At 72.8% G+C, this 57671-nt stretch carries 37 protein-coding genes, 1 pseudogene and 1 riboswitch (1 of these 39 running past the window's edge); of the genes and pseudogenes, 14 read left to right on the top strand and 24 right to left on the bottom strand.

Features of this window, described 5'->3' with window-relative positions:
- Nucleotides 1-370 precede the first annotated feature (370 nt).
- The 4 genes from GSY65_RS23070 to GSY65_RS23055 form a co-directional block, all read right to left on the bottom strand.
- A complete protein-coding gene (locus GSY65_RS23070) occupies nt 371-1534 on the bottom strand; it encodes a vWA domain-containing protein (protein ID WP_159776292.1) in 1164 nt (387 codons plus the stop codon).
- A gap of 77 nt (nt 1535-1611) precedes the next feature.
- Complete coding sequence (locus GSY65_RS23065; protein ID WP_159771927.1) at nt 1612-1773, bottom strand: hypothetical protein; 162 nt, start codon at nt 1771-1773, stop codon at nt 1612-1614.
- Nucleotides 1770-4265: a DUF5682 family protein gene (locus GSY65_RS23060; RefSeq protein ID WP_236579995.1), complete on the bottom strand. Its 2496-nt coding sequence runs from the start codon at nt 4263-4265 to the stop codon at nt 1770-1772. The genes GSY65_RS23065 and GSY65_RS23060 overlap by 4 nt, the downstream gene beginning before the upstream one ends.
- A complete protein-coding gene (locus tag GSY65_RS23055) occupies nt 4262-5452 on the bottom strand; it encodes an AAA family ATPase (RefSeq protein ID WP_159771924.1) in 1191 nt (396 codons plus the stop codon). Before GSY65_RS23055 ends, GSY65_RS23060 begins: the two co-directional genes overlap by 4 nt.
- Before the next feature lie 133 nt (nt 5453-5585).
- Here GSY65_RS23055 and GSY65_RS23050 point away from each other — a divergent pair, with 133 nt between their 5' ends.
- On the top strand, nt 5586-6944 hold the full coding sequence (locus GSY65_RS23050) for an SWIM zinc finger family protein (protein WP_159771921.1): 1359 nt from the start codon (nt 5586-5588) through the stop codon (nt 6942-6944).
- A gap of 152 nt (nt 6945-7096) precedes the next feature.
- Nucleotides 7097-8725 carry a DUF5691 domain-containing protein gene (locus GSY65_RS23045; RefSeq protein ID WP_159771918.1) on the top strand — a complete coding sequence of 543 codons (1629 nt, stop codon included), beginning with the start codon at nt 7097-7099 and terminating at the stop codon, nt 8723-8725.
- Nucleotides 8726-8910: 185 nt separating this feature from the next.
- Here the strand turns inward: GSY65_RS23045 and GSY65_RS23040 are convergent, their stop codons facing one another.
- Nucleotides 8911-9327: a cobalamin B12-binding domain-containing protein gene (locus GSY65_RS23040; RefSeq protein ID WP_055517099.1), complete on the bottom strand. Its 417-nt coding sequence runs from the start codon at nt 9325-9327 to the stop codon at nt 8911-8913.
- Between the two features lie 691 nt (nt 9328-10018).
- On the opposite strand from GSY65_RS23040, the gene GSY65_RS23035 reads away from it, so the two are divergent.
- Together GSY65_RS23035 and GSY65_RS23030 are read left to right on the top strand one after the other, a co-directional pair.
- Nucleotides 10019-10879: an esterase/lipase family protein gene (locus tag GSY65_RS23035; protein ID WP_159771915.1), complete on the top strand. Its 861-nt coding sequence runs from the start codon at nt 10019-10021 to the stop codon at nt 10877-10879.
- A 422-nt stretch (nt 10880-11301) separates the two neighbouring features.
- Nucleotides 11302-12876, top strand: coding sequence for a M23 family metallopeptidase (locus GSY65_RS23030; protein ID WP_236579993.1), 1575 nt, complete (start codon nt 11302-11304; stop codon nt 12874-12876).
- 193 nt (nt 12877-13069) lie between these two features.
- Here the strand turns inward: GSY65_RS23030 and pcrA are convergent, their stop codons facing one another.
- Nucleotides 13070-15568, bottom strand: coding sequence for a DNA helicase PcrA (pcrA, locus tag GSY65_RS23025; protein WP_159771910.1), 2499 nt, complete (start codon nt 15566-15568; stop codon nt 13070-13072).
- A 275-nt stretch (nt 15569-15843) separates the two neighbouring features.
- Nucleotides 15844-16017: riboswitch (cyclic di-AMP (ydaO/yuaA leader) on the top strand.
- 9 nt (nt 16018-16026) lie between these two features.
- Here pcrA and GSY65_RS23020 point away from each other — a divergent pair.
- The gene (locus GSY65_RS23020; RefSeq protein WP_159771907.1) at nt 16027-17205 is read left to right on the top strand and encodes a C40 family peptidase; all 1179 of its coding nucleotides are present in this window, start codon (nt 16027-16029) and stop codon (nt 17203-17205) included.
- 101 nt (nt 17206-17306) lie between these two features.
- Here the strand turns inward: GSY65_RS23020 and GSY65_RS23015 are convergent, their stop codons facing one another.
- On the bottom strand, nt 17307-17768 hold the full coding sequence (locus GSY65_RS23015) for a pyridoxamine 5'-phosphate oxidase family protein (RefSeq protein ID WP_159771904.1): 462 nt from the start codon (nt 17766-17768) through the stop codon (nt 17307-17309).
- A 226-nt stretch (nt 17769-17994) separates the two neighbouring features.
- Between GSY65_RS23015 and GSY65_RS23010 the strand changes: the two are divergent.
- Nucleotides 17995-18582 (top strand): annotated as a pseudogene (locus GSY65_RS23010) (hypothetical protein); the annotation flags it as partial.
- Between the two features lie 4 nt (nt 18583-18586).
- Nucleotides 18587-18712, top strand: coding sequence for a hypothetical protein (locus GSY65_RS34345; RefSeq protein WP_268978223.1), 126 nt, complete (start codon nt 18587-18589; stop codon nt 18710-18712).
- A gap of 279 nt (nt 18713-18991) precedes the next feature.
- On the opposite strand, the gene GSY65_RS23000 is transcribed toward GSY65_RS34345, so the two are convergent.
- A complete protein-coding gene (locus GSY65_RS23000; protein WP_159771901.1) occupies nt 18992-19345 on the bottom strand; it encodes a hypothetical protein in 354 nt (117 codons plus the stop codon).
- A 468-nt stretch (nt 19346-19813) separates the two neighbouring features.
- On the opposite strand from GSY65_RS23000, the gene GSY65_RS22995 reads away from it, so the two are divergent.
- Nucleotides 19814-20893: a C40 family peptidase gene (locus GSY65_RS22995; protein ID WP_159771898.1), complete on the top strand. Its 1080-nt coding sequence runs from the start codon at nt 19814-19816 to the stop codon at nt 20891-20893.
- An 87-nt stretch (nt 20894-20980) separates the two neighbouring features.
- On the opposite strand, the gene GSY65_RS22990 is transcribed toward GSY65_RS22995, so the two are convergent.
- Complete coding sequence (locus tag GSY65_RS22990) at nt 20981-21889, bottom strand: response regulator transcription factor (protein ID WP_328707509.1); 909 nt, start codon at nt 21887-21889, stop codon at nt 20981-20983.
- Nucleotides 21886-23211, bottom strand: a complete 1326-nt coding sequence (locus tag GSY65_RS22985; protein ID WP_159771895.1) for a PspC domain-containing protein — start codon at nt 23209-23211, stop codon at nt 21886-21888. Before GSY65_RS22985 ends, GSY65_RS22990 begins: the two co-directional genes overlap by 4 nt.
- Nucleotides 23212-23647: 436 nt before the next feature.
- Between GSY65_RS22985 and GSY65_RS22980 the strand changes: the two genes are divergently transcribed.
- Nucleotides 23648-25039: a PspC domain-containing protein gene (locus GSY65_RS22980; protein WP_159776287.1), complete on the top strand. Its 1392-nt coding sequence runs from the start codon at nt 23648-23650 to the stop codon at nt 25037-25039.
- A 1078-nt stretch (nt 25040-26117) separates the two neighbouring features.
- Nucleotides 26118-27713 (top strand): M4 family metallopeptidase, encoded by a 1596-nt coding sequence (locus tag GSY65_RS22975; protein WP_159771892.1) that lies wholly within the window; start codon nt 26118-26120, stop codon nt 27711-27713.
- A 132-nt stretch (nt 27714-27845) separates the two neighbouring features.
- Here GSY65_RS22975 and GSY65_RS22970 read toward each other — a convergent pair whose 3' ends face one another.
- From GSY65_RS22970 to GSY65_RS22960, 3 genes are all read right to left on the bottom strand, one after another.
- Nucleotides 27846-28373 (bottom strand): DoxX family protein, encoded by a 528-nt coding sequence (locus GSY65_RS22970; protein WP_159771889.1) that lies wholly within the window; start codon nt 28371-28373, stop codon nt 27846-27848.
- A 298-nt stretch (nt 28374-28671) separates the two neighbouring features.
- Entirely contained in the window at nt 28672-29952 is a 1281-nt protein-coding gene (locus tag GSY65_RS22965) for a hypothetical protein (protein ID WP_159771886.1), read from the bottom strand.
- A gap of 479 nt (nt 29953-30431) precedes the next feature.
- Nucleotides 30432-31226 (bottom strand): class II aldolase/adducin family protein, encoded by a 795-nt coding sequence (locus tag GSY65_RS22960; RefSeq protein ID WP_159771884.1) that lies wholly within the window; start codon nt 31224-31226, stop codon nt 30432-30434.
- A gap of 431 nt (nt 31227-31657) precedes the next feature.
- Here GSY65_RS22960 and GSY65_RS22955 point away from each other — a divergent pair, with 431 nt between their 5' ends.
- Nucleotides 31658-32077: a pyridoxamine 5'-phosphate oxidase family protein gene (locus GSY65_RS22955; protein ID WP_159776285.1), complete on the top strand. Its 420-nt coding sequence runs from the start codon at nt 31658-31660 to the stop codon at nt 32075-32077.
- Nucleotides 32078-32097: 20 nt separating this feature from the next.
- Here the strand turns inward: GSY65_RS22955 and guaA are convergent, their stop codons facing one another.
- The gene (gene guaA, locus GSY65_RS22950; RefSeq protein WP_159771881.1) at nt 32098-33678 is read right to left on the bottom strand and encodes a glutamine-hydrolyzing GMP synthase; all 1581 of its coding nucleotides are present in this window, start codon (nt 33676-33678) and stop codon (nt 32098-32100) included.
- A 442-nt stretch (nt 33679-34120) separates the two neighbouring features.
- Between guaA and GSY65_RS22945 the strand changes: the two genes are divergently transcribed.
- On the top strand, nt 34121-34516 hold the full coding sequence (locus GSY65_RS22945; protein WP_159771878.1) for a chorismate mutase: 396 nt from the start codon (nt 34121-34123) through the stop codon (nt 34514-34516).
- A 638-nt stretch (nt 34517-35154) separates the two neighbouring features.
- Here GSY65_RS22945 and GSY65_RS22940 read toward each other — a convergent pair.
- The 4 genes from GSY65_RS22940 to GSY65_RS22925 all read right to left on the bottom strand — a co-directional run bounded on the left by GSY65_RS22940 (nt 35155) and on the right by GSY65_RS22925 (nt 41471).
- On the bottom strand, nt 35155-35880 hold the full coding sequence (locus GSY65_RS22940; protein ID WP_159771875.1) for a hypothetical protein: 726 nt from the start codon (nt 35878-35880) through the stop codon (nt 35155-35157).
- 254 nt (nt 35881-36134) lie between these two features.
- Nucleotides 36135-37940, bottom strand: coding sequence for a GMC family oxidoreductase (locus tag GSY65_RS22935; RefSeq protein ID WP_159771872.1), 1806 nt, complete (start codon nt 37938-37940; stop codon nt 36135-36137).
- A 106-nt stretch (nt 37941-38046) separates the two neighbouring features.
- Nucleotides 38047-39678 (bottom strand): succinic semialdehyde dehydrogenase, encoded by a 1632-nt coding sequence (locus GSY65_RS22930; protein WP_159771869.1) that lies wholly within the window; start codon nt 39676-39678, stop codon nt 38047-38049.
- Nucleotides 39679-40079: 401 nt separating this feature from the next.
- Nucleotides 40080-41471 carry a diacylglycerol/lipid kinase family protein gene (locus tag GSY65_RS22925; RefSeq protein WP_159771866.1) on the bottom strand — a complete coding sequence of 464 codons (1392 nt, stop codon included), beginning with the start codon at nt 41469-41471 and terminating at the stop codon, nt 40080-40082.
- Between the two features lie 231 nt (nt 41472-41702).
- Here GSY65_RS22925 and GSY65_RS22920 point away from each other — a divergent pair, with 231 nt between their 5' ends.
- A complete protein-coding gene (locus GSY65_RS22920; protein WP_159771863.1) occupies nt 41703-43943 on the top strand; it encodes a glycosyltransferase family 4 protein in 2241 nt (746 codons plus the stop codon).
- Nucleotides 43944-43994: 51 nt separating this feature from the next.
- On the opposite strand, the gene GSY65_RS22915 is transcribed toward GSY65_RS22920, so the two are convergent.
- From GSY65_RS22915 to GSY65_RS22895, 5 genes are all read right to left on the bottom strand, one after another.
- On the bottom strand, nt 43995-45719 hold the full coding sequence (locus tag GSY65_RS22915) for a serine/threonine-protein kinase (protein ID WP_159771860.1): 1725 nt from the start codon (nt 45717-45719) through the stop codon (nt 43995-43997).
- Between the two features lie 115 nt (nt 45720-45834).
- On the bottom strand, nt 45835-47631 hold the full coding sequence (locus GSY65_RS22910) for a serine/threonine-protein kinase (protein WP_159771857.1): 1797 nt from the start codon (nt 47629-47631) through the stop codon (nt 45835-45837).
- 195 nt (nt 47632-47826) lie between these two features.
- Nucleotides 47827-49866: a serine/threonine-protein kinase gene (locus GSY65_RS22905; protein ID WP_159771854.1), complete on the bottom strand. Its 2040-nt coding sequence runs from the start codon at nt 49864-49866 to the stop codon at nt 47827-47829.
- A gap of 221 nt (nt 49867-50087) precedes the next feature.
- Nucleotides 50088-52805, bottom strand: a complete 2718-nt coding sequence (locus tag GSY65_RS22900; RefSeq protein WP_159771851.1) for a protein kinase — start codon at nt 52803-52805, stop codon at nt 50088-50090.
- Nucleotides 52806-53331: 526 nt separating this feature from the next.
- Nucleotides 53332-55638 carry a serine/threonine-protein kinase gene (locus GSY65_RS22895; RefSeq protein WP_159776283.1) on the bottom strand — a complete coding sequence of 769 codons (2307 nt, stop codon included), beginning with the start codon at nt 55636-55638 and terminating at the stop codon, nt 53332-53334.
- 397 nt (nt 55639-56035) lie between these two features.
- On the opposite strand from GSY65_RS22895, the gene GSY65_RS22890 reads away from it, so the two are divergent.
- The gene (locus GSY65_RS22890; RefSeq protein WP_159771848.1) at nt 56036-57289 is read left to right on the top strand and encodes a serine hydrolase domain-containing protein; all 1254 of its coding nucleotides are present in this window, start codon (nt 56036-56038) and stop codon (nt 57287-57289) included.
- A gap of 89 nt (nt 57290-57378) precedes the next feature.
- Here GSY65_RS22890 and GSY65_RS22885 read toward each other — a convergent pair whose 3' ends face one another.
- Nucleotides 57379-57671 carry the end of a glycerol-3-phosphate dehydrogenase/oxidase gene (locus tag GSY65_RS22885; RefSeq protein ID WP_159771845.1) on the bottom strand. The gene runs 1414 nt beyond the window's last position, so the window shows 293 of its 1707 coding nt (coding positions 1415-1707); its start codon lies beyond the right edge, outside the window; it ends in the stop codon at nt 57379-57381.

The raw sequence follows: 57671 nt of genomic DNA, 5'->3' as shown, positions 1-57671 counted from the left end.
GGCGCCCGGCGGCCGCACGCGAGATGCGCGGGGCGGCACTGGCACCGGCACCGGCACCGGCACCGGCACCGGGAAGTGCGACGGCTGGAGTCAAGACGGGGAGGTTCCTCCCGTGCGGCGGTCCTACGGAGTACGGGGTGGAGGCGCGCACACCCGTGTGAAGGCTGTGAAGCGCTGCCGATCCTCGCACGGACCGCCCGCCGTCACGCAAGCCCCACGCCACCGCCGCATTGTCATGTCCACATTACAACCTCCCCTGTCCGGTTCCCCGCCCTCCCCTCCCGCGCCTGCGCTCTGCCCCTGCCCCTGCCCCTGCCCCTGCCCCTGCCCCTGCCCCTGCGACAACAGTTGCCCTGCCCGTGCAGCCCCCTCAGGCGCTGTCCGGTATCGGCAGGGGCCGCTTCTCAATGGCCGCCGCCATCACCTCCGGGAACAGGTCGGGTGTGCAGGCGAACGCCGGTGCGCCGAGGGCGGAGAGGGCCGCCGCGTGCTCCCGGTCATAGGCGGGCGCCCCCTCGTCGGACAGCGCGAGCAGCGTCACGAACTGCACCCCGGACGCCTTCATCGCCGCCACCCGTTTCAGCATCTCGTTGCGGATCCCGCCCTCGTAGAGGTCGCTGATCAGCACCACCACCGTCTCCGCGGGCCGGGTGATCTGCGACTGGCAGTAGGCGAGCGCCCGGTTGATGTCCGTGCCACCGCCGAGCTGGGTGCCGAAGAGGACGTCGACGGGGTCGTCGAGCTGGTCGGTGAGGTCGACGACCGCCGTGTCGAAGACGACGAGCCGGGTGCTGATGGACCGCATCGACGCGAGCACCGCCCCGAACACGGACGCGTAGACGACCGACGCCGCCATCGACCCCGACTGGTCGATGCAGAGGATGACCTCTTTCTTCACCGACTGCGAGGCCCGCCCGTACCCGATGAGCCGCTCGGGCACGACCGTGCGGTACTCGGGCAGGTAGTTCTTCAGGTTGGCCGCGATCGTGCGGTTCCAGTCGATGTCGTGATGGCGCGGCCGGCTGACACGGGCGCTGCGGTCGAGCGCACCGGTGAGGGTGGCTCGGGTGCGGGTCGCGAGCCGCTTCTCCAGGTCCTCGACGACCTTGCGCACGACGGCCCGCGCCGTCTCCTTCGTCGTCTCCGGCATGGCCTTGTTGAGGGAGAGCAGGGTGCCGACGAGGTGGACGTCGGCCTCCACCGCCTCCAGCATCTCCGGTTCGAGCAGCAGCGTGGACAGCCCGAGGCGGTCGATCGCGTCGCGCTGCATGACCTGGACGACGGAGGAGGGGAAGTACGTCCGGATGTCGCCGAGCCACCGCGCCACCGACGGCGCCGACGCCCCGAGCCCCGCCGAACGGTCCCTCCCGGTCTGCGGCTTGTCCCCCTTGCCGTACAGGGCGGTCAGCGCCTGGTCCATGGCCACGTCCCGGCCGCCGAGCGCGCACCCGGTGCCGTCGGCCGCCTCCCCTCCGAGGACCAGCCGCCAACGCCGCAGCCGTTCGTCGGCCGCCTGCTCGTACGTGCCCTCCATGGCCGCCGTCGCCCCCTCCGCGGTCCCCTTCGCCGCGTCCGCGGCGTGCTTCGCCCCGTCCGTGATCCCCTGCACCGTCATCCGCGGACCCCCGTACGAGGCCGCGCCCACAGCGGCATCACCGGCACCGTCGTCGTCGGCCGGTCACCCGACCGGGGCTCCGGCGCGTGGCCGTGGCCGTCCCCGGCGGCCACCGCCTGCGCGGCCCGCCCCGTCCGGCTCAGTCCGTCCGTCGTCATCCCGCCACCCCCGCAAGGTCGTTGTCGTCGATGGGGGCCCGGTCGTCCAGGCCCAGCAGCAGCCGCACCACCGGCAGCACCGCGTCCGCGCGGTCGGTGTCGAGGTCGGCCGCGAAACCGGGTGCGCCGGATCCGCCGCCGGCCGCCGTACTCCCCCGTCCGGGTCCGCGACGCACCAGTTCGCCGAGCGTCCTGCGCACCCCCGGCTCGTACGCCGAGAACGTCCGCCGCAGCAGCGGCAGTACGTCCGTGAACGCGTCCCCCGGCACCCCGGTCAGCCACGTGTCCACCAGCCCGAGGAGCCGTTCGTCGTGGACCAGCAGCATGCCGCCGCCCGAGGCGCCGCCGACGAAGCCCTCGATCCATGCCGCCGCGTCGGCCGGGGCCGTGCCCGGCGACAGGACGAGCCCCATGAGCCGGGCCGCCTCGTCCTGCGCCAGCTCCCCGTCGTCCAGCAGGATCCGGACGGCCCGGCCCCGGACGACGCCCGGAACGGTGTCCCGCCCGGAGAGCACCCGCAGGACGGAGTGCCAGCGGACCCTCAGGTCACCGTGCCCGGTGCGGACGGCGTCGCCCAGCAGCCCCACCGCTCCGTGCACCGCGTCCACATGGCCTCGCATCTCCTGCGCGGCGTCCGCGTCGAGCGCGGCACAGGCCGGGGGCAGTCCGACGAAGATCCGCTCGGCGAGCCCGGCGGCGACCTCGGTGAGCGCCCGGGTGTCGGTGGCGCGGACGTCGCCGTAGCGCAGGGAACGGACCAGGGCCGGGAGCGCCTGCGCGAGGTGGGCGACGTCGGCGTCGAGGGCGGCGCGGTCGGCGAGCACCCGCATCACCATGGGGAGCGCGGCGGTCAGTTCGGCCAGGAGACAGCGCTCGGCGAGCGTGGTGATGTCGGCGAGCGACGGGGCGGCGACCGCGTCCGCCTCGGCCTTCGCGGTCGCCGCCGCGAGCACCGTGGTCCCCCACACCCCTGCCTCGGCGACCCGCACGGCGAGCTCCGGCTCCCAGCGCAGCCGCCAGGTCTCCCGGAACGTGCCCGTGCTGCTCCGCGACACGGCGGGCTCGCCCCAGGCGACGCCGAGCAGCCGCAGCCGGTGCAGCAGGCGGCTGCGCCCGGCGTCGTTCTCCTTGCGCAGGTCGAGTTCCAGTTCGCGTTCCAGCGCCTCCGGCTTGAGGCGCAGCCGCCGCTGGAGCCGTGCCAGGTCCCGCTGCAGCGGGACGGCCGGCGCCGCCTCGGGCACCTCCCCCAGGACGTCCCCGACCACCAGCCGGTCGTGCACCAGCGACAGCGGTACGTCCGAGCCCTCGCACATCACGGCCCGTACGGCGTCGGTGGTCTCGGTCAGACCCGGCAGGGGGCGGCCGCGCATGGCGGCGAGCGTCTCGGCCAGCCGTACCGCCTCGATGACGTGTGCGGAGGACACGATGCGGTCCTCCGCACGGAGAAGGCCCGCGACCTTGGTCAGCCATCGCTCCACGGGACGGTCGGGCACGCCGAACAGGTGCCCGTACCAGCCAGGGGAGTCGATGCCCGCGCCATAGCCGCTGGCCCGGGCCAGCCGCCGGTGCGTCCACGGCACCCAGGTCATGTCGGCCTTGACCTTGGACAGCCCCTTGAGCAGGGCCCGGTCGGCGGCCACGGTCCGCTTCCGCCGCAGCGCGGGCACGTGCCAGGCCCCGCACACGACGGCCACCGCGTCGTCCCCGAACTCCTTCTGCGCGGCCCGCATCTGCAGGCGCATGTACGCCTCGCGCACCGAGTCGCGGTCGTGCCCGTCGGCGGCGTCCCCCTCGCGGAGCGCGCCCATGGCCTCCTCCAGCACGGCGAACGGCGCGAACGCGTCCCCGCCCGTGCCCCGGTGCTCGACCACGTCCTCCCACCAGCGCTCCGGGTCGTCGTAACCGGCGGCCTCCGCGAGCACGGCCAGCGGGTCGACCCGGACCGGGTCCGTCGGGGCTCCCGGACCGTCGTCCGCGGGGTTCCCGTCGGCAGGTTCGCCGGAGCCTTCCGCGGTCTGCTCCGGCTCCCCTGGCGTGGCGGGGGCGGTCTCCCCCTGTGTCCGCGGGGCCGGATCGTCAGCCGCCGTGGTCGGTGCTTCCGGTTCGGCCGCCGCGGTGTTCTCCCTCCCCCAGGCCAGCGTGTGCGTGGCCGGGAGGTCGATGAAGCGGGCGGGGACCCCGTGCTCCAGGGCCCAGCGGATGGCCACCCACTCGGGGGAGAACTCGGCGAGGGGCCAGAACGCGGAGCGGCCGGGCTCGTCGACCGCGTGGGCGAGGAGGGCGACCGGGGGCCGCATGTCCTCGTCGGCGGCGAGCGGGATGAGGGGGTCCGCCTCGGGTGGTCCCTCGATCAGCACGACCCGGGGCCGGGCCGCCGCCAGCGCGGCCCGCACCGCCCGCGCCGAGCCGGGCCCGTGGTGCCGTACACCGAGGAGCAACGGTCCGGCGCCGGACGGCCGTGGAACGTCCGGGCGCTCCTGCTGGGCCGTCACGCGCTCACCTCGCGGCAGGCGCGGTAGAAGTCGGTCCAGCCGTCGCGCTCACGCACGACCGCCTCCAGGTACTCCTGCCAGATGACGCGGTCGGCGGCCGGGTCGCGGACGACGGCGCCGAGGATGCCGGCGGCCACGTCGGAGGGGCGCAGGACGCCGTCGCCGAAGTGGGCGGCGAGCGCCAGCCCGTTGGTGACGACGGAGATCGCCTCGGCGGTGGAGAGGGTGCCGCTGGGCGACTTCAGCTTCGTGCGGCCGTCCGTGGTGACGCCGTCCCGCAGCTCGCGGAAGACGGTGACGACGCGGCGGATCTCGTCGATGCCGTCGGGCGCCGTCGGCAGGTCGAGGGAGCGGCCGATCTGGTCGACGCGGCGCGAGACGATCTCCACCTCGGCGTCGGCGCTCTCCGGCAGCGGCAGCACGACCGTGTTGAAGCGGCGGCGCAGGGCGCTCGACAGGTCGTTGACCCCGCGGTCGCGGTCGTTGGCCGTGGCGATGAGGTTGAACCCGCGCACGGCCTGCACCTCCTGCCCCAGCTCCGGGATGGGCAGGGTCTTCTCGGACAGGATCGTGATCAGGGTGTCCTGGACGTCCGCCGGGATCCGGGTCAGTTCCTCCACGCGGGCGGTCATGCCCTCCGCCATGGCCCGCATGACGGGGCTGGGCACGAGGGCGTCGCGGCTCGGGCCGTGGGCGAGCAGTTGCGCGTAGTTCCAGCCGTAGCGGATCGCCTCCTCCGGGGTGCCGGCGGTGCCCTGCACGAGGAGGGTCGAGTCGCCGCTGACGGCCGCCGCGAGGTGCTCGGAGACCCAGGTCTTGGCGGTGCCGGGCACGCCGAGCAGGAGCAGGGCGCGGTCGGTGGCGAGGGTGGTGACGGCGACCTCGACGATGCGGCGCGGGCCGACGTACTTCGGTGTGATCACCGTGCCGTCCGGGAGCGTCCCGCCGAGCAGATACGTGGCGACCGCCCACGGCGACAGCTTCCAGCGGACCGGGCGGGGCCGGTCGTCCTGGGCGGCGAGCGCGGCGAGTTCGTGGGCGAAGGCGTGCTCGGCGTGCGGGCGCAGTTCCTCGCCGCCCGCGGGTGCGCCCGGTACGTGCGTGTCTGTGTGCGCGTTCGCGGGCGCGGACTGCGCGGACTGGTCGTGGCTCGGGTCGACAGTGGTCGTTTCTACGGACGCAGGCATGGCTGAGTCCCCCTCCAGCTCGGCCGGTTCGGATCTGCTGACCACAGTGCACCACGCCACTGACAATCCAGTCTGACCTGCGGAAATCCGATCGCGCAAGCCAATTGTCAGTGGTGGGATCTACCTTCGGAACATGACTCAGCAGGGGGTGCGCTGGACGGCTGAGCAGGTGCTGGCACTGGCACCTGACGCAGCCTCGCGCAAAGCCGGAAGCAAACTCGCCGCGGCCGGACCGTGGTCGCAGGCGGGCACTTCGGACGAGGGGACGGTGTGGGGACTGTGCAAAGGCAGTGGCAGCAAGCCGTATCAGACTGTGGTCGACGTCGCGGACCCGTCCGGGCCCGCGTACAAGTGCAGTTGTCCGAGCCGGAAGTTCCCGTGCAAGCACGCGCTGGGACTCCTGCTGCTCTGGGCGGGCGACGCCGGTGCGGTGCCGTCTGGGCAGGCGCCGGACTGGGCGGAGCAGTGGCTGGAAGGCCGCCGCAGGCGCGCAGCGGAGAGGACGACGAGGACGGGCGCGGCATCTGGGGCCACGTCCGCTGACCCGGAGGCGGCGCGGCGCCGGACCGAGCGGCGTGCCGACCGCGTCACCGCGGGCGCGACCGAGCTCGAACAGCGCCTGAGCGACCTGCTCCGCGGCGGCCTCGCCGCCGCGGAGCAGGCGGGATACGGGCTGTGGGAGGAGACGGCTGCCCGTATGGTCGACGCGCAGGCTCCCGGACTGGCCGCGCGTGTGAGGGAGTTGGGTGCCATACCGGGTTCGGGTGCGGGCTGGCCCGTCCGGCTCCTGGAGGAGTGCGCCCTCCTCCACCTGCTCGACCAGGGCTGGCTGCGCCGCGAGAGCCTCCCGGAAGGGCTCGCGACGACGGTCCGCTCCCGGGTCGGCCTGCCGGGCTCGGCGGACGGACCGCCGGTCCGTGACCGTTGGCTGGCCCTCGCCCAGTACGACACGTCCGACTCCCGCCTGACCACCCGCCGGATCTGGCTCCACGGCGCCGAGTCGGGCCGGACGGCGCTGCTGCTGTCGTACGGGGCCGCCGGCCGCGCGCCCGAACTGTCGCTGCCGGTGGGCCTGGCGTTCGAGGCGGAGGTGTCGGCGTACCCGGGCGGAGGGCAGCTCCGGGCGGCGCTGGGCCAGCGGTTCACCGCGCCCGAGCCCGCGGACATGCGGCCTCCCGGAGTCACTCCGGCCGAGGCGGCGGCCCGTTACGGCGAGGCCCTGCGGGACGACCCGTGGCTCGACTCGTACCCGGTCACGCTCACCGGGGTGATACCCACGCCGGACGACGACTCATGGCAACTGGCGGACCCGGACAGCGGTTTGGCCCTGCCGCTCACACCGTCCGCTCGCTCGCGCCCCGGCCTGTGGCGCCTCGTCGCCCTGTCCGGCGGCGCCCCCGTCACGGTCTTCGGCGAATGCGGTCACCGGGGCTTCACGCCGCTCACGGCCTGGCCTCAGGACCCGACGGGAGGAGCGGTGTCTCTGTGCTGACCGAAGACGACACCACGCCGACCAACGCCGGAACCGACACCGACAGTGGCTCCGGCTCCGGCTCCGGCTCCGGCTCCGGCTCCGGCTCCGGCAACAGCCGACCGGCCGGCCGGCCCGGCCCACCCGGTCCTCCGCGTACGGAAGGAACCCTCATGAGCACCAGGTCAACGGCACAGGCGGGCCACGCCTGGGAGGAGCTCGTCACGACGGCGCTCCTCGGGACGGACCGTCGTACGCCTCCGGTGTCGGCGTCCGGCCGGGAGGCGCCGGTGGCCCTGCTGGACGCGGCGGCGCTGGAGACCGTCCGGCGCCGGGCGGGGCTGCGGCCCGTGCGGGCGGCGGCGCCACCGCGACCCGCCGCACCGGACGAACGGCCGCCGTTGCCGCCGGCCGCGGCGCGCCGACTGGCGACGCTGCTGACGGACCGGCCGGGCACGGGCGGAGGCCGCCGAGGGACGGCGCCGGACCTGATGGAACTGTTGCCCCAGTGGCTGGCGCTGGCCAACGCGCACGGGTACGCGGCCCCGCCGGAGATGCTGCCCGCGTTGCTCGACGCGGCACGCGGCCGTACCGATCTGCGGACCGCCGCCCTGACGTTCGCGGGCACGCGCGCGTTGTGGCTGGCGCGGTTGAACGCGGACTGGCGTTTCGCGCTGCGGTCCGCACCGGGTGGTGGTTCGGCGCTGCCCGGTGCGGACGAGCCGGAGCGTGTGCGACGCCTGTGGCAGGAGGGCCTGTTCGCCGAACGGATGGCGCTCCTCACCGCCCTGCGCGGCCAGGACGCGCCCGCCGCACGGGATCTGCTCGTCTCCACCTGGTCGACGGAACGTGCGGAGGACCGGCTGATGTTCCTCGACTCGCTCCGGACGGGACTGGAGGCGGCGGACGAGCCGTTCCTGGAGGGTGCGTTGTCCGATCGCAGCCGCAATGTGCGCTCCACCGCCGCCGAGTTGCTGTCCGCGCTGCCCACCTCGGCACTGGCCGGTCGGATGGCGCGGCGGGCGACAGCGTGCGTGACCGTGGACCGTACGGGCGACACGCCCACGATCGTGGTCGAGGCGCCCCACGAGTGCGATCCGGACATGGAACGCGACGGTGTCCAGCCGAAGGCGCCGGCCGGCCGAGGGGAACGGTCGTGGTGGCTGGGCCAGTTGGTGGAGGCGACACCGCTCGACGTCTGGTCTGCCCGGCTCGGCGGCCGTTCGCCGGAGGAGATGGTGGCGCTGCCCGTCGCGGACGACTGGCAGGCGGAGTTGCACGGCGCCTGGTGCCGGGCGGCGGTACGTCAACGTGATCCGGGCTGGTCGAGGGCCCTGCTGGGGGAGCCCGTCACCCCGGAGGCGGGCGGGCCGGGGGCCGTGTCGCTGGCCGAGCGGGCGAAACTGCTCGCCACGCTGGACGCCGACGAGCGGGCCGAGTGGGTCGCCGCGTTCATCGGGGCGCACGGCCTGTCGGAGGCGTTCCAGTTGCTCGGAGTGTGCGACGTCCCGTGGGTTGCGCCCCTGGGCCGGGCCGTGGTGGACGCCCTCGACATCGCGCGGGACGCCGGCAGCTACCCGTGGAGTTTCAGCGGGGTGATGGGTCTGGCGGAGCGTTGCCTGGACCCTGACGAGGCCGCGCGGCTCGAACCGCTCACCGCGGCCACGGACGAACCGGAGGACGCGGCGCCCGGCGCCGGGGGGTACTGGGCTGAGGCGTTCCAGCGCCTGGCGACGACGTTGCGGTTGCGCGCGACGATGAGAGCGGAGTTGGCTCCGCCGGGCGTGGCGGGCACCTCGTAGCTCAGGGCTCGTGGGCTCCGTCGGCGGGTGCGGGGGCCGGCCCCCGCTTTCGCCGGAGAGGTGCGCGCCACCGTTCCTCGGCACACGCACCGCTACGAGCGGGCCCGAGCCGCAGGCCCCGCTCCCTCACCCCCGGATCCCCCCGGGGTACTGGGGGGCCTGAGGGCGGCAGGCCGGAGGTGCGGTTACGCGCCCGCCGGCTGTCGGACGTTCGCCCGGACCCAGTCCACGATCGACGCGGTCGTCGCGCCGGGCGTGAAGATCTCGGCGACACCCTTCTCCTTGAGGGGCGCGATGTCGGCCTCGGGGATGATGCCGCCGCCGAAGACGAGGATGTCCTCGGCGTCGCGCTGCTTGAGCAGATCGATGACGGCCGCGAAGAGCGTGTTGTGCGCGCCCGAGAGGATGGACAGGCCGATCGCGTCGGCGTCCTCCTGGATCGCGGTGTCGACGATCTGCTCCGGTGTCTGGTGGAGGCCGGTGTAGATGACCTCCATACCGGCGTCGCGCAGCGCCCGCGCGATCACCTTGGCCCCGCGATCGTGGCCGTCGAGTCCCGGCTTGGCCACCACCACGCGGATCGGACCGGCTGCCACACCCATCACTGCCTCCATGAAACGACTACACCCATCCGTAACAGAGCACGGCCGTCATTACCGCACGTACCGCGAAACCCGTACATATCACTACCCGTCGCACCGGCCCTGTCCGCCTGCCATCCGTTTCGCGGAGCAGCCACCCGCACCACACACCGGGGAAGTGAACGAACGTTATCTCCAGCATCCCGCAACCGGCAGTTTCACGGTGGAGACCGAGGGGGAAATCACACAATGGGACACGTTCGCCGCGCACCGCTTCCGTTCGCGGTCCACGCGTCGCGGGGAGTGAGGTGTCACGGCAGCCGTGCCGGGCCCCTCGGCCCCCGCGCCGCGCGCGCCACGAACGGGAGCGTGCGCGCAGGAAGGCCGTCAGCACGGGGTCGCACCACCTCGCCGTTCATGGGAGCCACGGCGACGGAGGGTCGACACCGGCGGACGGAGGACGGCAGGACAGCGGGGGCCGGAAGGATGTTCGACGGCTCCCTTGGCGTCACCGACGCCTCACGCGTCGCGGACGCACCACGCGTTGCAGGGATCGGAGGCATCCGGCTACTCCGGATGTGCGCGGACGCACCAGGCGCCGCAGATGACCAGGCTTCGCGTCCACGCCGCCCGCCGACCGCGCCGCGGGCCTTCCACCAGGGCACACGGGGGACGCCGGCCGTCCGACCGGCTGCCGACGGGAGGGTCGGGCATGAAGGTCACCAGGGCGGCAGCGCCCCTTCTTCCGCTCTGCGAGCGGCTCCTGCCCGCCGGGCTGGCCGGACTCTCGGTGGCCCTCCTCAAGGCGACCGCCCTGGAACTGGCGATCCTCGCCGGACACCTGCTGCTCTACCCCTCCGGGATCATCCCGGAGCGCCGGACCACACCCGCACCCCCTGCGCCGGACGCACCCCGGCTGCCGACGGAGGACAAGCCCCCGGTGGTGCTCCTCCACGGGTTCATCGACAACCGTTCCGTGTTCGTCCTGCTGCGCCGCGCCCTCACCCAGGACGGCGGCCGCCATCTGGAGTCCCTGAACTACTCGCCGCTCACCTTCGACATCCGTGTCGCCGCCGAGCTGCTCGGCCGGCACATCGAGGACATCTGCGCGCGCACGGGACGGGAGCGGGTCGACATCGTCGGACACAGTCTGGGCGGGCTGATCGCGCGGTACTACGTGCAGCGGCTCGGCGGCGACCTGCGGGTCCGCACGCTCGTCACCCTCGGCACCCCGCACGGCGGCACCCAGGTCGCCCCCCTCGCGAACGCGCACCCGATCGTCCGGCAGATGCGGCCGGGTTCGGACGTGCTGGAGGAGTTGCGGGAGCCGGCGCCGGGCTGCCGTACGCATTTCGTGGCGTTCTGGAGCGATTTCGATCATGTGATGGTTCCGGTGGAGTCCGCCTGCGTCGACCACCCGGACCTCATGGTGCGCAATGTCCAGGTCACCGGCATCGGCCATCTCGCACTGCCCGTGCACCCCACCGTCGCCGACGAGATCCGCCGGTCGCTGGACGCGACCCCGACAACAGACCGCCCCGCCGCCCGGCCGGGCGGTCTGACGGTGGCGTGACGGCGACCGCGGAAGGACCACGGATGCGGCATGACCATCCGCATCCACCGAAGGACGGCCACAGCGGGACGACGAGGAGTACATCGCCCTAAACCCGGCGCGCTTCCGCACGCCCCTGCCGCGCGCCGGACCCGCGACACCCTTCCGCTCAGCATCCACGCGCCCCACAGGCGACGCATCCGCACACCAAGAAGCGCCCGAAACCCCGGAACCCGGCCGCCCCACAGGCCCCGCCCAGCCACCAATTATCGAACAAACTTCGAACGCAAAGCCAAACTCGTCCCTGCAGACCGCCGAAAGACGCTCGAATGCCCGTTTCCTGCGGCCGTGAAACCCGTTGAAGATTGTCGCGCCCGCATACCGCCGGGTACAGTCACCGCACTGCTCTGCCAGCCCCTGTCGTCGAGGCGAAAGAGAAGTTGGTGAACGATCGTCACCCGTCGGGGACCGCAACATCCCCGGCTCCGGCCTCCGATGCCGACCCGGCGCACTACGCGTCGTACGGCCACCAGGGAGCCGACTACGGCGACTTCACCACGTACGGCGAATACTCCGCCACTGGTGTCGACTCCGGCACGGGTGCCCAGGCGAACGCCACCGGAACCTTCGAGACCGACCCTCTTTTCGGCCACCTGCCCGGCAACGACGCGGGCACCGGCTCGTACGACGACGCCTCCCAGTGGTCCACGGGCAGCCATCAGACGCTGAACTACGACCCGTACGCCGCGCAGCACCAAGCCGCGTACGACACGGGCGCCTACGACTCGACGTCCTGGTCCGCCGGTTACGGGCATCTCGCCCAGGTCCCTGGCCAGTCGTCGGGCCCGGACACCAGTGGCCAATGGGACGCGAGCGGCTGGCTGCAGGCCGAACAGCTCGGCCAGAACGACCAGTTGGACAGCGGCCAGACCCAGCAGTGGACCGGGGTACAGCACTTCGCGACCGGCGTGTTCGACGCCACGCAGTGGAACACCGACGGCACGCAGTCCTCCGACGAGCACGACAGCGGCGCCTCCAAGTCGTATGACCACGGTGACAGCACCCCCGAGTCACCCGACGCGCACGAACACCCCTCCCCCGAAGCCGTGGAGTTCGCCCAGCAGGCGACCGCCACCTTCGAGCAGATCACCCCGTACGACGACCAGCCCCTCTCCGGTGAAGGCGAGTTCGAGCCCGGTGACGCCGCGCTCCTCGACGACCAGGAGGAGGTCACCCCGACCGCCGCCGCGAGTCCGGGCCGGGCGGCCGCTCGCGCGGCGTCGCGGTCACGTCGTCGCGCTCCGGTCAAACGTTCCGCCCTGCTGACGGTGGCCGTTCCCTCGGCGTGCGTCATGGGTGTCGCGGGTATCGCGGCTGCCTCCGTCGGTGTCGGCGGGGGTGACACGGAGACGACGGCGGCCACCAAGTCGGACGCCACCGCCGTGAAGCCGTCCACCGCGAACAACCAGCTCGACACCCAGTTGGAGAGCCTGTCCGCCGAGGCCGACGACTTCGCCGACCGGGCGAGCCGCACGCAGGAGCGCATCGACCTGAAGGCCCAGCAGGAGCTGGAGCAGAAGAAGGCGGCGGCCGAGGCGGCGCGCAAGGAGCGACTGAGGCCGAAGTTCGCGCTGCCGGTCGCCAAGCACGGACTCAGCGCGTCCTACGGCCAGTCCGGCGTCAACTGGATGTCGCTGCACACGGGGATCGACTTCCCCGTCTCGTACGGCACGGCGGTGATGGCCGCGACCGACGGCACCGTGCGCACCCAGTGGAACCCGGCCTACGGCAACATGGTCATCGTGACCGCCAAGGACGGCACCGAGACCTGGTACTGCCACCTCTCCACGTACAAGGTCGCCTCCGGCGCGACCGTCAAGGCCGGCGATGTCATCGCCTACTCGGGCAACTCGGGCAACTCGACCGGCCCGCACCTGCACTTCGAGGTGCACCCCGCAGGCGGCTCGGCCATAGACCCCCTGCCGTGGCTGCGCAGCCACGGGCTCGACCCGACGTAACGGCCCCACCCGGCCCACCGGGCGGGATGCGGCGAAGCCGAACAGGACCAGACACGAGAACCGGGCCCCTGCCGAGCAGGGGCCCGAGTCGTGTCATCAGGAGCGGCTCGTCAGCGGGGGTAGTCCGTCGCCGGAGGAGGACAAGGTCTGTCGCCGGGCGGAGGCTCGTCGTCGCGCCTCCGCCCGGCCCTCGCTACAGCTTCTCCACCGGCGCGTAGCGCAGCAGCAGCCGCTTCGGCTTGGCATCACCGAAGTCGATCGTCGCCTCGCCGTTGGCGCCCGTGCCCTTGACGGCGATGACCGTGCCGAGACCGAACTGGTCGTGGGTGACGCGGTCGCCGACGGCGAGGGAGACCACCGGCTTCTCGTTGGTCCGACGGGTGGCGAAGCCGGACGCGCCCGAGGCGGAGGAACGGGAGCGCGACGACGACAGCGACGAGGCGATGCCGCCGACCGGACCCGAGGGCATCGGCGCGGAGCCGCCCTTGCGCTTCCACTCCAGATGGCTCGCCGGGATCTCCTCCAGGAAGCGGGACGGCGGGTTGTACGACGGCTGGCCCCAGGCACTGCGCATCGACGACCGGGTGAGGTAGAGCCGTTCCCGCGCGCGGGTGATCCCGACGTACGCGAGGCGGCGTTCCTCCTCCAGCTCCTTGGTCTGCCCGAGGGCACGCATGTGCGGGAAGACGCCGTCCTCCATACCGGTCAGGAAGACGACGGGGAACTCCAGGCCCTTCGCGGTGTGGAGAGTCATGAGCGTGATGACGCCCGAGCCGTCCTCGTCCTCGTCGGGGATCTGGTCGGAGTCGGCGACCAGGGCGACCCGCTCCAGGAACGCGGCGAGACCGGCGGAGGTCGCGCCCTCACCCTCCGTCGCGCCGGCCTCCTGCTCGAACTCCAGCGCCACTGCGGCGAGTTCCTGGAGGTTCTCGATGCGGGTCTCGTCCTGCGGGTCGGTGGACGCCTGCAACTCCGCCAGATAGCCGGTGCGTTCGAGGACCGCCTCCAGGACGGTCGCGGGACCGGCGCCGGACTCGACGACGGTCCGCAGGTCCTCCATCAGCGTGTTGAACCGCTTGACCGCGTTCGTCGACCGGGCGGCCATGCCGTACGCCTCGTCGACGCGCTTCAGTGCCTGCGGGAAACTGATCTTCTCGCGCTGGGAGAGGGCGTCGATCATCGCCTCGGCGCGCTCGCCGATGCCCCGCTTGGGGACGTTGAGGATGCGGCGCAGCGGGACCGAGTCCTCGGGGTTGGCGAGGACACGCAGGTAGGCCAGGACGTCCCGGACCTCCTTGCGCTCGTAGAAGCGGACGCCGCCGACGACCTTGTAGGGCAGGCCGACGCGGATGAAGACCTCTTCGAACACACGGGACTGGGCGTTGGTCCGGTAGAAGACCGCGACATCGCCGGCCTTCGCCTCGCCCGCGTCGGTCAGACGGTCTATCTCCTCGGCGACGAACTGGGCCTCGTCGTGCTCGGTGTCCGCGACATACCCGGTGATCTGCGCACCGGCGCCCGCGTTGGTCCACAGGTTCTTGGGGCGGCGGGACTCGTTGCGCTCGATGACGGCGTTGGCGGCGGAGAGGATCGTCTGCGTCGAGCGGTAGTTCTGCTCGAGCAGGATCGTCGTCGCGTTCGGGTAGTCCTCCTCGAACTGGAGGATGTTGCGGATGGTCGCGCCGCGGAACGCGTAGATCGACTGGTCGGCGTCACCGACGACGCACAGCTCGGCGGGCTCGAGGTCGTCCTCGCCGGGCGGCACGTCGACGGGGTGCTCGGAGGTGCCGACCAGCTCCCTGACCAGCGCGTACTGCGCGTGGTTGGTGTCCTGGTACTCGTCGACGAGGACATGCCGGAAACGACGGCGGTAGTGCTCGGCGACGTCCGGGAAGGCGCGGAGCAGATTGACCGTCGTCATGATCAGGTCGTCGAAGTCGAGCGCGTTCGCCTCGCGGAGGCGGGACTGGTAGAGCGCGTAGGCCTGGGCGAGGGTCTTCTCGAAGCCGTCGGTGGCCTGGGCGGCGAAGTCCTCCTCGTCGATCAGCTCGTTCTTCAGGTTGCTGATCTTGGCGCTGAAGGACTTGGGCGGGAAGCGCTTGGGGTCGAGGTCCAGATCACGGCAGACCAGGGCCATCAGGCGCTTGCTGTCGGCGGCGTCGTAGATCGAGAAGGAGGAGGTGAAGCCCAGCTTCTTGCTCTCGCGGCGCAGGATGCGGACGCAGGCGCTGTGGAAGGTCATGACCCACATCGCGTTCGCCCGCGGTCCGACGAGCTGCTCGACGCGCTCCTTCATCTCGCCCGCGGCCTTGTTGGTGAAGGTGATCGCGAGGATCTGGCCGGGGTGGACGTTCCGCTCGCCGAGCAGGTGGGCGATGCGGTGGGTGAGCACGCGGGTCTTGCCCGAGCCGGCGCCGGCCACGATGAGCAGGGGGGAGCCGGCGTGCACGACGGCCGCGCGCTGGTTCTCGTTCAGCCCGTCCAGGAGCGTCGCGGCGTCGATCGCGGGGCGCGGGGCGCCGTCGCGGTAGTAGGCGTCCCGGTCCGGCGGCACGTCGAACTTCCCGCCGAACAGATCGTCCGGAATCGACTCCGGCGCGTGATCGTCCTCGGGCGGTGGCGGGGGTTCCTCGTCGCGGCCGCGGGGGGCCTGGAGGTCCGCCAGGAAGCTGTCGTCAAAGAGGCTGCTCATCGCTCTCCGAGTCTAGGCGCCCCCACTGACAGCCAGGGGCCGCCCCGGGAAGTCCGTGCGGGCACGCTCCCGAGCCGCTGCCCATGGAGTCGTCGGCCACCGGCCGCACCCGCCTCATCACGGTGAGCCATCGAACGTAGCACCTATCGTGTCCGCGAGGCCAAGGTCACGAAAACGTATCGGGCATATCGAACATCAACCTTCACACGGACCACACGAGTTGGCTAGCGTCTTGGGTCAGGCCGTACGACCCAACCGGCGAACGTCGCCGGGCCGCACGGCCCCCGCCGAGTCCGGTGCGCCCCTCACGGCAGCCGGAGCCGGGGACCCACCGACCTCTGGGGTGAATCGACCCGCCCGCCGTACGCGGCGAGGGTCGTAGGGCAAACCTTCCACATGCTTGCGCCCGAACCCGACAGCTAACTCGGTAGGCGGACTACGGAAGGAGTCGCCGAACCATGGCGCCGCACCGCAAGCCGCGTCCGACCGGCCGGACGCGCGCGGGCATCCGCACCCCCGCTCTCGCCACGGCCGCGCTCACCTCCGTGGCCCTGCTCTCCCAGACGGCCACCGCCGCCCCCTCGGCCGACGACAAGCCGAGCCTGGAGGAGGTCGAGAAGAAGGTAGGCGACCTCTACCGCCAGGCGGAGACGGCGACCGAGAAGTACAACTCGGTCAAGGAGAAGACCACCAAGCAGAAGAAGCAGGTCGACAACCTCCTCGACGACGTCGCGAAGCGGACGGAAAGGCTCAACGACGCGCGCGAGGCGCTGGGTTCGTACGCGGCCGCCCAGTACCGGACGGGCGCGGCCGCCCCCGACACGGCGGCCCTGCTCCTGGCGGACGACCCGCAGGAGTACTTCGCCCAGAACCAGTTGATGGACCGGCTGACGGACCGCCAGCAGGAGGCCGTCGACGAGTACGTCACACAGCAGGCGGAGACCTCGCAGCGGCGCCGGGAGGCGTCCGAGGGCCTCGAGCAGCTCACCAAGTCGCAGAACGCCCTCAAGGCCGGCAAGGCCAAGGTCCAGGCGAAGCTCGCCGCGGCCCGCGAACTGCTCTCCCAGCTCACCGCCGAGGAGAAGGCCAGGCTCGCGGACATCGAGCAGCGGAGGCAGAAGGAGGCCGACCGCAAGGCGGAGGAACTGGCGCGGCAGCAGGCGTCGGCCGGGTCACGGGCCGAGTCGGTCCAGGAGACGCAGGAGGCCCCTCAGGAGACCTCCACCTCCCCTTCCGCGCCCACCGGGACCACGACGACGGTCGAGGACTCCACGTACGCCACGAAGGCCGCCAAGACCCTCGCCTTCGCCCGCGCGCAGATCGGCAAGCCGTACGTGTGGGGTGCCACCGGCCCCGGCTCCTACGACTGCTCCGGCCTCACCCAGGCCGCCTGGAAGGCCGCCGGCGTCGACCTCCCCCGCACGACGTACGACCAGGTCAAGGCCGGTACGACCGTCTCGCTCGCCGCCGCCCGCCCCGGCGACCTGATCTTCTTCTACGACAACATCGGCCACGTCGGCCTCTACATCGGCAACGGCATGATGATCCACGCCCCGAAGCCGGGCACCTACGTCCGCGAGGAGTCGATCTTCTACGACGGCGAGTCCTCCATCCACAGCGTGGTGCGGCCGGCGTAAGCAGTGCGGTCAGCGTAGCGGTGGACTCAGGGACGCTCAGTACTCCAGCCGTAGATCGTGATCTTGCTGGTGGGGAGAGGGGCGTCGGTCAGCGACGGCCGCTACTCCAGCCATGTCCCGTCGCGCATGATGACCCTGCCGCGTAGTTCCGGTTCGCCGCGCCAAGCGCGCACGCTCTTCGGCATCACGCGCACGTACAGAAAGGAACCTTCCTCCGCGCGCGGGTCCCACCCGAACTTGGCGGCGAACGCCTCGGCCGTGTCTCCGGGTACGTCCTGGTCAAGGAAGCATTCCGCCTCACCCTGGAGAAGCACCACGTCGAGGGTGTCCGGCAGCGCCAGGCGCACGCGCGGCTCCTCGCGGACGTTCCGCGCAGTCGCGGAGGTGGCACTGGTGCACATCCACACTGCGCGCCCATCCCACATGAACCACAGCGGCACCTGGTGCGGCCCGTGATCGGGATGTGCTGTCGACACCCATACATCCCGTTCGGTGACGAGCCGTTCCAGAGTGTCGCGCCTACGCTCCGCCGCCTGGCGGCGGACAATCCCCGTGGTCTGCATGAGTGCCGACCGTAGCCAGCAGGCTCAGAGCGCGCATGAGGCGAGGGACCTACGCCCGGCGACCGATGAACCTCTCAGTCTCTGACCCGGGACGACCTGTACAGGCAGGCTGACAGACGGGTACGGCCACCGCTGATCATCGTGTGTTGTGTGGACAAACGAAGAGACGGTGGCCGCGGGTCACAGCGTAGACCCTGCCCGCTGGCACGAGGTGTTCGAGGTCCTGATGGGCCGGATAGCGGGCCGGTTTGCGCGGGTTGAGCCCCGGCGCCGGGTGCGAGACCTGGTACTGGGGCTGCTGTCGGACCTGCCGCGCAAGAACTGCTGGTCGATCGCCGAATGAGCCGGGGAGGCGAGTCCGGACGGCATGCCGCTGGCCGCCCGTACGATCGGCCGGTTCCTCGACGCCGGGCATCGTGTGGGCTGGGTCGCGGGCGACGAGGTCTACGGCAGCAACCCGAAGCTGCGGTCCGTGCTGGAAGAGCGCAAGGTCGACTACGTGCTCGCCGTCGCCTGCTCGGCCGAAGTCACCACCTTTGCCGGGAAGTTCCGCGCGGACGCCCTGGCTGCGAAGCTTCCGAAGCGAGCCTGGCAGAAGCTGTCGGCAGGGGCCGGAGCCAAGGGACACCGCTTCTACGACTGGGCCGTCATCGACCTGGCCGAAGAACGGCCAGGCAGTCACCGGCTGCTGATCCGCCGCAACCGCACCACTGGTGAACTGGCCTACCACCGCTGCTTCTCACCTGCCCCGGTGCCTCTGGCCACCCTGGTCCGCGTCGCCGGATCAAGGTGGCGCGTGGAGGAAACCCTTCAAGACCATGCTTGAGTCCGCACCGGGCGCCGAACTGGTGGCGGCGGTTCTGAAGGAGCGCGGCTGGAGCGGCTGGACCCGCATCGAGCGAGTGCCTGCTGACAGGCTCAACACTGAGCTGCCGCCGTCCTGAAGGCACGTCGGTGTCGTGGTGTCACGTCGCTCGGGGTGCTCGTGCCGGCTGTCCTGCCGCCTCTTGGGCCCCCAACGGCCTGACCACCGCCAGGGTCCGGAGACGACAATGAGGAAACCGCGCGGACCGATCAATGAGAAGGGACGACGAAAGCCCGGCTCACGAGAGTCAGACCGGACAGGAGCACTGAGAACCCGCGGCCGGGCACGCGCTTGCAGGACCGGTCCGTACGGCCGGTGCTGGTACGGCTGGGCCGGTCCGCCGGGGAGGTGGGGCGGCTCAGGTCCAGAGCACCGCGATGAAGATGTTCGCCGTGGTGAGGGCGCCCACCAGCCCGAACAGCGACTTGTCCACGGTCTCCTCGTCGCGCTTCACGTACACCAGCCCCAGGATCACGACCAGCACCGCCATCTTGATGCCGATCTTGATGTTGTTGACGGGCTGGTCGTCCGCCTGGTTGAGGCCGACGAGGATCGCGCCGGTGATCAGCATGGTGAGCGCGCCGTGCAGCATGGCGGGGACGAAGCGGGCGGTGCCCTGGCCCATGGCCTTCATCTGGGTGAGGAATCCGCCCAGGAGAGCGGCGATCCCGATGATGTGGAGCGCGACGAAGAGGTGGATGAGTACGTCCATGGGCGGAGCCTAATGAGGAGGCGACGACCGGCCGGGCACCGGGGGACGTCTCCCCGCGGGGGTGCTGCGCGCAGCCGGTACGCGGGACCGATCTTGCATATATGCGCCCTATAGCACTGCCTTGTCCGATCCCGGCCGGAAACGGCCGCATCGGTCATCGCGCAGCGTGATTCCAGCGCCGCCGAGACGGGGTCACGGTCACATACGGTCACCTCGCGGTCGGTGCGCGCCACTTCCGTACAAGGCGTCACGGCGTCGTGACAGCCAGGTTTAGCGTCCTTCCTCAGGTGACCGGCTCCCCACCGCCGCCCGGGCCAGGGGCGGCAGTCGGCCACCACCGCCGAGAAGGTCCGGCGGCGTCCCGCTCCCCCCTGTGCGGGCCGCCGTCGGACGCGTAACCGCTCCCCCAGGCGGTCTGTGCGCTCCGACGTACGGACGGCGGTCGTACGAGAGGACATGGAGCCCCACGTGGCAGCGCACCGCAAGCCCAGACAGCGCTCGCTCGGCGGCCCGACGGTCCGCACGGCCGCGACCCTCGCGCTCGCCGGCGCGGCGACCGCGGCCGGGTTCGACGGTACCGGGCACGCCGACCCCCGCCTCACGCCCGAGCAGATCAAGGCGAAGGTGGACAAGCTGTACGAGGAGGCGGAGGTCGCCACCGACAAGTACAACGGCGCCAAGGAGAAGGCCGACAAGGCGCAGGAGGAACTGGAGGAACTGCGCGACCAGGCGGCCCGCCGCACCGACCGTCTCAACTCCGCCCGCGAACAGCTGGGTTCGCTGGCCGCCGCGCAGTACCGGACCGGCGGCATCGACCCGTCGTGGCAGCTGGCGCTGTCCGGTGATCCGGACCGGTACCTCGACAACGCGGCCCTCGCCGAACGCGTCGGCAACCGGCAGGCGGCGGACGTGGCCGGCGTACGGCACCAACTGCTGGAGATCGAACGGCTCCGTGGGGCTGCCCGTGTCCAACTGGGCACCCTCAGGACCAGGCAGCAGGAGGTCAAGCGGCACAAGAAGACGGTGACCACGAAGCTGACCGAGGCACGACGGCTCCTCGACCGTCTCACGCCCGAGGACCGCACCCGTGTGAGCAGTCCTGGCTCCGGCACGGGCCATGCCTCGCGCTCCGCCCCGTCGTCCCCGCGGGCCGTCACCGGTCCCGTGTCACCGGCATCGTCCGCTTCCGGCGCCCCCAATCCCCGTGCCGCCGCAGCCGTCTCCTACGCGTACTCCAAGCTCGGCAGCCCGTACGTCTGGGGCGCCACCGGCCCCAACGCCTTCGACTGCTCCGGCCTCACCCAGGCCGCCTATCGCTCCGCCGGTGTCTCCCTCCCCCGCACCACCTACGGCCAGATCGGCGCCGGCCGCCGCGTCTCCCGCTCGGAACTGCTCCCGGGCGACCTGGTCTTCTTTTACTCAGGCATCAGCCACGTGGGGATCTACGTGGGCAACGGCCAGATGATCCACGCCCCGAACCCCTCAGCCCCGGTGCGCGTGGCCCCTGTCGACGACATGCCGTTCGCCGGCGCCACGCGGGTGGTCTGAGCGAGGAGTGAGCCCGGACCGGCAGCCGGGCCGACCAGCTACAGGGGCCCGCGCCCACGCCGCAGTCGCGGTCGTTCGCGCTCGGCCCTACACCAGCCGTCGTGCCGTCGCCCATCTCGTCAGCTCATGCCGGTTGGAGAGCTGCAACTTGCGGAGCACGGCGGAGACATGGGACTCCACGGTCTTCACCGAGATGTACAGCTGCTTGGCGATCTCCTTGTACGCGTAGCCGCGGGCGATGAGACGCAACACCTCACGCTCACGCTGGGTGAGGCGGTCGAGGTCCTCGTCGACGGGCGGGGCATCGGTGGAGGCGAAGGCGTCGAGGACGAAGCCGGCCAGCCGCGGGGAGAACACCGCGTCCCCGTCCTGGACCCGGAAGATGGAGTCGACCAGGTCGGTGCCGGTGATCGTCTTGGTGACGTAGCCCCGCGCACCGCCCCGGATCACCCCGATGACGTCCTCCGCCGCGTCCGACACGGACAGCGCGAGGAAGCGAACCGGTCGTTCGGTGTCCGCCATCAGCGCGGAACAGCGACGCAGGACTTCCACTCCGCCACCGCCGGGGAGATGGACGTCCAGGAGCACCACCTCGGGACGCGTACTCGTGATCACCGAGACCGCCTGGTCGACGTCGGGCGCCTCCCCGACGACCTCGACCCCCGTACGGTCCGTCTGTCCGATCTCGGCCTGCACTCCCGTTCGGAACATACGGTGATCGTCGACGAGCACGACCCGAACATGCCGCCCCGGCCCGGTCACCGCGGCCTCCTGCTCTTCCCCGGCCACAGGCTCGACAGGGCTGCCGCCGGACGCTGACGCGTCGGAGCCGACGGCCTCCCCGAACGCCTCCTGGCGCGCGGCCTCACTCTGCGGGCCACCAGCAGGTCCGGCGCCGGGCTCCCGAGCGGCCCGCTCGCCTCCGCGGCCGGTGGTCGGTTCGGTGCCCGAACCGCTCTGCCCGGCACGGTCGTTCGGCTCGTTCGCGTCACTCATGACGTCGTCTCCGCCCTCTCCATCTCCAGCTCGACCTCCGTGCCGCCGTCCGGTACGGCGCGGAGCCGTGCCGTACCGCCGTTCCGTTCCATGCGGCCGATGATCGATTCTCTGACGCCCATGCGGTCGGCGGGTATCGCGTCGAGATCGAAGCCAGGACCTCGGTCACGCACGGACACGAAGACCGTCCTTCCCTCGACCTCGGCGAAGACCTGTACGGCGCCGCCCTCGCCACCGTACTTGGCGGCGTTCACCATAGCCTCGCGCGCGGCCTGCATCTGCGCGGTCAGCCTTTCGTCGAGGGGGCAGTCGCCGACCACGACCACCTCTATGGGCACTCCGTGCTTGTCCTCGACCTCTGCGGCGTTGCGCCGCACAGCCTCGGCGAGAGTGTCGGGCTCGTCGTCCTCGTCCTTTCCGGTGCCCTCGGGTTTGTACAGCCAGTTGCGCAGGTCGCGCTCCTGGGCGCGGGCCAGGCGGCGGACCTCGTTGGGATTGTCCGCGTTGCGCTGTATCAGCGTCAGGGTATGCAGCACCGAGTCGTGCACATGGGCCGCGACCTCCGCCCGTTCCTGGGCGCGGATGCGCATCAGGCGCTCCTCGGAGAGGTCCTGGGTCATCCTGACGAGGTAGGGGCCCGCGAGCAGCGTTATCCCCACGAGGACCGCGAGCGCCGCCTGCAGCACCGAGCCGAGATGGGCGGCGGAGCCCTGCAGGACGAATATCCCGGAGACGCCGGCGGTGACGAGCAGGACTCCGGCCACCGAGCGGAGCAGGGTGAGGGTGCGACGACGGCGGCCGACCTCGGCCCAGCGTGCGCGCCGCGCGTTGTCGGCCTGACGCCAGACTAGGGCCACACCGGCGGCGACCAGCACCGTCGGCCAGAGATACGCTCTGGCGCCGTCCCCCAGATTCACGTTGCCGACGAAGACCATGGCCACGACGACCATGAGGAGAAGGGCGACGATCTGGCCCCGGTCGGGCCGGCGGGCCACGAGTCTGCGGCGGCCGTCGGGGGACGTCTCGGTGGTGATGGTCGAGGGCCGCTGATTGTCGACCCCGCCGACACCGAGCGGCACGAAGAACCAGAACGCCGCGTACACCAGGGCGCCCAGGCCGTCGGCCGTGAACAGGCCGACGAACACGAGCCGGACCCAGGTGACGGGCAGCCCGAGATGCCCTGCGAGCCCTCGCGCCACTCCCCCGAGCCAGCGGCCGTCGCTGCTGCGGTAGAGCTTGCGCGGGGGCCGCGGTGTGTCGATGGGCAGTGCTGCGGCTTCCGGCATGCCATCGATGTTCACACGCACGGCCGATCGAGGCATCAGGGTCGATCCCCGAGACGCCCCTGATCTTCGATGGGAGCATGATCGAACGCATCCCCGGGCGGATATCAGGGTTCGACCAGGGTCATCCCGAGTGCCATCGAACCGGCACGGCGGTCACGATGGACGCATGACGGATCACCAGCACGCGGCATCGGAGCCGGGCCCCACCTCGGGCCCCGACTCCCAGCGGCCGACCAAGGAGCCGCAGGACACCGTGCCCCCACCGGGCACGGCGGAGGAGCCGCGCGCACACGAGGGCCGGGGCCCGGCGAAGGAACCGCACGGGCACGCGGGCGCGGACGCGCAGGCGGGTGCGGGGGCACATGCGGGCGCGGGGGCGCCCGAGGATCAAGCGGTCCACGGCGCGCACGCTGCCGACTCGGCGGATCCGGGGGGCCCGGCTGATCCGTCCAGCTCGGCCGGATCAGCCGGCCTGGGCAGCTCGGGAACCCCGGGCAGCTCGGGTGGCTCGGGTGGAGGTGATCCGTGGGGGCAAGCCGCTTCGGGTGGCTCTGCAGGTCCGGCGGGGCAGGCCACTGGCGGCCATCCCGTCGGCACCCCGGTTGTTCCTCAGGGGTTCCGCCGAGACCGGCGGTACAAGATGCTGGGCGGTGTCTGCGCCGGTCTCGGGCGGCAGTGCGACATGGACCCGGTGATCTTCAGGATCGTGCTCGCGGTGCTCTCCGCGACCGGAGGGCTCGGCCTCATTTTCTACGGCTTCACCTGGCTGTTCGTCCCGTACGACGACGAGGAGGAGAACGAGGTACGGAAGCTGCTCACCGGCCGGGTCGACGGCCAGGCCCTGGCGGCCGTGCTTTTCGCACTGGTCGGCTGCGGCGTGTTCCTCACGATGCTGGGCAACAGCACCGCCCTGACGTTCTCCGTGATCGTCTCCCTCCTCCTCGCCGGCGCGGGGTACTGGTCAAAGCAGCGAGGCACCCCCGACCCGGACCCGTTGGCGGCCCAGGCCGTCGCCGACGCGCCGCCCGAGGCCCAGGCGCCCCCTGTGGCCGCCTCCTATCCGTCATGGTGGCGGGACCCGATAGTCAAGGACGGGACCCATGTGGGCAGCACGGGTTATCTGTGGGGCCCTGGGGAGACACGTGGGCGGGACATCTCCGCGGCGGTCAACATCGCCCGGGGCGCCACCGCGCGGCAGGACATACGCACCGGACACGGGCCGAAGCCGCGCGGACCGCGCTGGATCGGCGGCTGGGTCTTCCTGCTCGCGCTGCTCGCCGGCGGTCTCGGCACCACCGTGACGTGGGAGGACCGCACGCTTGCGGCCAGTGTGCAGACGGGGCTGGCCTGTGCGCTGGTGGTGTTCGGCATGGGCATGGCGTTGAGCGCCTTCCTGGGCCGGACGGGAGCCGGGTCGGTCTTCCTGGCCCTGGTCACCGCGGGGCTTCTGGCGGGCGCGGCGGCGATCCCGTCGAACATCACGACCGACTGGACCCGCACCGAGTGGAGGCCGGGGAAGACCGCGGACGTGGCGGCGAGGTACGAGGTGGGGACGGGAGTGGGCACGTTGGATCTGACGCGGGTGGACCTGGGGAAGGGCCAGACACTGTCCACGAGCGTGGAAGTGGGGGCGGGCAAGGTGAAGGTCGTGGTCCCGCCGGACGTGACGGTGCGGCTCGACGTCCAGGTGGGCTTCGGTGACATCCAGTTGCCCGGCGAGGGCAAGGAGGATGTGGACGTGGCACCGGACAAGAGCGATCGTCTGACGCTGCCCCCTGCGAAGGGTTCGGGGAACGGCGGCACGATCACCCTCGACCTGGAGGTCGGTCTGGGACAGGCGGAGGTGGCCCGTGCTGCGGCATGAGTTCCAGCCCGGGAAGCTCGTCGGCGGGCTCTTCGTGACCGCAGCCGGCGTCCTCTACCTCGGCGACGCGGGCGGTGCCTGGGAGACACCGTGGTTCGTCGCCCTCCCGCTCACCTTCGGCGGCCTGTGCCTGGCGGGTGCCGTGGCCTTCATGCACCACTCGATACGAGGCCACCGGGCGTCTGGCCGGACGGGAGAAGCTGGAGGAGGCCTGGCAGGAGCGGCCGGATGGACAGGGCCGGCGCAGCGGGCGGAGTGGACAGAGCGCACAGGGCCGGAGGGAACCACCGGATCGGCAGGGTCGACGGGGCACATACCCGGGGGCGGGCAGTAGCCGGGTGAGGGTGGACTGGGCCGACCCGGCGGGGGGACCACGGGGCTGCGGCGCGGGAATCTACTGGGCGAACCGGCGCGATGGCTGATAGCTCCATGGCGCCCCGGCCCGGTGGCCAGCCCGGAGGCTAAGGGCGGGTACACCCGGGCGGGAACGACGGCGGAGTCGACTGCGCAGGTCGTCTCGGGCACGACGTGTTGGGGAGGTGGCCGCAGGCCGCCCGGCGCCTACGCCTGCAGCCGGACGCGTTCAGCGGGCAGTCGGGCGGGCGCACGGGGGCACGGGGGCACACTGGCAAGGGGTGGCACGCCACCACACGAGCCCCGGCGACGACCCCGGCCGCGTCGTCCGGCGTCTCCACCTCGTGGGGATGGTCAGGCGGGTCGAACAGCGGTGGAGCGGCGCTTGCCCGCAGTCCGCGTGGGCTCCCCGTGGAGCGTGCGGATGGTCAGCGGGAGGTGCTGGTCGACCTCCTCGGGGCGGTGCGTGCCGTTGAAGCGGAGCGGTAGCGCAGGGCTGCCGGGAATGGTGGCGAAAACAAGTCGTTTCCGGCGCCGCACTTCGTCCGACCGCATTGCGGATGTGGACATGACAGTGCTGGGCCCTCTTAAATGCCAAGGCAAGATCAGTGGCGCCGTCAGCGCCGCTCTCCAGTGCCCCTCATGCGTCACCCCCCCCACCCCCGGCGCCCCCAGTCGCAGGCGATTGCCGCGCGGCGCCTTCTCCAGGAGACAGAAGACACTGATGAGTTGGATTTGGCAGCACGTCCGAGGGTCTCGTCGCGCCACCGCCGGATTGGCCACCACGGCCACGCTTCTGGCCGGCGTACTCACCCCGACCGCCGACGCGGCGGACAGACCGACCCGTACCACCGCCCTGGACAACGCGGCAGCGGCCCTCGTAGACCGGGCCGCATCCCTGGGCCTCACGTCCGCGCAGGACGCCTCTGTGCGTGACGTGATCGTGGACGAGGACGGCAGCCAGCACGTTCGCTACGACCGCACCTACCACCACCTCCCGGTGCTCGGCGGTGACTTCATCGTGCACATGACCCCCGACGGCAGATACCGCAGCGCCGACCGGGCGGCGAGGGCGGAGATCTCGCTGCCGAGCATCACGCCGAAGGTACCGGCCACCGAGGCGGCCGACCTCGCGGTGGACGCTCTGCGCGCGGCGCACCCCGGCGACACGCTGACGCGGGTGAAGGCCAAGCCCGAGCTCGTCGTCGACGCCCTGCACGGTGCCCCGAGACTGGCCTGGCGCACGGAGACCACGGGGCTGGACCCACTCGGCAACCCGATCGCGCGAGCGTTGCTGACCGATGCCCGAACCGGAGCCCGGATCGATGCCTGGGACACCCTGCAGGCGGCAACCGGCGACGGCAAGTCCCTGTACAGCGGCACGGTCTCGCTGGAGACAACCTTCACGGGATCGGCCTACCAGCTCAAGGACCCGACGCGGGGCGGTACCCACACCACTGACGCGGCTCTGGCCCTGTTCACGGACGACGACAACCACTGGGGCTCGGACACGACCGCCGACCGCTCGACGGTCGCCGTCGACGCCCAGTACGGCAGCGACATGACCTGGGACTACTACAAGGACGTCCACGGCCGCAACGGCATCGGCAATGACGGCGAGGGCTCGTACAACCGCGTCCACTACGGCAACAACCTCTCCAACGCCTTCTGGAACGACGGCTGCTTCTGCATGACCTACGGCGACGGCAACGGCACCCACTTCGGGCCGATGGTCGGGCTGGACGTGGCCGCCCACGAGATGTCCCACGGCGTGACCTCGAGAACGGCCAGGCTGGTCTACTCGGGCGAGTCAGGCGCCCTGAACGAGGCGACGTCCGACATCTTCGGGACGCTGGTGGAGTTCCACGCGGGGAACGCACAGGACACCGGCGACTATCTGATAGGCGAGAAGGTCGTCCGCTCCGGTCTGGGGCGCGATGCCCTGCGCTACATGGACAGGCCGAGCAGGGACGGTGGTTCGGCGGACTACTGGAGCAGCTCGGTAGGCAACATCAGCGTCCACTACTCGTCCGGCGTCGCCAACCACTTCGCCTACCTCCTCGCGGAGGGCAGCGGCGCCAAGACGATCAACGGGGTCACCTACGACTCCCCGACGTACAACCGGTCGACGGTCACCGGCATCGGCCGCGCCAAGCTCGGCGCGATCTGGTACCGCGCCCTGACCGTCTACATGACGTCCTCGACGAACTACGCCGGTGCGCGGGTGGCCACGCTGAACGCGGCCCGCGACCTCTACGGCGCGGGCAGCACGGAGTACGACACGGTGGCGGCTGCCTGGAGCGCGGTCAACGTGAGCTGAGTGCCACCCGACGCCGGACGCGTCACATGGCCGAGGCGTGCTTCAGCCGCACGAACGCAACGGACAACACGAACGGAACGGGAACGGGCAGCACAGACGGAACGGACAGTACGGATGGCAAGGGTGACGCGGTCAGCGGTAGCCGGCCGCTCGGCGCCTGTTGCGGCGGGAGCGGAAGGCGGCGTCCACGGAGAGGATGGGGGCGCCGGCGAGGATCAGGGGGATCCAGGCCATCAGGTAGGGGAGGTCGTTGCCGTAGTAGTACGGGCTGGACGACCAACTGACCGTCAGCCACAGGCTGAGGGAGATCAGGGCGCCCCCCACGGCGGCCAGGCGGGCGAGGAGACCGATGAGGGTGCCGATTCCGACGGCCAGTTCACCGATGGCGATGGCATAGCCGAAGCCGACGGGGTTCTTGAGGGCCATGTCGATCATCGCGGGGATGGCTGAGGCATCGCGGGCGGCGCTCATCGTGTCGCCGATCGAGCCTGCGCCGGAGGCGGCCATGAACGCGCTGTCGGTGAGTTTGTCCAGGCCGGCGTAGATGAAGGTGACGCCCAGGAAGACCCGCAGGGGAAGAAGTGCGTAGCGGGTGGCCGCGTCCCGCCAGTCGCGGTCGCCGTCGAAGGAGGGGGAGTCCATGCGAGTAGCGTGAGTCATCAGTCTGCGCCGCCTCTTGTCCGCCGTGCCGTTGACCCCTCGACAGACGATACGTTCGGAGAGGCAGGGGCGCTCAAGGGTGCGCCACTCTTTTTCCGTGTGGGATGGTCTCGTCCCGACGGCCCGCCTCCGGGTCTCGCCCCCGACGGCCGGCCTACGAGGGCCCGCCTCCGCCACGCCCCGGTTCCCACCCGCACCGCACCGCACCGCACCGGCAGGGAGTAAGCCGCAGAAGCCACCACATGGGCTCCCCTTCAACTCCGGCCCGTCCGGCCCGCTCGGCCCGTCCGGCCTCGGCTCAGTCGGCCGAGACCTCGATGGCGTAGCGGTTGGTTTCCACGCCGGCCGCGGTGACGACCTGGACGTCGACCTTGCCGGGTTCGACGTCGGCGGGGACCGGCACGGTGAGGACCGCGTCGGTGGGGTTGCTGAAGCCGCCGGCGACGGGGACGAGGGGGACGTGGACGTGGACGGGACCGATGCGGACGATCATGCGGGAGAGGCGGTCGGCGGTCTGCGCGCCGGGTGGGACGAAGCCGGCGCCGCGGATCTCGATGTCGTCACCGTTGCGGATGGGGGCGTCGAGGTCTCCGGCCTCGCGGGCGCGGACGACGGAGAGGATGACGGGGCGACCACCCTCGGCGTACTTGCCGGCGACGTAGGTGGCGGCCGAGACCAGGACGAGGAGGGCGAGGCCCCAGGGGAGGTCGGGGAGCTGGTCGGGGCGGCGGGCCAGCCGTACCGCCGCGAAGACCAGGGCGACGGCGCAGATGGTCACGTACTGGATGTCGGTGAAGCTGCCCCGGCCGGCGTCGTCGGTGAGGAGGTCGGCGGCGCGGGGACGGTGGGCGCGGACTTTCTGGAGGCGCTGGCCGAGGACGCGGAGGCCGACGACGCGGCGTACCAGGACGGCGATGCCGCAGACCACGGCGAGCACGGTGACGATGCCGGCGCCGCGCGCGAGTTCGAAGCCGGCGATGAGGGTGTCGCGTTCGCGGTGGTCGGAGGCGGCGGCCAGACGGCCGACCAGGACGAGGACGCAGAAGACGACGAAGAGGACCCAGCTCGCGGCGATCGCGCGGGACGTGGAGAGGCGGTTGTCCTCGCCGATGACCGGGGCGAGGGCGCCGCCGCGCGCACGGTGCAGGTATCCGGCGCCGGTGAGCGCCGCGGCGACGAGCAGGGCGGCGACGAGACCGGCGGTCCGCGCGACGGTCCAGCCCACGCCGATCGCGGTGAGCGCCTGGCCGAGGAGCAGGGCGACGACGGCGGCCCAGACGACGATCGCCGTACGCAGCCAGAGCCGGCCGAGCCATGCCTCGCCCTCGACGCGGCCGCGTTCGGCGACGACGGCGGCGGACTGGGTGAGTTCGTCGGAGACCCACTGGCGGGAGGCCGACGCGGAGTGGGCGACAGCGGCGGGCAGGCCCTGTCCGGAGGCGAACTCCTCGCGTTTCAGCAGGAACTCCGCGACCGCGCGCCGGTGTCCCGTGCGCGCGCCGTGCGGGCAGTCCTCGCACATGCATCCGCTGTCATGGGCAGCCGCGCCCATGCCCCCTCTCGCCTCCTGCACCGCCACGCCCGAGCCGCCTTCCCCGCGCCGCGCACGCCTCTGCGTGCGCTGTCCTCGGCATTCGCCGTCACCGTCATCGACGCCATCACCGCCCCCGCGGGGCGCCGTCCGTACAGCCGCTCACTACCACAGCCGTGCGGCCGGACATGTGCCCCGCGATGACAGCGAATTGTGCCGTACAGAAGGCCGGCCGTGCCCGGCAGGGGCATCGAGTGCGAGGAGAGCGCGGGGTGACGGTCGAGTCGTCGTGTTGACCCGGCTGCGAGAACCTGCCCGGGGCAGGCTCCGGTCGCGGCTCCGCGAGGGCAACGGACCGCTGCCCCGGGCCACCACCGGCGGACGGCCACCGGCGGACGGCCACCGGCGGCCACCAAGTACGTGGCCGGAGTCCATGACAGGACCGTGACCGGAGTACGTGATCGGAGTCCGTGGCACGAGTCCGTTGCAGGAGTCCGTGGCCGAGGAGATGCCGCAGGCCCTGCTGCTCAGCTCAGCAGGTCCGGCTCGCTTCGGCTGATGTCCTGCCACAGGGGCTGGTAGTTGATCCACGCCACGAGGTCCCCGCCCGCCTGTTCGCGGGTGGCGACGGCCAGCCGGTGGTCGACGAGGACGGGGCGGCCCGCGGCCTTCGCGGTGAGCTGGACCTGGGCGGAGCGTTCCATCGACAGGAACCACCACGCCGCCGCGTCGACCGAGTCGCCGACGGTCAGCAGACCGTGGTTGCGCAGGACCAGGGCCTTGCGGCTCCCGAGGACCGCCGCGATCCGCCGGCCCTCGTCCGCGTCCACGGCGACGCCCGTGTAGGTGTCGTAGAGCGCGTGGTCCTCGTAGAACGCGCAGGACTCCTGGGTGATCGGCTCGATCAGCTCGCCGAGCGCGGCGAGGGCGCGGCCGTGCACCGAGTGGCAGTGGGCGACGGCGACGACGTCCGGGCGGGCGGCGTGGACCTGGGCGTGGACGGTGAAGGCGGCCTGGTTGACGTGGTAGCGGCCCTCGATGACCTGTCCGTCCTGGTTGGCGAGGACGAGATCGCTGACGGTGACGTGCCGGAACGACATCCCGAACGGGTTCACCCAGAAGCAGTCGCTGAACTCCGGATCGCGGGCGGTGATGTGCCCCGAGACGCCGTCCTCGAATCCCAGCCGTCCGAAGATCCGCAGGGCCCCGGCCAGCCTTTCCTTGCGGTGCCGCCGCTCGTCCTCCACCGACTCGTGCATCGGCGGCATGGCGAACCGCAGCTGGTCGGTGGGTAGGGGCAGGGGCGGTGTGGGCCCGTGCATGTGTCCTCCAGACTGACTTCCTTTACGAAGCGGAAGTTACCGTCCGTCGACCCCGCGGAACAGGTCCGCTCCCTGAAGAGAGTGTGCAACCGTTACGCAAGTCACAGAAGCGCACCAGCGCCTCACCACTCAGGGACGAGTCGTCCGTCGCTCGGGGTAACCGGACAGCGGTTGTCGGTTATCCGCGCAAGACTCGTCCCATGCCACGTGACACGCCGCCTTCTGCGTCCCCCACGCCGCCCATCGCACCGGAGCCCCCCTCCACGGCGTCTTCGGGCCAGGCGCCCGTCTCCGAACCTGGGCCCGCCGCGGCCTCCGGGCAGCCCTCCGGACCGGCGCCCGCCCCCGAACCGCCCGCACAGTCCACCGCACCGCACACAGCCGTCACCTGGGCGGCCTTCTCCGCCGCCGAGCCCGGTCTCGCGCAGACCGTGGAGGCGCGGTTCGGCGCCTTCACCCACCACGTCCTCGCGACCCTGCGCAAGGACGGCTCGCCCCGCACCACCGGCCTGGAGGTGCGCTTCCTCAACGGTGAGATGTGGCTCGGCATGATGCCGGACTCGCTCAAGGCCCTCGACCTGATGAGGGACCCCCGCTTCGCGCTCCAGGCCAACCCCGGCGAGGGTCAGACCATGGGCGGCGGGGACGTGCGGATCAGTGGTCTCGCCCGGGAGGTGACCGATCCGGCGGCCAAGGCCGGATACGGCGAAGAGGTGGGACCGCCGGAGCAGTTCCACCTCTTCCGAACCGAGCTGACGGAGGTCGTGAGGACCTTCGTGGAGGACGACACCTACCTCGTCGTCCAGGTCTGGAAGCCCGGCGCGCCGGTGCGCACGATCAAGCGCACCTGAGCCGCTTCACGAGGAAGGGCTCACTCCCACTCGATCGTCCCCGGCGGCTTCGAGGTCACGTCGAGCACGACCCGGTTGACGTCGGCCACCTCGTTGGTGATCCGCGTCGAGATCTTCGCCAGCACGTCGTACGGCAGGCGCGACCAGTCGGCCGTCATGGCGTCCTCGGAGGAGACCGGGCGCAGGACGATGGGGTGGCCGTAGGTGCGGCCGTCGCCCTGGACACCGACGCTGCGGACGTCCGCGAGGAGGACCACCGGGCACTGCCAGATGTCGCGGTCGAGGCCGGCCGCCGTCAGCTCCTCGCGGGCGATGGCGTCGGCCTCGCGGAGCAGGTCGAGGCGGTCCTTGGTGACCTCGCCGACGATCCGGATGCCGAGGCCGGGGCCGGGGAACGGCTGCCGCTGGACGATCTCCTCGGGCAGGCCGAGCTCCTGCCCGACCATGCGGACCTCGTCCTTGAACAGCTTGCGGAGCGGCTCGATGAGCTGGAACTCCAGGTCGTCGGGGAGGCCGCCGACGTTGTGGTGGGACTTGATGTTCGCGGTGCCGGTGCCGCCGCCGGACTCGACGACGTCGGGGTAGAGGGTGCCCTGGACCAGGAACTCCACGGCCGGGCCCTCGTCCGCGATGATCTCGGCCTGCGCCTGCTCGAACACGCGGATGAACTCGCGTCCGATGATCTTCCGCTTCTCCTCGGGGTCGGAGACCCCGGCGAGCGCCTTGAGGAACCGCTCCTCCGCGTCGACGACCTTCAGCTGGACGCCGGTGGCCGCGACGAAGTCCTTCTCGACCTGCTCGGTCTCGCCCTTGCGCATCAGACCGTGGTCGACGTACACGCAGGTCAGCTGGGAGCCGATGGCCTTCTGGACGAGGGCCGCGGCAACCGCCGAGTCCACGCCGCCGGACAGGCCGCAGATGGCGCGCTTGTCGCCGACCTGCTCGCGGATGGCGGCGACCTGCTCCTCGATCACGTTCCCGGTGGTCCAGGACGGGGTCAGCCCGGCGCCCCGGTACAGGAAGTGCTCCAGCACCTGCTGCCCGTGCGTGGAGTGCATGACCTCCGGGTGGTACTGGACGCCGTACAGCTTCTTCTCGTCGTTCTCGAAGGCGGCGACCGGCACGACGTCGGTGGAGGCGGTGACGGTGAAGCCCTCGGGGGCGGCGGAGCAGGCGTCGCCGTGCGACATCCACACCGACTGCTCGTCCGGGGTGCCCTCGAAGAGGGTCGAGCCGGACTTGGTGACGTGCAGCGGCGTACGGCCGTACTCGCGGGCGCCCGTGTTGTCGACGGTGCCGCCGAGGGTGGTGGCCATCAGCTGGAAGCCGTAGCACATGCCGAAGACGGGGACGCCGGACTCGAAGAGCTCGCGGTCGAGGCGGGGGGCGCCCTCGGCGTAGACCGAGGAGGGGCCGCCGGAGAGGATGATCGCCGCCGGGTTCTTGGCGAGGATCTCCGCGACCGGCATGGTGCTGGGCACGATCTCGCTGTAGACCCGGGCCTCGCGGACACGGCGGGCGATGAGCTGGGCGTACTGCGCGCCGAAGTCGACGACCAGGACGGTGTCGGGGGCGGCGGCAGCGGAGGGCGCTGATGACACGGGGTGCCTTCCGGCGGTCGGGCGGGGGTCTGTGGGGGCGAGTCTACCGGGGTGCGCTCCTGTGGTGCGGGCCCACCGTGGGCGTCGCCCCGGGCCGCGCGGGGCCCCTTGCCCGGCCCTCGGGAAGGGGGCGCCCCTCGGTCCCACCGGCACCCTCGGTCGGATCGGCACCCTCGACCCGACCGGCACCCCCGGCCCGAACGGCACCCGGGGCCGGCCGGGTCGGTGCCGGGGCTCGCCGTGGCATACTGGCGGCCATGTTCGCGCACTCGACCTTCGTCTTTACCTATGGCAACCGGCCCACCGGCTGCCACGGTCGTGCTGCTTGAGCTACTGACAAGCGACTTCCCCAGGCGCCCCGGGCCGACAAGGTCCGGGGCGCCTGGCGTTGTCCGGGGACTGTCGGGGCGGGGTGCGGGACCGGACACGAGGAGTTCCGACGATGACCACCCCCACCGCCGAGAAGACCACCCCCACCGCCGAGAAGACCACCCCCACCGCCGAGAAGACCGTCACCACCGCCGAGAAGACCGCCACCGACGAGACCGCCACCGGCAAGACCGCCGCCGAGAGGACCGGCGCGCGGACCGAGGAGGCCGCGGGGGTGATCAGCGGCGCACGGGAGCGGATCGACGCGCTGGACGACCGGATCATCGGGCTGGTGCAGGAGAGGATGGCGGTGTCGGCCGTGATCCAGCAGGCCCGGATCGAGTCGGGCGGCCGGCGGGTGAACCTGTCGCGGGAGATGGAGGTCCTCGCCCACTACAGCGACGCCCTCGGCAGGCCCGGCACCGCCCTCGCCATGACCCTGCTGGAACTGTGCCGGGGACGCGTCTGAACCGCGCCGGCCGGCCCGGCCGGACACCCCTCGGCCCAACGGCATCCCTCCCCCGGAGGGCGCCCCTCGGCCCAACGGCGCCCCCTGGCGCACCGTCCGGCGACAGCCACGGCGCACCCGCGGGCGCACATACGTACGCCTGCCGTCTCACCCGTACGGCGCGTGACCGCCCCGCGACGCGCTTCGTTGGTCCCGGTGCCCGTGCCAGCCAGGTCCGGGTCCGAAAGAACCACGCGTGGCTCCGCTGGAGCGATGAGGCGTCCGGATCGTGCCGTGCGCCGTGGGACCTCGCTCCAGGGTTGTGACCGGACCGCAGGGGACAGCAGCCCGGTCACTCAACTGAACGGTCGGCTCCGGGGACGCCCGGGGCCGACCGGCGGACTGTTCCGAGGGCGGCGAGACGGTAACGGAGGCCGTCAGCCGCCCGGCACGATGCGGGAGCAGCCCGTACCGCAAGGTCGACACCCGGTACCGCGCCCCCTGGGCACGCTTCCGGCATCCCCCCACCAGCGGCGCGACCCCCCGGTGCCGCTGCGAGGCGCCGGCGCTGCCCTGACGTCGGTGCCGACGGCGAAGGGCCCCGCAGGACGAACCGACGCTGTTGGTCCGCGGGGCCCTTCGCCATGCCGGCCGCCGGCTCAGCCGGCCGCCTTCTCCAGCTTCGCGACCTGCGCCTCCAGCACCTCCGCCGGGACCTTCGCCTTGTCCGCGTCGAGCATGTTCATCGAGTAGAACCCGATGAGGGTCGAGCCGCCGCGGACCACCGTGAAGGACATGGGGATCTTGGCGCCCTCGATGTCGCCCTTCAGCTTGTACGAGACGGCCTCGTCGCCCTGCTCGGGGGCCGGGAGGGCCTCGACGCCGGTGTACTTGTTGCCGACGTGCTCGTACTTCGTGCAGTTCTCGGTCGCCTCGCGCAGGTCGGCCATCACCTTCTCGGCGTCGCTCTGCTCGTGCGCGGCGAGGGCGAGGGAGATGACGCTGCCGGACAGCTCGTCCTTCGGGGTGACCGTGCGCCCGGCGCGGGCCTCGGCCTGCGGGTCGGAGGTGAAGAAGAACATGTCCGCGATGGGCTGGCAGGCGGCCGGCTGGGCGGGAACGGTCTCGGCGGGCATGTCCTCCGCCGGCATGTCCGCGATGGTGTAGCCCTTGACGTCGCCCTTCGTCAGGGCGGCCTTCTGCAACTGGGCCTCGGTCAGGGCGCCCTGCCCCGCCTGCTCCTTCGGCTTGTCGGCCGGGGCGGAGGAGCCCGCCGACTGCTTCTTCTCCGCGTCCGTGCCCTCGCCGCCACCGCACGCCGCGGTGAGACCCAGCGTGGCCACGACCGAGACGGCCACCGCTGCCCGCGACATCTTCGACTTCATGTCCCCCACCTCTTACGCCTTGCGCGTCTCGCGTCACCCAGGGACCCCGCGGGTCCCTTCGAACACGTATGTGACATCCGGACCCAGGGATTCGTTGCGTCCCACCAGGCACTTTTCCGTGTGACTCAAGTCACTCCAGAAAGGGGCGATCCGGAGGGCAACCCTTCGCTTGCCTCGGTTGTCACACCTGGCACACGAGGGAAGGACCCGCACTCGGAGGGGGGTGCGGGTCCTTCTCCGCTGCACTCACGTCGCTACTTCTTCGGCGGCACCGCGGGCACCGGCATCAGCGGCAGCCGCAGCGCACCGAAGGCGTCCGCCGGGACGGCCGGGTTCACCGGCTCCACCGGGCGGAGGCGTTCGTACGCCGCTCCGGGGGCGGGACGCCGGTCGGGCTCGCCCTTGTTCGGCCAGAACGACATCGCGCGCTCGGCCTGGGCCGTGATCGTCAGGGACGGGTTGACGCCCAGGTTGGAGGAGACCGCGGCACCGTCGACGACCGAGATGCCGGGGTGGCCGTAGAGGCGGTGGTACGGGTCGATGACGCCCTCCTCGGGGGTGGCGCCGATGGGGCAGCCGCCGAGGAAGTGCGCGGTGAGCGGGGTCCCCATCAGTTCGCCCACGTTGCTGCCGGCGAACCCGTTGATCTCGGCGGCGATCGTGGAGGCGGCGGCAGAGGCGGCCTCGATCTGCTTGGGGTTGGGGGCGCCGTGGCCCTGCCGGGCGGTCAGCAGCCCCTTGCCGGGGCCCTTCGGCTTCAGGTACGTCGTGAGCGAGTTGTCCAGGGACTGCATCACCAGGCCGATGATGGTCCGCTCCGACCAGCGGCGGTTGGACAGGGAACGGGCCACCAGCAGCGGATGCCTCATCGCGTGGGCCAGCCAGCCGAGCACCCGCGACGCGCCCGAGGCGGAGGCGCCCGCGTACGGGACCTGGAGGATCGACAGACCGCCCATCGCGTTGGAGCCCTTGCCGTAGCGGACGGGCTCGATGTGGGTGTTCTCGTCGGGGTGGATGGACGAGGTGATGGCCACGCCGCGGGTGAAGTCCACGTCGGCCCCGTGGGCCCTGCGATAGCGGCGGTTGTCGGTCTGGGCACCGACGAGCGCCTCGGAGTTGGTGCGGGTCAGCATGCCGAGGCGGTCGGAGATGTGCGGCAGCCGGCCGTCCGCCTTCATACGGTGCAGCAGGGTCTGGGTGCCGTAGGTGCCGGCGGCGAGGACGACCCGGCGGGCCGTGAGGACACGGCCCCCGGAACCGCGCCGGCCCTTGCGGCGGCCCGCCCTGCGGCGTTCGTCGGTGGGCAGCGTGGTCACGGCGAAACCGCCCTGCGAGTCCTCGGTGACGGCGACGACCGTCGTCATCGGGTGGACGACCGCGCCCGCCTTCTCCGCGAGGTAGAGGTAGTTCTCGTTGAGGGTGTTCTTCGCGCCGTGGCGGCAGCCGGTCATGCACTCGCCGCACTCGGTGCAGGCGTTGCGGGCCGGGCCCGCGCCGCCGAAGTACGGGTCGGGGACCTGCTCGCCGGGCCCCGCCGCGGCCTTGCCGTCGGCGTCCTGGCCGTCACCGAAGAACACGCCGACCGGGGCCATGTGGAAGCTGTCGCCGACGCCCATCCGCTCGGCGGCGGCCTTCAGGTGCACGTCGGACGGGGTCATCGTGGGGTTGAGCCGTACGCCGAGCATGCGGCGGGCCTGGTCGTAGTACGGCTTCAGCTCCTCCTGCCAGTCCGTGATGTCCTTCCACTGGGGGTCCTCGAAGAAGGGCTTCGGCGGGACGTACAGGGTGTTGGCGTAGTTGAGGGAGCCGCCGCCCACACCGGCGCCGGCGAGCACCATGACGTCGCCGAGGAGGTGGATGCGCTGGATGCCGTACATGCCCAGGGCGGGCGCCCAGAGGTAGTTCCTCAGGTCCCAGGAGCTCTTGGGCAGGGAGTCACGGGTGAAGCGGCGCCCCGCTTCCAGGACGCCGACCTTGTATCCCTTCTCCGTGAGGCGCAGGGCGGTCACGGAGCCGCCGAAGCCGGAGCCGACGACGATGACGTCGTAGTCGTACGACACGTGTTCTCCTCGTTGAGAACGGTCCTTGTCTGCGGGCCGTATGTGGTTGCGCGCGCTCACGAGGCGGGGCCGCACGCCGAGTGCGGCCCCGCGCCCCCGGGGCCGGCTACCTGAGCCGGAGCGCCTTCATGACCTTCAGGCTGGTGCTCATGAACTGCGCGTACTTCTCGTCGTCCATGCCGAAGGACGGGGCCATCGGGAGGACGCGCTGCTGGGCGACGGTCTGGGCCTCGGTGTACTTGAGGATGCCCTCGGAGCCGTGGCGGCGGCCGAGGCCCGAGTCCTTCATGCCGCCCATCGGGGACTGGACGCTGCCGTACGCGGAGGCGTAGCCCTCGTTGACGTTGACCGTGCCGGCGCGCAGACGGGCGGCGACGGCGCGGCCGCGGCGGCCGTCCTTGGTCCAGACGGAGGCGTTGAGGCCGTACGCGGTCGCGTTGGCCTCGTCGATGGCCGCGTCCTCGTCCTTGAAGCGGTAGACGGAGACGACGGGGCCGAAGGTCTCCTCGGCGCAGACGGCCATGGGCTCGGTGACGCCGTCGAGGATGGTCGGCTCGTAGAAGTAGGGACCCACGTCGGGGCGGGCGACACCGCCGGCGACGACCCTGGCGCCCTTGGCGACGGCCTCGTCCACGTGCCGGGTGACCGTCTCCAGCTGGCGGTCGCCGACGAGGGAGCCCATGTCGGCGCCGTAGGCGAGGGAGGTGCCGAGGCGCATCGCCTTGGTGCGGGCGGCGAAGCGCTCCAGGAAGGCGTCGGCGATGGACTCGTGGACGTACAGGCGCTCGATGGAGATGCAGAGCTGGCCGGCGGAGGAGAAGCAGGCGCGGACGGCTCCGGCGGCGGCCTTCTCGATGTCGGCGTCCTCCAGGACCAGCATGGCGTTCTTGCCGCCGAGTTCGAGGGAGACCCCGACGAGGCGGGTGGCGGCGCCCCGGGCGACCTCGCGGCCGGTGCGGGTGGAGCCGGTGAAGGAGACGTAGTCGGCGTGCTTGACGACCTCGGGGCCGATGACCGGGCCCTCGCCGAGGACGACCTGGAAGACCTCGGCGGGCAGACCGGCCTCGACGAGGAGGTCGCGCGCCCACAGGGCGGTCAGGCAGGTCTCCGTGTCGGGCTTCATCACGACCGCGTTGCCCGCGGCGAAGGCGGGGATCGCGTCGCCGACGGAGAGTTCGAGCGGGTAGTTCCAGGGGGCGATCTGGCCCACCACACCGCGCGCGTGGCGGAGTTCGACGACCTTGGTGAGGGTCGGTACGGCGCCGGTGTGCCGCTTCGGCTTCAGGTACGCGGGGGCCTTGCGGCCGTAGTGGCGGGCCGCGACCGCGACGGCCTGGACCTCCTCGTGGGCGTGCAGCCGGGCCTTGCCGGTCTCCAGCTGGATGAGGTCGAGCACCTCGGCCTGGCGCTGGAGGACGAGGTCGTGGAAGCGGAGCAGGACGGCGGCGCGCTCCCGGACGGGCACCTGCGCCCACACGGCCTGCGCGGCGCGGGCCCGCACGTACGCCTTCTCCACGTCCTCGGGGGTGGACTCGGGCAGGTCGGCGAGCTTCTCGCCGGTGAACGGCGTGTGGTTGGCGGTCCGGCCGGAGCCGACCACACCCTTGGTGAGCTGGGCGACCAGTTCGGGGGTGACCACGTCGGCGGCGGTACGGGCGCCCGCCGGTGCGGGGGCGAGGGGGTTGGTGCCGGTCGTCCGTGCCGTGCCGGTCTTTTCGGGGGCCTGCGAGTCCGTCATGACGCGCAGGGTATTCCGGAGCGGACGACTTTGGGTACCCGGCGGTAACAGGCTTTCACCGGCCGCACACACCGTGCCAGTGATCAGTGGCACAAAGACGCTGATCAGCGCGTTGAGCGCCCATGGTCGCGACTTCGTCACATCGCGCGAAGCGCCCGCCCCACCCGGGCCCCAGCCGGGCGGGAGTACGGGCCCCACCTCCGGCGAACCGACGAACTCTCCTGTCGCGGTGGGCGATTCCTCGCCCTGCGCGGAGGCGATGCCGAAGTCGGTGAGGACGACCCGGCCGTGCGGGCCGAGCAGGACGTTGGCCGGTCGGCCGGTCGGCCAGTCGGCCAGTCGGCCAGTCGGCCGGTCAGTCAGTCGGCCGGTCAGTCAGTCAGTCGGCCGGCCCTTTCCCGTCAGCGTCGGCGGTTCCACAGGTCCTCGGCCCAGCCGTACCGTTCGCGGTGCTTGGGCAGGGCCGTGCGGCCGACGGCGGCGGCGAGCTTGCGCAGCCGGCGCCAGTCCAGCGGCGGTTTGGGCTCGGGAACGCCGGGCCGGTCGCGCGGCACCCGGACCCGCAGTGCCTTGGGCGAGATCCGGCAGTGCACCGGGGTGGGCAGGACGAGGGCCTCGCCGTCGATGCCGACCTCGATCTCCGGCCGGTCGGCCTCGACCACGATCTCGTCGGCGATGAGGAGGCTGAGGCCGGGCGCGTTCGGCCCGAGGACGAGGCTCGCGGCGTCGGCCGCGCTGTCGACCCGGACACCGACCACGCCCAGCACCCCGGCGTCCAGCCGCTCGCGGCGGCCGAGGCCGACCAGGTCGTCGCTGCGGTAGACGTTGTTGCTGACCAGCACGGCCTGGGGCGCGTCGATCACGGCGTCGCCGATGCGGGCGGTGAGGCGCGGACCGCGCTGGTGCGTGAGCAGTTCGGGCAGCAGTTCCAGGGTGGTGCGGACCTTGTCGTCGCGGTAGGCGGGGCTCTGCACGACGGCCGCGTACGCGCCGAAGGACGCGTTGTTCACGAAGGGGTGTCCGCTGGCGTACCCGAGGTCGACGTGGAGTTCGACGCCCTTGTGGGTGAGGGCGTCGAGGCAGGCGGCGGGGTTGTCGCGGTCGAGGCCGAGATCCATGGCGAAGTGGTTGCGGGTGCCGGCGGAGATGACGAGGAGCGGCACGTCGTAGGCCGCGGCGATGGCGGCCACCTGGGCCTGGGTGCCGTCCCCGCCGGCGACGCCGAGCAGGTCGGCGCCCTCGCGGACCGCGTCGCGGGCCAGCACGGCGACGTCCTCGGGGTGGTCGGGGTCGAGGAGATGGACCCGGGCACCGAGCCGTTCCGCCCGCTCCTTCAGCCGGAAGCGTTCGACCTTCCCGCCTCCCGACCTGGGGTTCATGATGAGGAAGGGCCGGGTCGGGGCGGGTGTGCGGTGCTCGGGCACGTCCACGCGGTGCGACTTGGTGAGGCTGAGCGCGAACTTCCCGGACCAGACGGCCACCCCCCACAGCGCGGCCGACACGACCACGACCCACAGCAGGTTGACCGCCGCGAACCACCAGATGACACCCACCGGCGCGGCCAACGCCAGGACGGCCGCCGCCCACCGCACGACGCCCCGGTGGCTGAGCACCCACCACAGCGCGGCCACCGTCAGACCGGCGCCCAGCAGCAGGCCCGCGACGAGCAGCAGGCTCGCCTCCCGCGCGTAGACGATCGGCAGCAGGACGGCCAGCGCCGCGCAGCCGAGGGCGGCACGGGCCGCCCATCGCTGTCTGGCATGAGCTGTCACGTCCAGGTGTTCGATGCCCACGCCCGCCCGCCCTCCGCGCCGATCATGCACTTGACACGGCATGTTAGGGCCACGGGGCGGGCCGAGGCGATGGCCGTCCGATCATCCGCGGGAACGCCGTCGCGAGTCCCGCACGAGGCCGCGACCCGCGTACCCCCTTGGGGTCATGGTCGGGGTGCGGGCCGGTTCCTGACGGCGCGGCGGGGCGTTGGGCGAGTCGGCGTGGCCGACGAACGCGGAGTCCGAGCACCCATGAAGATCACCTTTCTGCTGCACAACGCCTATGCGATCGGCGGCACGGTCCGTTCGACGCTGACCCTCGCCGGGGCGCTGGCCGCCCGGCACGAGGTCGAGATCGTCTCGGTCTTCCGCACGGCGGCACACCCCCTGCTGGGCGTGAGCGGAGACGTGCGCCTGATCCCGCTGGTCGACGAGCGCCCCGACTCCCCGGCGTACGACGGCGGCCACGAGCTGATGGCTCGGCCCTCCGTGCTGGTCCCGCCCACCGAGGTCCTCGCCCACCGGTACACCGCCCTGACCGACGCCCGCCTGCGCGCCTTCCTCGACACCACCGACGCCGACGTCCTCGTCGCGACCCGCCCCGCGCTGGTCGTCGTCCTCGCCGGGCACGGACCGCGCCACGCGATCCGCATCGGTCAGGAGCACCTGTCGTACGACCACCACGTGCCCGGCGTGCGCGCGGCGCAGAACGAGGCGATCGCCCGCCTCGACGCGTTCGTCACCGTGTCCGCCAGGGACGCCGCCGACCACCGCCGCCGGCTGCCCGGCCCGCGCACCCGGATCACGGACATCCCGAACGCCGCGCCGCGCCCGAGGGCCGAACCGTCCGACCTGCGGGCGCCGCTCGTGGTGGCCGCCGGGCGGCTGGTGCCGGTCAAGCGCTACGACCTGCTCGTGGAGGCGTTCGCCAAGGTCGTCGCCGAGCGGCCCGAGTGGCGGCTGCGGATCCACGGCCAGGGACCGGAGCGGGCGAGGCTGCGCGCCGCCGTCGCCGCGCACGGTCTGAACGACCACGTGTTCCTGATGGGACCGCACACGACCCTGGAGACCGAGTGGGCGAAGGCGTCGGTGGCCGTCGTCAGCTCCGCGTGGGAGTCGTTCGGCATGACCATCCTGGAGGCCATGCACGCCGGGGTGCCCGTGGTCGCCACCGACTGCCCGCACGGCCCCGGCGAGATCATCACCGACGGCTCCGACGGTCTCCTCGTCCCCCCGGACGACCCGGACGCCCTCGCCACGGGGCTGCTCCGCCTGATCAACGACCCCGGTCTGCGGCGCACCCTCGGCACGGCCGGCCGCACCACGGTCCTGCGGTACGCCCCGGCCACCGTCGCGGACCGGTACGAGCGGCTCATCGCCGAGGTGCGGGGCGCCCGACGGCCGGGGCTGGTGGCGGGGCTGGGGCGCTGGCTGGGTCTCGCGGTGCCGGAGGGGTGGCCGGCGCGCCGCACGGCGCCGGGGCGAGGGACGCGGCGGGCGGTTCCGGAGCGGGGTGCACGGCGGGCCGGGGCGGCTCCCGCGGCGGGGACCGGGCGCCGGCCGGCACGTCCGCGGGCCGACTGCCGGGTCGACGCCCGGCGGGACGTACGGGTCGCGGTCGGCTGGCCCGACGCGTCCGGGCAGGACCTCGTACTCGTCCTGCGCCGCCGCCACGGCGACGACGAACTCCGGGTGCCGCTGGAACGGGAGGCGTCTGAGCGCGAGGGGCCGGAACGGGAGGCGCCCGAACGGGAAGCGCCCGAGCAGGAGACGCCGGAGCAGGAGACGCCGGAGCAGGAGACGCCGGACGACCCCGCGAGCCGCTGGACCGCGCTGCTGCGCCTGGGCCGTCCACCGCTCGCCGAGGGGCGCTGGGACCTGTACGCGGAGCGGGCGGGGGACGGTGTCCGGCGCCGGTTGCGGGCCGGGCTCGTGGAGCAGCGGAACCTGCTGACCTCGCAGTTCACCGGTGCGGGCCCGGTCGCCTGGTGGATCCCGTACACGACGAAGGACGGCTACCTGGCCCTGCGGACCTTCCACCGCACCGCCCACGCCGAGGTCACCGCGCTGCCGGTCGGTGAGGGGTCGTCGGCCGTGGAGGGCGTGCTGCACGGGGCCGCACTCGGGGCGGGCGCGGCGCTGGTGGGTGTCGCCCGGGGCGGGCAGGCGGCGGACTTCGAGGCTCCGGTGGAGTGCACCGGCGGGCGTCTGCCGGACGGACACCCGTGCCACGGGCGCCTGTTCCACGGGAGGCTGCCGTCGCCACCGGAGCCGGCCGCCCCCGGCAAGGTGATCTGGGACCTGTTCCTGCGGCCCGCCACCGACGCCGAACCCGTCCGTCTCGGACGGCTGTTCGGTGACATCGTCAACCGCAGGGACACCGACACCTACCCGGAGGTCACGCTGCCGACGCCGCCGGGCGGGTCCGTGCGGGCCCGCTTCTTCTTCACCGTCACCAACGACCTCGCGGTGAGCGTGTCCCGGCCGGGGTGAGCCCCCGCCCCGGCGTGTCCAGTGCCGCGGCAGGCAACGTCCGCCGCGGCACTAGAGCTTGTCGATCTTGAAGGTCTCGACGGCGGTGCGGGCGATCTCCCGGCCCTGCTCGGTGAAGTGGCCCTTGCCCGGATAGTCGATCCACAGCCGGTACGTGTCGCCGTTGTCCGCCCGGTAGTAGAGGACCCGTGCCTCGCGCACCCGGGGGTGCTCGCTGTCGGTGGTCGTGTACACGATGGTGTTCGCGGCGGCCTCGCGCTCCTGGTACGTGGTCTCCTTCGGCCTGCCCCTGGGCGCGGGGTCGTCGGCCATGTCCCAGGAGTACTCGCCGTCCTTGAACATCTCCCAGTCGGCGTAGGCCTTGTCCAGCGCGGTGGCCGGGATCTCGTTCTCCTTGTCGTCCGCCTTGATGTCGCGGTCCACGGCGATCTGGATGAGGCCGCTCGGATCGCTGTACGACGCGTAGGTGTCGTCCGCCTCGTCCGGCTCGTACCTGTCCTTCGTGAAGCCCCCGGGCACGCCGACGCTCGCCGCGACCCTGCCCCCGAGCTCCCGCTGCTTCCAGCCGTCCGGCAGCGGTCCCGCGAAGGGGTCGGCGACGACCAGGTACGCCGCGACCGCGGCGGCGACCACCGCCGCGGCGAGACCGGCGAGGGTCTTGGGGCCGAGCCGCAGACCCTTCCCGGCCGGGGCGGCGATCTGCTGGATGACCTGGGTGGGCGCCGGGGCCGGCGGGTGCGCGGCGGCCTCCAGGAGTTCACGGACGCGGGCGGCGTTCGGGCGGCGCGCCGGGTCCTTCTGCAGCAGGCCGTTGATGGCCTCGGCGAGCGGGCCGGTGGCCGACGCCGGCGCGGCGGGGACGGCGTTGAGGACGGACTGCAGCGTCGCGGGCGTGTTGCTGCGCCGGAAGGGCGAGACCCCTTCGGTGGCGGCGTAGAGGACGACACCGAGCGACCAGAGGTCGGAGGCGGGGCCGGGGCGCTGGCCCAGCACGCGCTCGGGGGCGATGTACTCGGGGGAGCCGACGAAGCCGCCGGTGTCGGTCAGATTGGTCTCGCCCTCGATCTGGGCGATGCCGAAGTCGGTGAGCACGACCCGGTCGTGGCGGCCGAGCAGGACGTTGTCGGGCTTGACGTCGCGGTGCAGGATGCCCGCCGCGTGCGCGGCCTCCAGCGCGCCGAGCACCTCCAGGCCGATGCGTGCCGCGTCCCGCACCCCGAGGGTGCCCTCCTGGAGGGCGTCGCCCAGGGAACGCCCCTGCACCAGCTCCATCACGATCCACGGCCGGTCGTCCACGACGGCCACGTCGTGCACGTTCACGACCGCCGGGTGATCGAGCCTGGCCGCGGCCCGTGCCTCGCGGCGCATCCGCTCGTAGGCGTTGGCCCGTTCACGTTCGGGAAGGTGGTCCGGGACGCGGGGCTCCTTGACGGCGACCTCCCGGTCCACCGTCTCGTCCTTCGCCCGCCACACCGTGCCCATCCCGCCGTGCCCCAGCTTGGCGAGCAACCGGTAGCGGCCCGCGATCAGCCGTCCGGTACCGGGGTCCGGCGCGGGGTGCGCGGACGGGCCGGGCGGGACGGAGGGAGCGGAACCGGACTGCGCGGCGGGCGGGGCCGGATGGGACGCCGGCTGCTGAGGCGGGGCCGACTGCCGGGCGGGCGGCGTCGGCTGCGCGTACGGGTTGCCGGGGTACGGCACGGCGGGCTGCGGCGGTTGCAGTTCGAAACTCGTCGGCTCGCCGGATCCGTAAGGGGCTCCCCCGTTGCTGCTCATGTGTTCATCTGTATCGCGGCAAGCCCCCGGGCTTCCAGCCCGGTCGCTTTCCAGTCACAGACCCGTGACGCGAGATGCCCCTTATTCCCCATTCGCTCGCGTACGGTGACGCCTCTCACGGCCCCGTGAAGGTGTCCACCGCCACGTCGAAGTACTCCTTTGCCTCGCGCACCCTCCCGACCGGCGCCGAGACCCACACGTCGTACAGCTTGCCGCCCTGTTCCCAGCACAGGTCGTACGTGTGCCGGGGGCCCTCCGCCGGGCTGAAGCCGTCCCAGGTGAACTCCCAGAGCGCCGCCGGCTTCCCCTGGTGGGTCGCCCCGGCCACCCGGCCGTCGCGGTAGCCGGGGTTCGTGGAGGGCCCCTCCGCGTGGGCGCGGCGCATCACCGCGACCGGTCCGCCTTCCTCGGGGTCGTCGACCTTGACGCCGATCCGGATCGACCGCCCCGGCGACAGGTAGAAGACCCGCTCGCCCTCCGGCTCCCGGGTGAAGTCCTCCGGCACGGCGAGGGCGAAGCCCCGGGCGTCGCGGACGAGCCGGTACCCGGAGGGCACGGTCGGCGCGGTGGCCGCCCGCGACCGCGTCCCGGTGGGCCTGTCGCCCCCCGACGCGCCCTCGGTCGTCCCGGACGCCGTGCCGGTCGCCGCGTCCGAGGCCGTCCCGCCGGTGCCGGGCGTGTCCCGTCCGTGCGACTGACCCGCCGTACCGGACGGCGAGTGCGACGCGCCGGGAGTCCGGGGCTGCGACGTCGTCGGCGTGCCGCCCCCGGCGCCGGCGCCCTCCCCCAGCAGCAGCGCCGCCGCCGACACACCGGCCCCGGCCATCGCCGCGACCAGCGCGGCGGCGACCAGGACGCTCTGGGTGGGCTGCGGCCGCCGGAACCGGCCGGGCAGCTCAGCCGAGCCCGTCGCCCGGTCGTGCGGGGGCCCGTCGAGGCGTCCCGGCGGTCCGGGGTGGTCCCGGTGGCCGGCCTCCGGCGTGTCCTGGGGGGCGGGCCGTGGGGGCGTGCGCGGCGTGTCGCGCCGGGTCGGGGGGTGACCGGTCCCGGTGCGCGGCCCCTTGGGCGGTCTCGGGGTACGCCCGGTCTCCCGGAACACGCGCAGCATCCGCTCCGCCTCCGCGGCGCCGAGCCGCCGGTCGGGGTCGCGCTCCAGCAGACCGCGGATGACGGGGAGCAGCGGGGCGGCCTGGGCCGGTGGCCGGATCTCGTCGAAGACGACCGCGTGCAGGATGCCGCCCAGCGAGTCGCGGCGGAACGGCGACTCCCCGCTGAGCACCGTGCACAGCAGCGCGCCCAGCGACCACAGGTCGGATTCCGGCCCGGCGCGGACCCCGGACATGCGTTCCGGCGCGGTGTACTCGGGCGAGCCGACGAAGGACCCGTTCTCGGTGAGCGTGGTGGCGCCCGCGACCTGGGCGATGCCGAAGTCGCTGAGGACGACCCGGTCGGTGCCCTTCTCCAGCAGGACGTTGGCCGGTTTGAGGTCCCGGTGCAGGACCCCCGCGTCGTGCGCGCGGCGCAGCGCGGCCAGCAGGGCGAGCCCGATCCGGGCCGCCTCCCGCGCGTCGACCGGTCCTTCGGCGTCGACCCGTTCCGCGAGCGAGCCGCCGTCGATGAACTCCATGACGATGTAGGGGCGTTCGTCCTGCTCGACGACGTCGTGGACGACGATGATGTTCGGGTGGCCGAGCCGGGCCACCGCGCGGGCCTCCCGCAGCGTGCGTTCACGCAGCTGCCGGGACGTCTCCTCCGGGAGCGACAGGTCGAGGGCCAGCTCCTTGACCGCGACACGCCGTCCGAGGAGTTCGTCGGTGGCGCGCCACACGATGCCCATACCGCCGCGGCCGACCCTGGCCTCCAGCCGGTACCGGCCCGCTACCACGCGGACGTTCTCCCCCTCGGTCCCCATGCGCCCCATCATGCCGCACCGGACCGAGCCCTTCCGGTGCCGCGGGACAGGGCTGGCCGACAAGCGACGTACGCGCGTCCCACGAGCGCCGCGTACGCGCCGTGCGTAGGCCCCGTGTCCCCGAGGCGGCCGGGCCCTGCCCGGTTGGCGGCCCCGGGGAGCCGCCGAGGCCGGCCTACGCCCGCCCTCCGTCCATCACTTGGGTGCCTCGCGCCAGCTGCGCAGCACCGTGTCGAACTGTTCGCGGGCGGTGTCCCAGTCGGCGGCGGGCGCGGACATGTAGATCGTGTACTCGACGCCGTCGCGGGTGAGATACGTCTGCTCGATCGCCCGGCGCGGGCCGGGGAAATCGGTGTTCTGGGCGGAGGTCCACGTGAAGTCCCAGAGCGCGCCCGGACGGTCGCGGTAGGAGTGCTCCTCCAGGCTCACCTGCCGGTACGCGGGGAGCCGGTCCTTCACCTGTTCTTCCAGGTCGAGCTGGTGCTGGTAGGGGCTGTCGAAGTCCGGGGAGTCGTCGACGGCCACCCGCAGGAAGTGCTCGCCGCCGTCGGGTGTGTAGTCGATCTGCGCGCCCTGCACGGTGCGCTCCCACCCCCGGGGCAGGGCGACGCTGAACCCCTCCGGGTCCTCGACACGGACCCATCCCTCGGGGACGCCGTCCGTGACCGGCCCGTCCTGGCCCGTGGTGCCGTCCTGGCCCGTGGTCGTGCCGCCGGTCCCGGCGGTCGTCCCGGCCGTGGCCGAGGTGTCCTCCGTCCGCCACGCGTCCGCGTAGTACATCGCGGCGGCGCCACCGCCGCCGAGGAGCGCGGCCAGCAGGACGACGAGCCCGACGGTACGGCCACGTCCGCGCCGTCGGCCGCCGGGCGCGGTGGCGGGGGCGTGGCCGACCGTCTGGGGGCCGTGCGGGAAGCCGGTCGCGGGCGTGGCGAAGGGGCCGTGGGCGCCGGGCGGCAGGGGGCCCGCACCAGAATGGCCGGCTCCGTACCCCTGGCCACCGGGGGCGCCGCCGGGCCCGCCGTACGCGGGGGCGGAGTGGGCGCCGCTGGTACCGCCGTCACGTACGCCGTGGGGGCCGGTGCCTTCGCTCGAACCTCCGTGCGCCCCGCGCACGCCGGCTCCGGCTCCCCCGTCCGCCGCGCGCGGGCCGCGAGCGGCCCAGCCGCCGGACCCGCCATCGGCACCACGCGAGCCGCCGCCGGCCCAGCCGCCCGCCCCGCGCGAGCCGTCCGCGGCCTCGGAGCCCGGCTCAGGCGCCCCGTCCGCCGCGCTCACCGCGCCCCTGCCTCGCCGGCCGCCGGAATCCGTACCGGCCGCCCCGGCCGCACCCCCCGTACCCGCCTCACCGACCGCCCCCGGTGTGCCCGCCGACCCCGCCGGCTGCTGCCGTGTGGGCACGTACGCCTCGGCGACGCTCGGACGTCGGCCCTCCGCGGCCTCGGCGAGCATCAGTTCGGCGTCCTGCGCGCCGGGCCGTACGGCGGGGTCCTTGCACAGCAGCGCGGCGATGACCGGACCGAGCGGGCCCGCGGCCACCGGTTCGGCGGCCTCCTCACTCACCACGGCCTGCATCGTGGTGAGCGGGGTCGTGCGCCGGAACGGCGACTTGCCCTCCACCGCCGTGTACAGCGTGGCGCCCAGCGACCAGAGGTCCGACGCGGGCCCGGGTTCGTGGCCGCGCACCCGCTCGGGCGCGATGTAGTCGACCGAGCCGACGATCTCCCCGGTGCGGGTGATCGTCGTGTCGCCCTCGACCTGGGCGATGCCGAAGTCGGTCAGCATGACCCGGCCGTCCTCGGCGAGCAGGACGTTGCCGGGCTTCACGTCGCGGTGCAGCACACCGGCCTGGTGGGCGGCGCGCAGCGCGCGCAGCACCCACATGCCGATCCGGGCGGCCTCCCGCGCCTCGATGCGTCCCTGTTCCCGGACCGCGTCGGCGAGCGAGACCCCCTCGACCAACTCCATGACGATCCAGGGCCGGTTGTCGTGCTCCAGCACGTCGTGCACGGTGACGACGGCCGAGTGGTTGATCCGTGCCGCCGCGCGCGCCTCCGCCCGGGTCCGCGCCAGCAGGACGGTCTGGTCGTTCTCCGAGACGTACAGCGCGGCCGTCAACTCCTTGACGGCGACGGCCCGGTGCAGCACCTCGTCCCGGGCACGCCACACCCTGCCCATGCCGCCGCTGCCGATGACGTCGACGAGCCGGTAGCGCTCGGCGATGAGCCGGCCCTGCATCTGATTCACGTTGCCCCGCAATGCTCTTGACAGGGTCAGGTTAAGGAGCGGTGCTCCCCCCGGGAAACCGGCACGGCCGCACAGAGACAGCACTGTGACGGTTCTCGCTTCCGCGCGCGGAACGCAACCTTCCGCCGCCCTCGTGGTCCGGCCGTCCCGCTCCCCGGTGGAGCAGGGCCGGACGTCCCGTGGGCCAGGGCCAACTGCCCCGTGCCGAGCGGTCAGTCGGTGACCCGGTAGGTGTCCGCGGCCTGCTCGTACAGCCGAGTCACCTCGTCCCGCTCGGCCTCCGGTCCGCGCACCTGCACCACGTGGTACCTGCCGTCGAGGAGAATCGCGAGGTTCCGCACGAAGACGCCGCGCCCCTCGCTGTCCTGCCAGGTGAACTGCCCCTCGGCCATGGTGACCCCGCCGACCTCGACCAGCCGCATGCCCCCGGAGGTGGCCCAGGTGGAGTCGCGGAACGGCTGGAGTTCGCGCTCGCCCTCCCGCTGGTACTTCAGCGGGTCGCTGCCGTACGTCGCCGTGCTGTCCCGGCCGGGCACGACGATCAGCTCGAAGCTGCCCCGGGAGTAGACGACCTGGCCGCGGCCGTTCTTGGGGCTGCGGTCCCAGCCGGTGGCGACGGCGACCTGGAAGCCCTCGGTGTCCTTGCGCAGGGTGAACCCCTGAGCGACCTCGGGGCCGCCGGTCTGGGTCTGCGCGGAACCCGACGACTCCGACGGGCTCGCCTGCCCCTCCCCCTCCTCGCCCCCGTCGGGCGAACTGGAGTTCTGATCGGGTCGGGACCGGCTGCTGGCCTCCGGCCCGGCACTCGGCTGTCCGGCCGCGTCGCTCCGTCCGCCGTTGCTCACACCGTCGCTGCTCGGTTCGGCCTTCGGCATGAACACCATGGCGTACGCGACGGCCACGGCCAGCGCGAGCAGGATCAGCAGGAGCAGGGTGCGGCCGAGCTTGCGGGGCTGCGGGGCCTTCTCCTGGCGGGCGCGCCGGTGGCGGGCGTGGGCGCTGGTCGCGGGCACTCTGGCGCGGCGCCTGCGGACGAGTTCGCCGCGCCGCCGGACGATCGGCAGCCGGCTCGCGTCCACGGGCGGCGCGGCGACGACGTGCGTGCCGGCCTCGGGTTCCGGCGCCGACCGCACGAGGGAGCGCAGCCAGCCGCGCAGTTCCTCGAAGTCCAGTCGCTCGGTGGGGTCCTGACGCAGCAGCGACTCCACGACGGGGCGCAGCGGTCCGCACTCCTCGGCGAAGGCGGGCGGTTCCGAGCACACCATCTCGACCAGCTCGGCGGTGTTCTCCTCCGGGTACGGGGCGTGCCCCTGTACGGCGCGGAACAGCAGCGCGCCGAGCGCCCACAGGTCCGTCGCGGGTCCGATGGGGGCCGCCAGCTGCCAGTTCTCGTGCACCGGCCCGGCCTGTTCCGGCGCCCACCGCTCGGTGACGGGCCCCACCACCGCCATCCGCGCCTGCCGGGCGCGCTCGGCGGCGAGTGCCGTGGCGGGCCCCCGTCCGGGCGCCGCCCCGGCGGCGCGGTCCCAGGGCGAGGCGTCCGCGGTTCCGGCGGGCACGGGCGCGTCGCCCACCTCGGCGCCGTGGCCCAGGGGGCCGGCGGGGCGCGCGTCAGGCGGAGCGGGGTGGTTGCGTCCGTCGGTGCCGGGCGCGGGCAGGCCGCCGCGGGGCTGGGCGCCGTGCCAGGCGGACGTCGTGCCGCCTCCGGCGCGGACGCCGTACGGGTCGGCGATCTGGCCGGGGGGCACCGGGCTCGTCGCCAGGCCGGGGGCGAGGCCGTCCTCGCGGCCGGGGGCCTGGGGTGCCGTGTTGTCGTGGGCGGTGCCGGGCGCGGGCCGCTGGGCGGGCAGCCCGCCGCCGGGTCCGCCGCGCCGGTCGTCCTGGACACGGGCCGCGGCGCGGGCGCCCGCGCGGTACGCCGCGATGGCGCCCGCCCGTGCCGCCCGGACGTCGCCGCCGGCCTCCAGGGCACGCTGTCCTTCCGAGGGGTCGGTGACCGCTCTCGCCTCGATCGCGGCCCGGCGCGCCGCCTCGGGGTCGCCGGCCGTGCCGCCGGAGCCGCCGAGGGCGGGAGCACCGTACGCTCCGCCCGTCAGGGCGCCGCCGAGGGCGGATCCGCCACGCCCCACCGCGCCGCCGGTCCCGGGCGCCCCCGGAACGGGACGGGCTCCGCCGACGCCACCGGGCCCCGCCGCTCCCGCGGCCCCGCCCCGGCCGGCGCCGGACGCGCCCGGACCGCGGCCGCCCGGCACGACCGGCGCGGCGCCCGTCGTGCCCGGACCGTCGCCGGGTGTGCCGGGAGGGTCCTCGACGTCCCGCGCGGGCACCGGGTCGTACCCGCACAGGGCCTCCTCGGCGGCCCCGACCGCGAGCCCGGTGAGCATGACCCGGCCGTCGTCGCAGACCAGCACCGTCCGTTCGGTGATGTTGCGGTGCACCCAGCCGTGGGCGTGCAGCGCCCGCAGCGCGGTGAGCACGTCGGAGGCGACCTCGGCCGCCCGGTAGGGGGTCAGCGGCTGGTCCGCCAGCAGCGCCGCGAGGGGCCGGGCCGGCACCAGTTCGCTCACTATCCACAGCGAACCGCCCTCGGCGAACACGTCGAAGACCTGGTCGAGGCGTGGGTGGTCGGGGATCTGCGCGGCGGCCTGCGCGGCCTCGATCGCCCGCCGTACGGCCGGGTCGGCGGCACCTCGGGGAGCTCGTACCGTACCCCGGCGCGCCCCGCGGTCCCGTGCCACGTACCCCTCGGGCAGGCCGTCCGCGTCGAGCACCTCGGCCTCGACGACCTCGGGCAACGGCACCTGCCGTACGAGGACTTCCTGGCCGCTGTAGGTGTCGAAGGCCCGGCTCTCGGCGAACTCGTAGTCGTCGGTGGGCGGCAGCGGCAGGCGGTAGCGGTCCGCGAGTACCCGTCCCGCGTATGCGTCCACGATGCCCTCCCCCGACCGTCCGGTTGGTCAAATTCGTTCGCCCGGCGGCCCGTTCCGTGCTGGATGCGTACGGTCCGCAGCCATTCACGATACGTGCCTGAGGCAACCCGCATTGAGGGGATGCCCTATCTCACCCGCCTCGAATGCGCTCGAACGCCCTCGATCTTCCCCGGAACACCCGTCCCCGAACGCACCGGGCGGGCACAACTCCCCCCGCCGACCTCGCATCGGAGGAGCTCACACCACCCCGTGCCCCCGCACGCCCCCGTACGGCTCATCCACCCGGAACAGCATCCTCACGGCTCCGTAACGAGATGGGCACCGGCGCACAACAGCCACGTGCCCGGCCCGAACGGCCCTCTGCGTGCGCCCGGACCGCCCGTCCTCGGGGGCCCGCGACCGCCCGGCGCGCCGCGGACTCACGTCGTCACGCGCGCCCCGCCGACCGCGTCCCGTGTGCCTCGGAGCGCCTCCCGCGCGCCGACCGGCGCGCCCCCGGTGGCGGAGTCGACGGCGTCCCGGCGCCTCAGGACTTGGGGCGGAACGTCTTGGTGAAGGTCCGCCAGGTGTCCTTGCGCAGGTCGCCGCTCCACGCGGACGCCTTGGCCGTGTACATCAGCGCATACCCCTGCTGCTCGTCGACCACGAACCCGCGGTCGATCGACCGGTACTTCGTCCCGCTCTCCACATAGGTGAACTCCCAGTCGGCGGTGTTCCAGCCCCGGTAGTCCACCGCTTCTATGCGGATCCGGTCGTACTGCGCGCGGGCCATGTACCGCTCTTGGTTCTTCCAGTCGGCGACCGGGTCGTCCTTCGGGGTGCTCGTCCACCCCACGAGCAGCTTCTGCCCGTCGGGCCCGGCGAACCGGGCGCCCGCCGCGCCCGTGGACTGGTACGTCCACCCGTCGGGCAGTCCGATGGAGAAGCCCTGGCCGCTCTTGTACGTCTCGGTGGCGATGTCCTTCGAGGACCCGGAACCACCGGAGCCGCCGGAACCGCCGCCGGAACCGCTAGACGTGTCGGAGCCGGTGGACGACGAGTCGTCCGCGGAGTCGTCCGACCCCGTGGCCTCGTCGGAGGTCTCACCGTCCGGGCTGGGGACCGACCCCGCGTCCTCGTCCTTGCCGCTCCCGTCCCCGCCCTTGTCGTCGCTGTCGGAGCTGTCGGAGGAAGTCCCGCTGGAGACCGCGGCCTTGGTGCCGGCTCCCTTGCTGTTGTCGGCGCTGCCGTCCTCGCCGCTGAACGCGAACGCCAGTACGGTCCCGAGGACCACCAGAGCCACGGCAACGGCGATGAACGCGAGCGTCCGCCGCGACACCACGTCCGTGATGGGCGCCCTGGGCGCGGGTCGCGGCGGCAGGTCCGGCGGCGGTACCTGCGGCCACCCGGACGTCCGCCCCGCGGCGGTGGCGCCGCCCGCGACGGTGTCTCCACCGCGCGCCCCGACCGCCCCGGCGGCCGGCTTGCCCGCGGTCGGGCCCGAGGCGCCGCCGGCCTTCGCGGCACCGGCCGCGGCCCCGGCGGCCGCTCCGGACGAGAGCCCGACGGAAGCGGACTTCGTGGTGACGGCCGTGGCCGCCTCGGTGGGCCGGACGGACTTGGCCGGTGCGGCGGGCGCGGCCGGTGCGGCGGGCTTGGCGGGTGCGGCGGACGGCGAGGCCGGAACCGACGCGGCCGCGCCCGCGCCCGCGCCCCGCGTGCCCCCGGTGGTGCCCCGAGACGCCGCCTCGGACACGCCTCCGGACGCGCCGGCGGAGGTGGTGCCGGACGTGCCCGGCGCGGCGGAGGCGGCCGCGGCCGCCCCGCCCTCGGGCGCGTTCTTGCGCATGGACCAGCGCGGCGCGCGAGGCCGCTCCCCGGCCTCGTCGCCCCGCTTGGCCCCGAGCACGCCGAACCCGCCCTTCTTGGGCCGTTCCTGAGGCACCACCGGCAGCGGCACGAGCTGTGTCGCGTCCGGCGGCGCCGCGTCCTTCGGGTCGGGCGCGTGGATGACCGTGTTGAGCATCGCCCGCGCGCCAGCGTCGTCGAGGCGCCGCTCGGGGTCCTTGGTGAGCAGTCCGAAGATGACGTCCTTCAGCGGCCCGGCACGCTTCGGCTCCGGGACCGGCTCGGTCATCACCGCGGTCAGCGTCGCTATGGCCGACCCCTTGTCGTACGGCGGCACGCCCTCGACCGCCGCGTACAGCAGACCGCCGAGCGACCACAGGTCGGCCGCGGGGCCGGGCTTGTGCCCGCGCGCCCGCTCCGGCGAGATGTACGAGGGGGCGCCCACGAGCATGCCGGTCGAGGTGATGGACGGGTCGCCCTCGACCTGCGCGATACCGAAGTCGGTGAGGACGACCCGGCCGTCCTGCTTCTCGATCAGCACGTTCGACGGCTTCACGTCCCGGTGCAGGATGCCCTCGCGGTGCGCGGCGCGCAGCACGTCGAGGATGGCGAGTCCCACCTCGGCGGCGCGCCTCGGTTCGAGCACGCCGTCCTCGCGGATGACCTCGGCGAGCGACTTGCCCTCGACGAGTTCCATCACGATCCACGGCCGGTCGTCCTCGTGGACGACGTCGAACACCGTCACCGCGCCGTTGTTGCGGATCCGTGCGATCGCCTTGGCCTCGCGCAGGGTGCGCGTGATCAGCCGCCGCTTCTCGTCCTCGTCGATGCTCGACGGGAACCGCAGCTCCTTGATGGCGACCGTACGGCCCAGCGTCTCGTCCTTGGCACGCCACACCGTGCCCATGCCGCCTCGACCGAGCACCCCTCCCAGCCGGTACCGCCCGGCGAGGAGACGTGCGTCCTTGTCCTGACGGGATTCCCCAGCCCGCTCCGCCTCCGACATGCGTCCCCTCATGCAACCCGCCCTGACAGAGCCTCCATTGTCACCCACCCGCCAAGCGCCCCACGCCCAGGGTGCCCCTCAATCAGCCACCGCATCTCCCCAGACCCTCACTCCGTCCCCGCACGCCGCACAGCCGGGTCGGGCATAGTCGGGCCGTCGGCCCGGTTCCCGCACCCCGTCCGGCGTGCGAGGACGCGCTTCCGAGGCGTCGGACACGGTTCCCGGGCACGCCCTCGCAAGGCGGTTCGGGGCGACCGGACGGGGACGACGAAAACCGGCCAGCCAAGGCACAGCACGTCGGACCGCCCCGGCCCCGGGGCCCGCCCCGGCGCCGCCCGGGGACGTCCCGCATGATGTGCCGCGACAGGAAGAACCGATGCCATCGACCAGGACGCCCATGACCCCCAGGAAGCCCATGGCGCACCTGGCCGTTCCCGTGGCCCTGTTCCTGCTGGCGGTGGCCCCGACGGCCTCCCGGGCGCAGGTCGCGACGAGCCCGGACACCGTCCTGCCCCTCCTGGTCGCCCGGGGCCACGCCCCCGCCGCCGCACTCCTCGCCGACGGCCCGTCCGGCACCCGCTACGCCCACGCCGAGGCGGAGGGCCGCTGGCCTGTGGCCACGAGCGCGACCACGAGCGCGACCGCGACCACGACCACGAGCGGCGACGGGAACGACGGGAACGACGGCCGGGGCGTCGGCAGCGGCGGCTCCGAGGAACCCCGCGGGGACACGGCCGAAGTCGGCCGAGAAGGCCCACCCGCGCGACAGCCCGAGCCGCTCCGCCGCGCCGACCACTTCCGGGCCGGCAGCATCACCAAGACGTTCATCGCCACCGTCGTGCTCCAACTGGCAGCCGAGCACCGGCTGTCGCTGTCGGACTCGGTGGAGGACCACCTGCCGGGCCTGGTCCGCGGCGAGAGCGGGGGCCGGGACGACGACGGCCGCCGCATCACACTGCGCGCGCTGCTCACCCACACCAGCGGCCTCGCCGACTTCACGGCGGCCACCGGGGGAACCACCCCCGTGACCCCGCGTCAGGCCGTACGCCTCGCGCTCTCCCTCCCCCAGGCCGTCCCCGGCCGTTTCTTCTACTCGAACACCAACTACGTGCTGCTGGGCCTGGTCGTCGAACAGGTCACCGGCACCTCCTACGCCGCCGAGGCGGAGCACCGCATCATCGCGCCCCTCCGTCTGACGGGAACGTCCTTCCCGGGGGCCCGCTCCTCGCTGCCGGACCCGCACGGCCGCGCCTACTCCGCCGACGGCTCCGACGTCACCGACCTCGACCCGCGCACGGCCGGGGCGGCGGGCGAACTCGTCACCACGCTGCCCGACGTGAACCGCTTCTACGGGGCGCTGCTCGGCGGCGACCTCCTGCCTCCCCGTCAGCTCCGCGAGATGCTCGACACCCGGGCCGCGCACGGCGCGTACGGCATGGGCCTCTACCCCGTGAGGCTGTCGTGCGGCACGACGGTGTGGGGACACAACGGCCGGATCACCGGCAGTTATGTGCGCACCGCGGCCACCGCCGACGGCCGTCACGTCCTCACCTACCGCGTGAACACGGACGCGCCCGCCGACCCCGGCCTGGAACCGGCCCTGCTCACCGCGGAGTTCTGCCCGCGCGCGCTGCGAAGCGGCATCCTGTAGCAGGACGTGCTCCAGAGGGACCGGCTCCGGAGGCACGGGCCGTGGAGCACAGGTGCCTGCGGGGGCACCTCCTACGCGGGCACCTTCTCCTACAGCGGCACGATGTCCGGCGCGCCCAGTCGTGCCGCGTCGGCCGTCAGGTCGTCCGGCTGGCGCTGCGACTCCCGCTCGGCCTCCACCCTCTTCTCGTAGTGCTGGACCTCCCGCTCGATCTGGTCCTTGTCCCAGCCGAGCACCGGCGCCATCAGCTCCGCCGCCTCGCGCGCGCTGCGCGTGCCCCGGTCGAAGGTCTCGATGGAGATCCGGGTGCGCCGGGTGAGCACGTCGTCGAGGTGGCGCGCGCCCTCGTGGGAGGCGGCGTAGACGACCTCGGCCCGCAGGT

Origin of the sequence: Streptomyces sp. HM190, assembly GCF_009857135.1 — a bacterium.
Taxonomy (GTDB): domain Bacteria; phylum Actinomycetota; class Actinomycetes; order Streptomycetales; family Streptomycetaceae; genus Streptomyces; species Streptomyces heilongjiangensis.
Note: the sequence above shows the minus strand (reverse complement) of the source record. Positions and strands in the feature narration are given on the sequence as shown.

What these genes read in the sequence shown, in the direction of transcription:
- GSY65_RS23040 (WP_055517099.1), bottom strand. Translation starts at nt 9,327, where the DNA reads ATGGGTGTGGCAGCCGGTCCGATCCGCGTGGTGGTGGCCAAGCCGGGA.
- GSY65_RS22895 (WP_159776283.1), bottom strand. Translation starts at nt 55,638, where the DNA reads ATGTCGGAGGCGGAGCGGGCTGGGGAATCCCGTCAGGACAAGGACGCA.
- GSY65_RS22905 (WP_159771854.1), bottom strand. Translation starts at nt 49,866, where the DNA reads ATGCAGGGCCGGCTCATCGCCGAGCGCTACCGGCTCGTCGACGTCATC.
- GSY65_RS23035 (WP_159771915.1), top strand. Translation starts at nt 10,019, where the DNA reads ATGAAGGTCACCAGGGCGGCAGCGCCCCTTCTTCCGCTCTGCGAGCGG.
- GSY65_RS22930 (WP_159771869.1), bottom strand. Translation starts at nt 39,678, where the DNA reads ATGACGGACTCGCAGGCCCCCGAAAAGACCGGCACGGCACGGACGACC.
- GSY65_RS23045 (WP_159771918.1), top strand. Translation starts at nt 7,097, where the DNA reads ATGAGCACCAGGTCAACGGCACAGGCGGGCCACGCCTGGGAGGAGCTC.
- GSY65_RS22990 (WP_328707509.1), bottom strand. Translation starts at nt 21,889, where the DNA reads ATGAGTGACGCGAACGAGCCGAACGACCGTGCCGGGCAGAGCGGTTCG.
- GSY65_RS22940 (WP_159771875.1), bottom strand. Translation starts at nt 35,880, where the DNA reads ATGAAGTCGAAGATGTCGCGGGCAGCGGTGGCCGTCTCGGTCGTGGCC.
- GSY65_RS23055 (WP_159771924.1), bottom strand. Translation starts at nt 5,452, where the DNA reads ATGCCTGCGTCCGTAGAAACGACCACTGTCGACCCGAGCCACGACCAG.
- GSY65_RS23000 (WP_159771901.1), bottom strand. Translation starts at nt 19,345, where the DNA reads ATGGACGTACTCATCCACCTCTTCGTCGCGCTCCACATCATCGGGATC.
- GSY65_RS22920 (WP_159771863.1), top strand. Translation starts at nt 41,703, where the DNA reads ATGAAGATCACCTTTCTGCTGCACAACGCCTATGCGATCGGCGGCACG.
- GSY65_RS22985 (WP_159771895.1), bottom strand. Translation starts at nt 23,211, where the DNA reads ATGCCTCGATCGGCCGTGCGTGTGAACATCGATGGCATGCCGGAAGCC.
- GSY65_RS22890 (WP_159771848.1), top strand. Translation starts at nt 56,036, where the DNA reads ATGACCCCCAGGAAGCCCATGGCGCACCTGGCCGTTCCCGTGGCCCTG.
- GSY65_RS22915 (WP_159771860.1), bottom strand. Translation starts at nt 45,719, where the DNA reads ATGAGCAGCAACGGGGGAGCCCCTTACGGATCCGGCGAGCCGACGAGT.
- GSY65_RS22945 (WP_159771878.1), top strand. Translation starts at nt 34,121, where the DNA reads ATGACCACCCCCACCGCCGAGAAGACCACCCCCACCGCCGAGAAGACC.
- GSY65_RS23070 (WP_159776292.1), bottom strand. Translation starts at nt 1,534, where the DNA reads ATGGAGGGCACGTACGAGCAGGCGGCCGACGAACGGCTGCGGCGTTGG.
- GSY65_RS23015 (WP_159771904.1), bottom strand. Translation starts at nt 17,768, where the DNA reads ATGCAGACCACGGGGATTGTCCGCCGCCAGGCGGCGGAGCGTAGGCGC.
- GSY65_RS22975 (WP_159771892.1), top strand. Translation starts at nt 26,118, where the DNA reads ATGAGTTGGATTTGGCAGCACGTCCGAGGGTCTCGTCGCGCCACCGCC.
- GSY65_RS22970 (WP_159771889.1), bottom strand. Translation starts at nt 28,373, where the DNA reads ATGACTCACGCTACTCGCATGGACTCCCCCTCCTTCGACGGCGACCGC.
- GSY65_RS23050 (WP_159771921.1), top strand. Translation starts at nt 5,586, where the DNA reads ATGACTCAGCAGGGGGTGCGCTGGACGGCTGAGCAGGTGCTGGCACTG.
- GSY65_RS23065 (WP_159771927.1), bottom strand. Translation starts at nt 1,773, where the DNA reads ATGACGACGGACGGACTGAGCCGGACGGGGCGGGCCGCGCAGGCGGTG.
- pcrA (WP_159771910.1), bottom strand. Translation starts at nt 15,568, where the DNA reads ATGAGCAGCCTCTTTGACGACAGCTTCCTGGCGGACCTCCAGGCCCCC.
- GSY65_RS34345 (WP_268978223.1), top strand. Translation starts at nt 18,587, where the DNA reads ATGCTTGAGTCCGCACCGGGCGCCGAACTGGTGGCGGCGGTTCTGAAG.
- GSY65_RS22910 (WP_159771857.1), bottom strand. Translation starts at nt 47,631, where the DNA reads ATGGGGACCGAGGGGGAGAACGTCCGCGTGGTAGCGGGCCGGTACCGG.
- GSY65_RS23020 (WP_159771907.1), top strand. Translation starts at nt 16,027, where the DNA reads ATGGCGCCGCACCGCAAGCCGCGTCCGACCGGCCGGACGCGCGCGGGC.
- GSY65_RS22960 (WP_159771884.1), bottom strand. Translation starts at nt 31,226, where the DNA reads ATGCACGGGCCCACACCGCCCCTGCCCCTACCCACCGACCAGCTGCGG.